Annotated in this window: 51 protein-coding genes and 1 pseudogene; 18 read left to right on the top strand and 34 right to left on the bottom strand. The window is 41.0% G+C overall.

What is annotated here, in order from left to right; all coding sequences use genetic code 11:
- Positions 1-36: 36 nt before the first annotated feature.
- The 6 genes from ACFORE_RS06120 to ACFORE_RS06095 all read right to left on the bottom strand — a co-directional run bounded on the left by ACFORE_RS06120 (position 37) and on the right by ACFORE_RS06095 (position 6,086).
- A complete protein-coding gene (locus tag ACFORE_RS06120; RefSeq protein ID WP_293678463.1) occupies positions 37-873 on the bottom strand; it encodes an HAD-IIA family hydrolase in 837 nt (278 codons plus the stop codon).
- On the bottom strand, positions 867-1,613 hold the full coding sequence (locus tag ACFORE_RS06115; RefSeq protein ID WP_380435052.1) for a glycerophosphodiester phosphodiesterase: 747 nt from the start codon (positions 1,611-1,613) through the stop codon (positions 867-869). Before ACFORE_RS06115 ends, ACFORE_RS06120 begins: the two co-directional genes overlap by 7 nt.
- Before the next feature lie 99 nt (positions 1,614-1,712).
- On the bottom strand, positions 1,713-3,089 hold the full coding sequence (locus ACFORE_RS06110) for an ABC transporter substrate-binding protein (protein WP_293678467.1): 1,377 nt from the start codon (positions 3,087-3,089) through the stop codon (positions 1,713-1,715).
- A gap of 75 nt (positions 3,090-3,164) precedes the next feature.
- A complete protein-coding gene (locus ACFORE_RS06105; RefSeq protein WP_380435051.1) occupies positions 3,165-4,082 on the bottom strand; it encodes a carbohydrate ABC transporter permease in 918 nt (305 codons plus the stop codon).
- Positions 4,082-4,948 (bottom strand): carbohydrate ABC transporter permease, encoded by an 867-nt coding sequence (locus ACFORE_RS06100; RefSeq protein WP_168260543.1) that lies wholly within the window; start codon positions 4,946-4,948, stop codon positions 4,082-4,084. The genes ACFORE_RS06105 and ACFORE_RS06100 overlap by 1 nt, the downstream gene beginning before the upstream one ends.
- A 1-nt stretch (position 4,949) precedes the next feature.
- Positions 4,950-6,086: an ABC transporter ATP-binding protein gene (locus tag ACFORE_RS06095; protein WP_269725526.1), complete on the bottom strand. Its 1,137-nt coding sequence runs from the start codon at positions 6,084-6,086 to the stop codon at positions 4,950-4,952.
- A gap of 172 nt (positions 6,087-6,258) precedes the next feature.
- Here ACFORE_RS06095 and ACFORE_RS06090 point away from each other — a divergent pair, with 172 nt between their 5' ends.
- Both ACFORE_RS06090 and ACFORE_RS06085 read left to right on the top strand, forming a co-directional pair.
- Positions 6,259-7,203: a DHH family phosphoesterase gene (locus ACFORE_RS06090; protein WP_154454212.1), complete on the top strand. Its 945-nt coding sequence runs from the start codon at positions 6,259-6,261 to the stop codon at positions 7,201-7,203.
- A 128-nt stretch (positions 7,204-7,331) separates the two neighbouring features.
- A complete protein-coding gene (locus ACFORE_RS06085) occupies positions 7,332-7,574 on the top strand; it encodes a type B 50S ribosomal protein L31 (protein WP_154454211.1) in 243 nt (80 codons plus the stop codon).
- Between the two features lie 118 nt (positions 7,575-7,692).
- On the opposite strand, the gene ACFORE_RS06080 is transcribed toward ACFORE_RS06085, so the two are convergent.
- The 7 genes from ACFORE_RS06080 to ACFORE_RS06050 form a co-directional block, all read right to left on the bottom strand.
- Complete coding sequence (locus ACFORE_RS06080; RefSeq protein WP_154454210.1) at positions 7,693-9,210, bottom strand: zinc ABC transporter substrate-binding protein AdcA; 1,518 nt, start codon at positions 9,208-9,210, stop codon at positions 7,693-7,695.
- A gap of 135 nt (positions 9,211-9,345) precedes the next feature.
- Positions 9,346-10,743 carry a C69 family dipeptidase gene (locus ACFORE_RS06075; protein WP_168260539.1) on the bottom strand — a complete coding sequence of 466 codons (1,398 nt, stop codon included), beginning with the start codon at positions 10,741-10,743 and terminating at the stop codon, positions 9,346-9,348.
- An 18-nt stretch (positions 10,744-10,761) separates the two neighbouring features.
- Entirely contained in the window at positions 10,762-11,676 is a 915-nt protein-coding gene (gene whiA / locus ACFORE_RS06070; RefSeq protein ID WP_154454208.1) for a DNA-binding protein WhiA, read from the bottom strand.
- Complete coding sequence (locus tag ACFORE_RS06065; protein WP_154454207.1) at positions 11,673-12,650, bottom strand: YvcK family protein; 978 nt, start codon at positions 12,648-12,650, stop codon at positions 11,673-11,675. Before ACFORE_RS06065 ends, whiA begins: the two co-directional genes overlap by 4 nt.
- Positions 12,647-13,537, bottom strand: a complete 891-nt coding sequence (rapZ, locus tag ACFORE_RS06060) for an RNase adapter RapZ (protein ID WP_154454206.1) — start codon at positions 13,535-13,537, stop codon at positions 12,647-12,649. Before rapZ ends, ACFORE_RS06065 begins: the two co-directional genes overlap by 4 nt.
- Before the next feature lie 68 nt (positions 13,538-13,605).
- Entirely contained in the window at positions 13,606-14,376 is a 771-nt protein-coding gene (locus ACFORE_RS06055; RefSeq protein ID WP_294607708.1) for a DUF1003 domain-containing protein, read from the bottom strand.
- 34 nt (positions 14,377-14,410) lie between these two features.
- On the bottom strand, positions 14,411-15,028 hold the full coding sequence (locus ACFORE_RS06050; protein WP_154454204.1) for a TetR/AcrR family transcriptional regulator: 618 nt from the start codon (positions 15,026-15,028) through the stop codon (positions 14,411-14,413).
- Positions 15,029-15,254: 226 nt separating this feature from the next.
- On the opposite strand from ACFORE_RS06050, the gene ACFORE_RS06045 reads away from it, so the two are divergent.
- Positions 15,255-17,027, top strand: coding sequence for an acyl-CoA dehydratase activase (locus tag ACFORE_RS06045; RefSeq protein ID WP_264879627.1), 1,773 nt, complete (start codon positions 15,255-15,257; stop codon positions 17,025-17,027).
- A 63-nt stretch (positions 17,028-17,090) separates the two neighbouring features.
- A pseudogene (locus ACFORE_RS06040) lies at positions 17,091-19,634 on the top strand (acyl-CoA dehydratase activase-related protein); the annotation flags it as partial.
- 46 nt (positions 19,635-19,680) lie between these two features.
- On the opposite strand, the gene ACFORE_RS06035 reads toward ACFORE_RS06040, so the two are convergent.
- From ACFORE_RS06035 to ACFORE_RS06015, 5 genes are all read right to left on the bottom strand, one after another.
- Positions 19,681-20,061, bottom strand: coding sequence for a RidA family protein (locus ACFORE_RS06035; protein WP_154454203.1), 381 nt, complete (start codon positions 20,059-20,061; stop codon positions 19,681-19,683).
- Positions 20,062-20,195: 134 nt separating this feature from the next.
- Entirely contained in the window at positions 20,196-21,542 is a 1,347-nt protein-coding gene (gene asnS, locus ACFORE_RS06030; RefSeq protein ID WP_154454202.1) for an asparagine--tRNA ligase, read from the bottom strand.
- A 53-nt stretch (positions 21,543-21,595) separates the two neighbouring features.
- A complete protein-coding gene (locus tag ACFORE_RS06025; RefSeq protein ID WP_154454201.1) occupies positions 21,596-22,789 on the bottom strand; it encodes a pyridoxal phosphate-dependent aminotransferase in 1,194 nt (397 codons plus the stop codon).
- Positions 22,786-23,256, bottom strand: coding sequence for a cell wall elongation regulator TseB-like domain-containing protein (locus ACFORE_RS06020; RefSeq protein WP_154454200.1), 471 nt, complete (start codon positions 23,254-23,256; stop codon positions 22,786-22,788). The genes ACFORE_RS06025 and ACFORE_RS06020 overlap by 4 nt, the downstream gene beginning before the upstream one ends.
- A 30-nt stretch (positions 23,257-23,286) precedes the next feature.
- Positions 23,287-25,770 (bottom strand): bifunctional DnaQ family exonuclease/ATP-dependent helicase, encoded by a 2,484-nt coding sequence (locus ACFORE_RS06015; RefSeq protein ID WP_154454199.1) that lies wholly within the window; start codon positions 25,768-25,770, stop codon positions 23,287-23,289.
- A gap of 115 nt (positions 25,771-25,885) precedes the next feature.
- Here ACFORE_RS06015 and ACFORE_RS06010 point away from each other — a divergent pair, with 115 nt between their 5' ends.
- Entirely contained in the window at positions 25,886-26,521 is a 636-nt protein-coding gene (locus tag ACFORE_RS06010) for an MBL fold metallo-hydrolase (protein WP_154454198.1), read from the top strand.
- 42 nt (positions 26,522-26,563) lie between these two features.
- Here the strand turns inward: ACFORE_RS06010 and ftsX are convergent, their stop codons facing one another.
- From ftsX to ACFORE_RS05985, 5 genes are all read right to left on the bottom strand, one after another.
- The gene (gene ftsX / locus ACFORE_RS06005) at positions 26,564-27,493 is read right to left on the bottom strand and encodes a permease-like cell division protein FtsX (RefSeq protein WP_154454197.1); all 930 of its coding nucleotides are present in this window, start codon (positions 27,491-27,493) and stop codon (positions 26,564-26,566) included.
- Entirely contained in the window at positions 27,486-28,178 is a 693-nt protein-coding gene (ftsE, locus tag ACFORE_RS06000; RefSeq protein ID WP_154454196.1) for a cell division ATP-binding protein FtsE, read from the bottom strand. The genes ftsX and ftsE overlap by 8 nt, the downstream gene beginning before the upstream one ends.
- A gap of 48 nt (positions 28,179-28,226) precedes the next feature.
- A protein-coding gene (gene prfB / locus ACFORE_RS05995; protein ID WP_154454195.1) for a peptide chain release factor 2 occupies positions 28,227-29,322 on the bottom strand; the annotation gives its coding sequence in 2 pieces (ribosomal slippage) (positions 28,227-29,249 and positions 29,251-29,322; 1,095 coding nt in all).
- 331 nt (positions 29,323-29,653) lie between these two features.
- Positions 29,654-32,335, bottom strand: a complete 2,682-nt coding sequence (locus ACFORE_RS05990; protein ID WP_293963498.1) for a cation-translocating P-type ATPase — start codon at positions 32,333-32,335, stop codon at positions 29,654-29,656.
- Between the two features lie 203 nt (positions 32,336-32,538).
- A complete protein-coding gene (locus ACFORE_RS05985) occupies positions 32,539-32,925 on the bottom strand; it encodes a YwiB family protein (protein ID WP_154454193.1) in 387 nt (128 codons plus the stop codon).
- A gap of 173 nt (positions 32,926-33,098) precedes the next feature.
- Between ACFORE_RS05985 and ACFORE_RS05980 the strand changes: the two genes are divergently transcribed.
- From ACFORE_RS05980 to ACFORE_RS05965, 4 genes are all read left to right on the top strand, one after another.
- Positions 33,099-34,400, top strand: coding sequence for an HD domain-containing protein (locus tag ACFORE_RS05980; protein ID WP_264879798.1), 1,302 nt, complete (start codon positions 33,099-33,101; stop codon positions 34,398-34,400).
- Between the two features lie 116 nt (positions 34,401-34,516).
- Positions 34,517-35,326 (top strand): sugar-phosphatase, encoded by an 810-nt coding sequence (gene yidA, locus ACFORE_RS05975; RefSeq protein ID WP_269725534.1) that lies wholly within the window; start codon positions 34,517-34,519, stop codon positions 35,324-35,326.
- Complete coding sequence (locus ACFORE_RS05970) at positions 35,326-36,540, top strand: aminoacyltransferase (protein WP_154454190.1); 1,215 nt, start codon at positions 35,326-35,328, stop codon at positions 36,538-36,540. Before yidA ends, ACFORE_RS05970 begins: the two co-directional genes overlap by 1 nt.
- Entirely contained in the window at positions 36,540-37,775 is a 1,236-nt protein-coding gene (locus ACFORE_RS05965; protein WP_154454189.1) for an aminoacyltransferase, read from the top strand. Before ACFORE_RS05970 ends, ACFORE_RS05965 begins: the two co-directional genes overlap by 1 nt.
- Before the next feature lie 93 nt (positions 37,776-37,868).
- Here ACFORE_RS05965 and tpiA read toward each other — a convergent pair whose 3' ends face one another.
- From tpiA to ppc, 4 genes are all read right to left on the bottom strand, one after another.
- Entirely contained in the window at positions 37,869-38,627 is a 759-nt protein-coding gene (gene tpiA, locus ACFORE_RS05960) for a triose-phosphate isomerase (protein ID WP_154454188.1), read from the bottom strand.
- Between the two features lie 178 nt (positions 38,628-38,805).
- Entirely contained in the window at positions 38,806-40,002 is a 1,197-nt protein-coding gene (tuf, locus tag ACFORE_RS05955; RefSeq protein ID WP_154454187.1) for an elongation factor Tu, read from the bottom strand.
- 238 nt (positions 40,003-40,240) lie between these two features.
- Positions 40,241-41,530 carry a cell division peptidoglycan polymerase FtsW gene (ftsW, locus tag ACFORE_RS05950; protein ID WP_154454186.1) on the bottom strand — a complete coding sequence of 430 codons (1,290 nt, stop codon included), beginning with the start codon at positions 41,528-41,530 and terminating at the stop codon, positions 40,241-40,243.
- A gap of 172 nt (positions 41,531-41,702) precedes the next feature.
- Positions 41,703-44,528 (bottom strand): phosphoenolpyruvate carboxylase, encoded by a 2,826-nt coding sequence (gene ppc, locus ACFORE_RS05945; protein WP_167829245.1) that lies wholly within the window; start codon positions 44,526-44,528, stop codon positions 41,703-41,705.
- Between the two features lie 226 nt (positions 44,529-44,754).
- Between ppc and pepF the strand changes: the two genes are divergently transcribed.
- The 4 genes from pepF (at position 44,755) to ACFORE_RS05925 (ending at position 48,785) form a co-directional block, all read left to right on the top strand.
- A complete protein-coding gene (gene pepF / locus ACFORE_RS05940) occupies positions 44,755-46,551 on the top strand; it encodes an oligoendopeptidase F (protein ID WP_235280765.1) in 1,797 nt (598 codons plus the stop codon).
- A gap of 100 nt (positions 46,552-46,651) precedes the next feature.
- A complete protein-coding gene (locus tag ACFORE_RS05935) occupies positions 46,652-47,533 on the top strand; it encodes a glycoside hydrolase family 25 protein (RefSeq protein ID WP_154454184.1) in 882 nt (293 codons plus the stop codon).
- Between the two features lie 128 nt (positions 47,534-47,661).
- Positions 47,662-48,135 carry an aminoacyl-tRNA deacylase gene (locus ACFORE_RS05930; protein ID WP_154454183.1) on the top strand — a complete coding sequence of 158 codons (474 nt, stop codon included), beginning with the start codon at positions 47,662-47,664 and terminating at the stop codon, positions 48,133-48,135.
- A gap of 32 nt (positions 48,136-48,167) precedes the next feature.
- On the top strand, positions 48,168-48,785 hold the full coding sequence (locus ACFORE_RS05925) for a histidine phosphatase family protein (RefSeq protein WP_154454182.1): 618 nt from the start codon (positions 48,168-48,170) through the stop codon (positions 48,783-48,785).
- 42 nt (positions 48,786-48,827) lie between these two features.
- Here ACFORE_RS05925 and ACFORE_RS05920 read toward each other — a convergent pair whose 3' ends face one another.
- Entirely contained in the window at positions 48,828-49,730 is a 903-nt protein-coding gene (locus ACFORE_RS05920) for an HAD family hydrolase (RefSeq protein ID WP_154454181.1), read from the bottom strand.
- A 165-nt stretch (positions 49,731-49,895) separates the two neighbouring features.
- Between ACFORE_RS05920 and lysS the strand changes: the two genes are divergently transcribed.
- Entirely contained in the window at positions 49,896-51,386 is a 1,491-nt protein-coding gene (lysS, locus tag ACFORE_RS05915) for a lysine--tRNA ligase (protein ID WP_154454180.1), read from the top strand.
- 355 nt (positions 51,387-51,741) lie between these two features.
- On the opposite strand, the gene ACFORE_RS05910 is transcribed toward lysS, so the two are convergent.
- From ACFORE_RS05910 to ACFORE_RS05900, 3 genes are read right to left on the bottom strand one after another with little or no spacing between them, the layout of a single operon-like run.
- Positions 51,742-52,197 (bottom strand): AlwI family type II restriction endonuclease, encoded by a 456-nt coding sequence (locus ACFORE_RS05910; protein WP_380435050.1) that lies wholly within the window; start codon positions 52,195-52,197, stop codon positions 51,742-51,744.
- Complete coding sequence (locus ACFORE_RS05905) at positions 52,163-52,912, bottom strand: AlwI family type II restriction endonuclease (protein WP_380435049.1); 750 nt, start codon at positions 52,910-52,912, stop codon at positions 52,163-52,165. The genes ACFORE_RS05910 and ACFORE_RS05905 overlap by 35 nt, the downstream gene beginning before the upstream one ends.
- Positions 52,913-52,941: 29 nt before the next feature.
- A complete protein-coding gene (locus ACFORE_RS05900) occupies positions 52,942-53,097 on the bottom strand; it encodes a deoxyribodipyrimidine photo-lyase (RefSeq protein ID WP_235281215.1) in 156 nt (51 codons plus the stop codon).
- Positions 53,098-53,228: 131 nt separating this feature from the next.
- On the opposite strand from ACFORE_RS05900, the gene ACFORE_RS05895 reads away from it, so the two are divergent.
- Positions 53,229-54,373, top strand: a protein-coding gene (locus tag ACFORE_RS05895; protein ID WP_380435048.1) for an IS3 family transposase whose coding sequence is annotated in 2 segments (ribosomal slippage) — positions 53,229-53,475 and positions 53,475-54,373 — 1,146 coding nt in all. Because the reading frame shifts where the segments join, the coding sequence is not laid out codon by codon here.
- 64 nt (positions 54,374-54,437) lie between these two features.
- On the opposite strand, the gene ACFORE_RS05890 is transcribed toward ACFORE_RS05895, so the two are convergent.
- Together ACFORE_RS05890 and ACFORE_RS05885 are read right to left on the bottom strand one after the other, a co-directional pair.
- Complete coding sequence (locus ACFORE_RS05890) at positions 54,438-55,220, bottom strand: TspO/MBR family protein (protein WP_167510345.1); 783 nt, start codon at positions 55,218-55,220, stop codon at positions 54,438-54,440.
- Between the two features lie 69 nt (positions 55,221-55,289).
- Positions 55,290-55,928 carry a type ISP restriction/modification enzyme gene (locus ACFORE_RS05885; protein ID WP_373875643.1) on the bottom strand — a complete coding sequence of 213 codons (639 nt, stop codon included), beginning with the start codon at positions 55,926-55,928 and terminating at the stop codon, positions 55,290-55,292.
- A 147-nt stretch (positions 55,929-56,075) separates the two neighbouring features.
- Here ACFORE_RS05885 and ACFORE_RS05880 point away from each other — a divergent pair, with 147 nt between their 5' ends.
- Entirely contained in the window at positions 56,076-56,237 is a 162-nt protein-coding gene (locus ACFORE_RS05880; RefSeq protein WP_235281157.1) for a hypothetical protein, read from the top strand.
- A 98-nt stretch (positions 56,238-56,335) separates the two neighbouring features.
- Positions 56,336-56,890 carry a biotin transporter BioY gene (locus ACFORE_RS05875; RefSeq protein ID WP_235281156.1) on the top strand — a complete coding sequence of 185 codons (555 nt, stop codon included), beginning with the start codon at positions 56,336-56,338 and terminating at the stop codon, positions 56,888-56,890.
- Between the two features lie 39 nt (positions 56,891-56,929).
- On the opposite strand, the gene ACFORE_RS05870 is transcribed toward ACFORE_RS05875, so the two are convergent.
- Positions 56,930-57,142 carry a YdbC family protein gene (locus tag ACFORE_RS05870; RefSeq protein ID WP_154454164.1) on the bottom strand — a complete coding sequence of 71 codons (213 nt, stop codon included), beginning with the start codon at positions 57,140-57,142 and terminating at the stop codon, positions 56,930-56,932.
- Positions 57,143-57,247: 105 nt separating this feature from the next.
- Between ACFORE_RS05870 and ACFORE_RS05865 the strand changes: the two genes are divergently transcribed.
- Positions 57,248-57,589 (top strand): hypothetical protein, encoded by a 342-nt coding sequence (locus ACFORE_RS05865; protein ID WP_235281155.1) that lies wholly within the window; start codon positions 57,248-57,250, stop codon positions 57,587-57,589.
- The last annotated feature ends 82 nt before the right edge of the window (positions 57,590-57,671 follow it).

Below are 57,671 nucleotides of genomic sequence, written 5' to 3'. Positions count from 1 at the left end.
ACCGTATTTTTTAGGAAGCTAGGTGCGGATTTGGTCTTAACCAACCTCACTTTCTTCATTGTGATGAAGGTATTGTCTGTCTTTCCTCCATTTCTTGTACAAGGTTGCTACTGAATTTTCCACGTAATTGGGTTTTTCGACACTCGCAGAAACATCTGCATTAGTGGTTTCACCTGTCAAAACCAAGACCGTATCCACGCCTGCTTTTTTCCCACAACGAATATCGGTGTACAAACGATCACCAACCAACATGGTTTCTTCCTTGGTGTAAGGGTTTTGTTTTAAGGCAAAATCCACCATAGCCGTTTCAGGTTTACCGATATAGTAAGGCTCTTTTTTGACCGCATGGGCTATCATTTCACAAATACCTCCACAATCTGGTACATAGCCAAATTCCACAGGGCAGACCATGTCAGGATTAGTTGCCACATAATCCACATCTGCCTTGGTCAATAACCAGCAAACATCCACTAATTTGTCGTAAGTGAGTTGATTATCATAAGACACAAGGACGCAAGCAATGCCTTCCTCATGGCAATCCGTTGTCACACGAATACCGTTGCATTTGAGTTCTTCTTGTAAAGAATCTGTTCCCAAAACATAAATCAATTGGTCAGGATAGTGCGTTTTTAAATAGTACACCGTCACGTACGAAGCCGTGATAAAATTGGCCTCATCACAAGCCACACCCAGTCCTTTGAAAAAGGTCACATAATCAGCAACGCTTTTTGTGGCGTTATTGGTAACAAAAATAAATTGACCACCACTTTGCTTGATGTCTTGTAAAAAAGGTTTAACCCCTGGTATCAATTTGTCACCCAAACAAACCGTACCGTCAATATCAAATAAGAATAATTTCTTCTTGCCTAACATTTGTTTTCCTCCATTTCACGACGTATTTTCAAGGCTAACTCTGGCTCATTGGTAATGATGGCATCCACTCCTGCTGCCATGAATTGCTTGATTAACTGTGGCTCATCCACTGTCCAGACACGCACTTTCACATCTGAATTCTTATAACGCTCTAAAATCTCAGGCATGAGCAATTGGCAAAAACAAGGATGAATGGCTGGCAAACCAGCATTAAGCGTGTAATGTTCTGCATCAACAATGACATCAAAAAAGAGATAGGCCGTCTGGGCTTGCGGGGCAAGGGTCTTGATTTTTTGGATGCTATAATGGTTAAACGATGAATAAATCACACGGTCTTCCATGCTTTTTTCTTGCACCAATTGAACCGTGGCATCCTCGATACCTGGGTACCAAAACAAACTCGTCTTTAGTTCAATATTAAGGACAATGTCGCTATCTTTGACCAATTCCAAAACTTCAGCCAAGGTCGGAATCTTTACCTGACTGTATTCATCGTGTCCACATGAAAAATCCAAGGCGCGCAATTCTTGTAAAGTATGGTCTCTTAGGTAACCTTTTCCATTGCTGACACGCTCCAACTGCTCATCGTGGGCAACCACAAGCACTTGGTCTTTGGTCATTTGAACGTCTAATTCAATACCATCAACTCCTTGGTCAACGGCTTTTTGAAAGGCTTCAAGGGTGTTTTCAGGGGCCTGATGACTGGCTCCTCTATGGGCAAAAATACTAACGGTTTTCATTTTCTCACTCCCAACAATTCTTTAATAATGCTCATAAAAAACGAAACAGGGGGATAATACCTCATCCGCCCTGCTTCATAACTCTATTGTAGCACTCTATTATTCATTTACAAGGTTATACTCTTCAATAGCGTCGTTGATTGAAGATGACATGCTTTCAACAGCTTCATCAACACTTTGTTCACCATTGATGGTTTTTTCAATTTCTGTTTCAACAATAGAACGTGCTTCAGGGAATACACTTAGCAATGCACCAGCATATTCAGGTGAAGAAGCGTGCAATTGCTCAATCGCAGTTTCAAATTGTGGGTATTTGGCAATGTTGTCTTTGAAGACTTGCTCTTCGTGGGCAGCTACTGTTACAGGGAAGTAACCAGTTGAAGCGTTCCAGAAAGCTTGTGATTCTGGTGAGATCAAGAATTTAACAAATTCCCAAGTTGCACGAAGTTTTTTCGGATCGTTGTTGTTCAAAGCCCAAAGTGATGCACCACCGATTGATACGCCACCTTCGTCAGATGAGCTGATTTTAGGGAAGTAAGCTGTTCCTACTTCAAATTTACCGTTAACGTCTTGAAGGATTTGGTTAAGTGATGCTGTTGAACCAAGAGTGATAGCTGATTTACCTGATGAGAAGTCAGCAAGACCAGCATCGCCACCACGACCAACGTTTGGTGCATAACCTTTGTCGTTCAATTCTTTCCAGATTGAAAGGATGTTTTCAGCAGCTCCATTTTCGTCAAAGGCAACTGCTATGGCAATGTCTTCACGACCGTTGCCGTTATTTGCGTAATCAAGGCCTTGTTTGCTGATGAATTGCTCGAAGAACCAACCATAAATACCAAGAGAGATAACTTGGTCAGCGCCACCTTTTTCCATCAATTGACCACCAACTTCGCTAAGCTCTTCCAAGCTATCTGGAATTTCTGTTATGCCAGCTTTGTCAAAGATGTCCTTGTTGTAGTACATGATTGGTGTTGATGAGTTAAATGGCATTGAGTACAATTGGTCATCAATAGTGTAGTAAGCTGACAAGTTTGGCTCGATTTGAGAAAGGTCGTAGTTATCAGCGTCAACCATGTTTTGCATTGGAACAGTCCAACCAGATTCAATCATGAAACGTGTTCCAATTTCATAAACTTGGACAAGGTCTGCTCCCATGTTTCCGATTTGCGCACTCTTCAATTTGTTTAGAGAATCATCGTATTCCCCTTGGTATTGAGCGTTAACCGTGATGCCGTATTCGTTTTCTTCGTTAAAACGGTCCACCAATTCGTCCATTGCTTTGGCAACAGAGCCACCCATAGAATGCCAGAAAGTGATTTCTGTACCGCTAACTTCGTTAGCTGCAGCCATTTCAACGGTTTCAACTTCAACGTTGTCCGTTTTGCTTGATGAGGTTGATGAGCTACCACAACCAGTCAAAGTACCAAGCGTCATTGTTGTAGCAAGAAGCCCTGCCATGATTTTTTTCTTCATTAGGTTTATATATCTCCTTAAAAAATTTTAATTAACACATTAAATTGAGTAAAAAGTAAGTCGGATGCTTTTCTCTTAACCTTTAACGGCACCTGAGAAAATGCCACGAATCAGTTGTTTTTGACCAACAACAAAGATAGCGATAGATGGGATGATAATCATCACAACACCAGCAATCATCAAAGTGATAGATTGCGAATCCACACTATTTAACATACTAATCCCGATCTGAACAGTTCGCATTGACTCAGAACCTGTTACCAACAATGGCCACATATAAAGGTTCCATGCGTTGATGAAGGTGTAAATCGCCATAGCACCAATCGCTGGTTTGGTCAAAGGAAGCAAGATTTTGATGATAAAAGTCAAGTTAGAGCAACCGTCTAATTTAGCTGATTCATACAAAGATTTAGGGAAAGTCATATAGAATTGGCGGAAGAGGAAGATTCCCATCGCCGACGTCAAGTAAGGGACAATCAGTACAGGATAAGTATCCAATAATCCAAGCTTACCAACGGTTAAATAGTTTGAGATAATAGTTGCCTCTCCAGGCACCATCATGGTAGCCATGACAATCATGAAGAGAATGCCTTTTCCTTTGAATTCTAAAAACGAGAAGGCAAAGGCAGCTAGCGAGCAAGAAATAATCTGACCAACCGTAATGCAACTCGCAATGATGAAAGAATTCAGGATGAATCGCATCAACGGTACTTGCGTGATGGCATTTTTAAAGTTATCAAGGGTCGGATTTTTTGGGAAGAGGTTTAGCTCAGTGGTAAACAACTCACCAGATGGCATAAAGGCAATGCTTACTGCGTACAAGAGTGGCAACAAAATAATCAAAGCCACCACGATATTGGTCAGCAAGCGAAAACCTGTTTTAGCCCTTTTCTTAGCTAGAGCCTTGGCACGCATAGTTTCCTTGATATCAACAATTTGCTCTTGCGTGAGCGTTTCTTGACAATAGAGTTCCATTTCTCCCATTTGTTCCATTAGTATTTCACTCCTTTCTTTTCAACTTTGAACATCACAAGCGTGATGAGCATGATAATGATAAATAAGATAACCGATTGTGCCGCTGCACTACCAAACTTGTAGTTAAAGAAGGCATCACGGTAAATAGAGTACACTATCACGTTGGTTGTTTCGTTTGGCCCACCTTCTGTCAAGATTTTGATTTGTCCAAATGACTGAAAAGCTTGAATGATGTTGACCACAAGGGTATAAAACATGATTGGTGACAAACCTGGTAAGGTTAAGTGGAAAAATTGTTGTAGCGGGCTTGCCCCATCAAGAGAGGCACGTTCGTAGATGCTATCGTCGATATTACCAAGTCCTGCTGAAAAATACAGGAAGTTAATCCCACTATTTAGCCAAGCTGTTAGGAAAGCCACACAGTAAAGCGCTGTATTAGGATCATTTAACCAATTGATATCTAAGCCCAAAAGCTTATTCACAATTCCGACAGCTGGGTGGAGCATGATTTGGAAAATCATGGCTGCCGAACTTGAGGCAATCGCCATTGGCAAAGCGTAAACCGTACTAAAGGCACGAATACCAGGAAAAGCTTTGTTGCATAGTAGAGCGGTAATCAAGCCCAGGAACATTCCTCCAAGAACAACAATCGCCACAAAAATCAAGGTAACGCCCAAACTGTTGCGGAAAGAATCCGATTGCAGCAAGTTTTGGTAGTTTTCAAAACCAACAAATAACTTGGCTTCACCCAGTTTATTGGTCTTGAAAAAGCTTAGGTAAATGGTTTTGAAAAATGGATAAAATAGGAATACGGCAAAAATAAGCAAACTTGGAACCAGGTAACCATAAGGACCCACGCTTATTTTTTTAATCTTTTTTCCCACGTCACAGCTCCTCTCTATATAACAAGTTTTCTTGCGTTTCTAAATCAAACACGTGAATTTTCTCAGGGTCAAAGTACAATTCAATGGATTCTCCAGCCGCTGTGTTATTGTCAGGGCTTAGGCGAACACAGTGGTTGCGCTCTGATTCACGGAAGTAAAGAATAACCTCAGAACCAAGTAACTCACGCGAATCCACACGTTCCACGATGCATTGGCTAAAGGTGTCAAAGCCACTTTGTCTAGCTTCTGCTTTTTCGTGGATATCCTCAGGACGAATACCCAATTGCACGGTTTTGCCAACAACATCTTTCAAGCGAAGGCTATCGGCTTGCGTTGGGTAAACTTTCTTATCTTGTTGTTCACCAAAGATGAGAACCACACGGTCTTTTTCTTTTTGAACCACAGCCTCAAAGAAATTCATTGACGGTGAACCAACAAATTCTGCGACAAATCGGTTGATTGGGTTATTGTAAAGCACAGACGGTGCCGCGATTTGTTGAATGACCCCTTCTTTCATGACAACAATTTTGGTTCCTAGGGTCATGGCTTCGGTCTGGTCATGCGTCACATAAATAATCGTGATACCCAATTCCTTATGCAATTTTGCTAGTTCGATACGCATTTGCGCACGCAACTTGGCATCTAAGTTTGACAAGGGCTCATCCATGAGGAAAACTTTTGGACGGCGGATAATGGCACTACCAATGGCCACACGTTGCTTTTGCCCACCTGACAAATCTGATGGACGGCGGTCCAACAAATGTTCGATATCAAGAATTTGAGCAATCTGATGCACTTTTTTGTCGATTTCTTTTTTAGGCGTTTTCCGAACTTTCAAGGCAAAAGCCAGATTGCTATAAACCGTCATGCTTGGGTAAAGAGCGTAGTTTTGGAAAACCATGGACATATCTCTTTCCTTGGGTTCTGAGTAATTACTAAGTTCCCCATCAATCCAAAGTTCCCCGTCGCTAATCTCTTCAAGACCAGCAATCATGCGAAGAGTTGTTGACTTGCCACACCCAGACGGTCCAACAAAAATCACAAACTCTTTATCGTAAATATCTAAGTTAAAATCTCGTACGGCGTAATTCTTATTTTTGTATTCTTTGCAAATATTTTTTAATGCAATTTCTACCACACTTTTTGGTTCCTTCCATATCTTTTTTACTCTATTAATCATACATGACGAACGTTCTTGTCTTCTATCTTGTTTTTGTAAAGTTTTTATCAAAATTCATGGCCTAGGTCATTTTTAAAGTGTGGTATAATGAAAAGATAAGAGAATCTTTAAAACGATGGGAGATATCATTATGAATACATTCGCAGAAATTGTGGACGCTATTAAAGCCTATGACACCATTATTATTCACCGTCACCAAAGACCTGACCCTGATGCTATCGGTAGTCAGGTGGGCTTGCGTGATATTATTAGGGAGAATTTTCCAACTAAAACCGTCTTAGCAACAGGTCAAGATGAACCAACCCTTGCTTGGTTAGCCCAAATGAACGAGGTCAGCGACGATGACTACGCTAATGCCTTGGTTATTGTCACTGATACGGCTAATCGCCCTCGAGTTGATGACGAACGTTACCACACAGGTCAATTTCTCATTAAAATTGACCACCACCCAAATGATGACCCTTACGGAGATTTGATGCACGTGGATACGAGTGCTTCTAGTGCCAGTGAAATCATTACCGACCTTGCTTTAAGCACGCATTTGACCGTGCCAACGTCTGCCGCACGCCTCTTGTATTGTGGTATTGTTGGTGATACAGGACGCTTTCTCTACCCTGCAACAAGCAGCAAAACCTTCCAAATGGCGGCCAAACTTAGAAGCTACGACTTTGATTTTGCACAATTGAGCCGTCAAATGGATTCCTTCCCATTGAAAATTGCTAAACTCCAAGGTTATGTTTTGGAACACCTTGAAGTGGATGATAGTGGGGCTGCGCGTGTGCTATTAACCCAAGACGTGCTCAAGGAATTTAACGTGACCGAAGCAGAAACCTCTGCTATCGTGAGCCTTCCTGGCAAAATCGATACCGTTCAATCTTGGGGTGTTTTCGTTGAGCAAGCTGACGGTCATTATCGCGTTCGCCTCAGAAGTAAAACACAAGTCATCAACGGAATTGCCAAACGTCACGACGGTGGCGGACACCCTCTTGCCAGTGGGGCCAACTCTTACAGCTTGGAAGAAAACGAATCCATTTTCCAAGAAATCAAAGACCTCTTGCAAGCCACAAAAGACTAGAAAACCGTCCTATTTTTTCTATTTATTTGGAGAAAAGACTTGCCAAGGACGTATTTATTTGATAAAATGTAAGAGTTAAATAACTATGATGCGGAAAGTATCATGGCAGAAAGGAAATCTTTTTTAAAATGAGACAAAACATTCACCCAGAATACCGTCCAGTAGTATTTATGGATACAACTACTGGTTACAAATTCCTTAGCGGTTCTACTAAATCATCTAACGAAACTGTAGAATTCGAAGGTGCTACTTACCCACTTATCCGTGTGGAAATTTCATCAGATTCACACCCATTCTACACAGGTCGTCAAAAATTCACTCAAGCAGATGGTCGTGTGGATCGTTTCAACAAAAAATACGGCTTCAAATAAGAAGTACGATTTACGACTTAAACCATTCGAGAAATCGAGTGGTTTTTTGTGTACGTTTCTTATCAATTCAAGGCACTAATCACAAAAGCTTGAAGTTAGCAACTTCAAGCTTTTGTGATTAGTGAGCAACCATGTCTTGGGCGATTTCTTTTCCAGTCAAATCATCAGGGTAATAGGTAGGCCAATGCGACATCTCTTTCAAGAGGGCTTTTTGGCTTTTACCACCCCAGAAAATGTGGAAATGGGTCGAATCTGTTTCAGAGATATTGTGGTCGCTAAATTGCACGTATTTGAATTCACCAGCATTTGGATCGTCGGTTTCAAATAGGTAACGCACGCCACGATTGCCTTTTTCATAGGTCAAGACCTTATAGCCACTGTATTTATAAGTAAATTGATACTTTTGGTCGCCTTTGATAAAGGTGATGGTATTCTTTTTGCCATTAATATTGATGTGGTCAACGTCGGTCTGATAGCCTGTGGTGTAATAGTCTTTGTATTCCTCAGCTGTTTTTTCCCCTTTTGACAACTGAGCCTTGTATTCCCAGACTTGGTCGAGATCACCGTTAACGAGATAAGGGTAAACCGACTGCCATTTTCCTGACCAATCTTTCAAAGAACGGTCGGTGATATCTTTGTCTTTAAAATAGCCGTTTTCTACGGTTTTGCCGGTGTCCTCTTCTGCTTTAATGGTCTTACCAGCAACATCTGTCGTCAATTCCAGAGCCTTGAGATTGGCTTTCATCTCACTAATGTAATTCTCGCCTGATTTCATCTCTTTGCTGGTCAAACTTTCAATGGGATTGAGGACAGCGGTCTTAACACCTGTTTCATCCGCCAAGGTTTCTGCTACCTTACTTGAGGCATTTTTTTCAAAATAAATATAGCGGATATCGTATTTTTGGACATATTTAGCCAGATTAACCAAACGTTTGGCTGACGGTTCGCTATCTGCTGAAATACCTGTAATCGGAATTTGCGTCAAACCATAATCTAAAGCCAAGTAGCCAAAGGCTGCGTGCTGAGTGACGAAGCTTTTTTGCTTGGCTTGGGACAATTTATCCGTGTACAAAGCGTCAAGGTCACTTAGTTCTGTTAGGTAGGCTGCTGCATTATTGGTAAAAACTTCAGCTTTATCAGGGTATTTGGCGATAAAGGCATCTCGGATATTTTCCACCAACATCATTGCACGCTTGGGCGACAACCAGACATGGGGATCGTAGGCATGAGAGTGCCCTTCGTGGCTTTCCCCTTCTTCTTCCTCCTCAGTCGTGCCAGCCAAGAGCAACATATCACCTGTTGCTTTCACTACGGTCAATTGTGGGGCTTTGACAGAAGATACCACGCTATCCACCCAGGTTTCCATATTGTCATCTAGATAAACAAAAACATCAGCATCTGAAATAGTGGCAATATTTTTGGTTGATGGCTCAAAATCATGGGGTTCCGTTCCTGCTTTTACCAACATAGTAACATCAGCTGTGTCACCTGTGACCGCCTTGGTAAATTCATACACTGGGTAGAAAGTGGTTACCACGCTGATTTTATCATCTGCAGCGACAGGCTTGTTGGCTCCTGTCAAGCAAAGTAAAAGCAAGGCAACACCTGCGACAATCGTTACAAACAGTCTTTTCATAACACTCCTTTTATTAACTGGTTAATATTTTACTGGTTAAGTATACCATATTCTCCCGTTTTTGCAAGGTTTTCTTTTCAAAATAGCAAAAAATCCTTTGGGAGACTGGCTCCCAAAGGATTTACTAGTTTAATATTAGTCACTAACTGAAAAATGATTGGTCATCAAGTTACTTGCATCAAAAAGAACCTTATTCAACAAGTCTTGGGTTTGTTGCTGTACGTCATCACTCATGGCTTGGTTTTCAGCGTCAAAATCTACTTTTTCGCCTCTAGCCAAAGCAGCATCGACACGACCAATGCGAGCATGACCAGCCGCCATTGTGCTTTCAACGTAGGCTTCGATATCCCCTTCGTGTTGGTGGAAATGCGGGTCAGCAATGGCAGCAATCAAACGGTTTGCCCAGTAGAAGGAATCCGTTGACACGTTGGCACCTGTATTGGAAAAGTAGGCTGGTGTTGTTGAAATTTGAGTAAAGAACGGCACCATTGTACCAAATGGCATTGAGCCATAGGCCAGCCACTGAATACCAGTGGTGTCATGTGGTTTGTCAGGGCGCAATTGAAGAATAGCGGTTTGACTGGTACGATTGATACCAATGGTACGGAAGGCACGTTGGGTTACCTTATTGCCTTCTGGTCCGTAAGGGTCAAATTCCGTATCTTGATAATGGTTGCTAAGCACGTATTTGACGTCTTCGATAGTGATTTTGCGATAAGGTTTTTGTGCCCAAGGAATGAAGAAACTGCGAGGGTCTTGTTTGATTTCAGGGTTTAAGAAACGTTGCATAGCCCAAGCGCGTGGAGTGTTGTAGTGACGGTCTTTGTCACGTTGGCTACCAAAGGCATAACGTGGGTTGAAATGCTCATTTGAATAAGTCAAATCAAGGTTGTTATCCTCAATAAAATCACGCAAACCAGTTGAATACATATATTCGTCTGGATTGTTAAATTCAAAATGGTCAATACCTAGTTGGTTAGGATTGGTCACGTAACAATCATCTGGCACACGACGGGCAATCCAGTGGTGTCCTCCAACGGTTTCTAGCCACCAGATTTCATCGACATCTGAAAAGGCCACGCCGTTTGACTCGTAAGTTCCATAGGTTTCAAGAATTTCACCAAGGCGTTTTACCCCTTCACGCGCTGTGCGAACATAAGGTAATACCAAAGTCAGCATATCTTCTTCACCAATTCCTGATGCAACGAGCGGATCAGCTCCTAAAACACGCGCATTGGTCGTGATGGTTTCAGTTTCGCTCATGGCAACATTGGCTTCGTTGATACCTGCTTCTCCCCAAATCCCGTCCTTGCGCAAGGCATCTGGCACAGAAGTATAACGCATGGGATTGTCAGGCAAATCAATCTCAAATGATGACAAAACTGATTTGTAGTGGCGAGGTTGGTCCTCAGGTTTCACCACGATAAATTGTTTTGGGGTAAATTCGCCACTTTGTGAGTCTTCAGTTCGCGCAATGATGGTTGAGCCATCATAAGAAGCGTCTTTTCCTACTAAAATCGTTGTACATGACATAAGTCATCTTCCTCCTAATTATGATAAACTTTCTGCTAATTTATTGATTTTACGCAAACGGTGATTGACGCCGCTCTTGGTTAATCCGTTGCCCAAGGTGTCAGCAATTTGCTGCAGCGAATAATCAGGGTGAGCCACTCTGATTTTAGCCACTTGTTGCAATTCAATTGGCAAGGTATCCAGACCAACGGTATCCATGATGGTGATGATATTGTTAATAGTTTTCATGCTGGCCATCACGGTTTTGGCAATATTGGCCGTTTCAGCGTTGTTGGCACGGTTAACATCGTTGCGAGTTTCACGCATGATTTTCACTTCTTCAAACACATCCTTGGAATCTACCGCACCGATAATCAAGAGAAAATCCATGATATCTTCAGCCTTTTGCAGATACGTCACTGCACCACTCTTGTGCTCGATGACCTTGGCATCCAAGATGAATTTTCGCATGAGATTAGCTAAGTCTTCCGCGTGGTCTTGGTAAACGGAAAAAATTTCCAACTGGTACTTGCCTGATTCTGGGTCCCGAATGGTTCCTGTCGCCAAAAAGGCCCCTCGTAAATAAGCCCGTCCCTTGTCATCATCTTCTAAAATCAAGGGATTAATACCTGTTTCGATACCAAAAAAGGAATCTGCCAACTGCAAATCATTTAAAATGTCTTTGACGTCCGTCGCGACAAAGACATGGTAAACACGATTTTTGCGTAAGTTAGTCTTTTGGTGGTAACGAATTTCTGGCTGAACCTTGTAGAGGGTTTCTATCAAAGCATAGATGTGGCGAGCAATTTTGGCATTTTCAGTAGTGATAGACAGAGTCAAACGGTTGCCATTTAACCCCAAACTCCCTGACATTTTGATGATGGCTGATAATTCGCTCTTGTCAAACCGCGATTGGTTAATCAATTCTTCTTTGACTTTTACTGTAAAACTCATCTTTCTTTTGACCTCAATAGGTTCATCAATTCTCGCACCACATAGTCCCCATTGTGAAAAGCACCGCCATTTTCCAAACGAAGAAAATCCGATGAAATCACACGTTTCACTTGCTGGCGTAGTCCTTTAAAATCATGCTCCACCTGAACCAGATACTCGTCAAATTGGTTGGAATTCATGTAATCCTGCGGCACTTCTTGGATATTCACCAAAACGGTGTCAATGGCATCTTGTCCTAAGTGACGGTTCAAGACTTCCACGTGGTTGGCATCGGTAAAATGCTCGGTTTCGCCGTATTGTGTCATGATATTACACACATAAGCCACCTCAGCAGACGTATCCAGCAGAGCTTGCTTGATTTCTGGGATAACCAAGTTAGGCAAAATCGAAGTAAAGAGAGAACCTGGCCCCAGCACAATCATATCACTGTTTAAAATGGTTTCGACTACTTTACGGCTGGCAGTTGGCTCTTCGTTGTTGTAGGTATTGGTCACATAAACATGGTCAATCATGCCCTTGTAGTCAGCAATGTAGCTCTCCCCAGTCACCTCATGACCGTCTTTGAAAACCGCATGCAGGGTCAAAGGGTTCTCACTTGCAGGGTAAATCTTGCCTGTAACGTGAAAGAACTTGGTTAACAATTGCATGGCATTGTAGGTTGAGCCTTGCATTTCAGCAATTCCTGAAATAATCAGATTGCCCAAAGGGTGTCCTGCCAAAGCACCGTCGCTATCTGCAAACCGGTACTGAAAGACTTTTTCGTAAAATTTAGGCATATCACTCATGGCAACTAGCACATTGCGCAAGTCACCTGGTGGGGTCAATTGCATCACCGAACGCAATTTTCCTGAACTGCCACCGTCGTCTGCAACCGTTACAATAGCAGTGATATCCACCTCTTCGTGCCTTAAACTATTTAAAATGATAGGTATCCCCGTTCCGCCTCCAATAACAGTAACCTTCGGTTTTCTCATGAACGATTAACAGTCTCCTTACGACGATTTTTATCACGGTGGGTTTCATTGACCACCCAGTCTGTTTTCAAGTCTTCTGCTAGGCGATGGGCAAAGGCAACGCTACGGTGTTGACCTCCTGTACAACCAATCGCAATGGTTAAGACTGATTTGCCTTCTTTTTGGTAGCCTGGTAGGATTGGTTTTAAAAGGCCAATCAAATGTTGGTAAAAGGCTTCGGATTCCTCGTGGTCCATAACGTAATCATAGACATCCTTGTCCAATCCGGTTAAGTTACGCAATTCTGGTTTGTAGTAGGGATTTGGCAAGAAACGTACGTCAAAAACCAAATCCGCATCCAAAGGCAGGCTGTATTTGAAACCAAAGCTCATCACTTCAATATGGAAAGAAGCTTGGTTTTGCTCACTTGAAAATTGCTCAGAAATGGTTTTGCGCAACTGGCGTGGGGTCAAATCTGTGGTATTGACCACATTTTGGCTCAGATTTTTTAGAGGTGCTAGCAACTCACGCTCCAATTTAATCCCGTCCAAAATGCGGCCATCCGCTGCTAGTGGGTGGCTACGACGCGTTTCCTTGTAACGTGATACCAATTCACCATCTGTGGCATCTAAGAACAAGATTTTTACGTCAATATTGGGACTGGCATCAATTTGGTCTAAGACAGAATTGATTTCGTTAAAAAAGAGCCTGCTACGCATATCCACCACAAGTGCCACGCGGTTATTGTCGCTTGATTGTTCCACCAATTCAATAAACTTAGGCACTAAGGCAGGGGGCATATTATCAATCGTAAAATACCCTAAATCTTCAAAGGATTGAATGGCAACTGTTTTTCCAGCGCCACTCATCCCAGTTACAATGACTAAATGAATAGTTTTATCAGACATAGTCCTTCTCCCCTGATTCTGTTGCTTTTATTATAACAAATTTAAGCCAGTCTGCACGCTAAATGTTCCTACTTCTTCTCGGTTGCTTTTTGTAATTTAGCGATTTCTTCTCGCAAGATTTGGTTTTGCTCTTTCAAATCCACTACCTGATTGGTGACTGAGGCCAGCATTTCGGTTTGCAATTTTTGAATTTCCAGTAAATCTGACTGGTCTTGTTGCACCAAGTGGTCCAATTTTTTGTGCAAAAATCGGATTTCTTCTTCAGACACCTTGTTGACATTGTAGTCGTTTTTGGCTTGCAAGCGGTCATAATCTGAGGCACGGTTTTGGCTCATCATAATCAAAGGGGCTTGAATGGCTGCGATAGTTGATAGGGCGAGATTAAGCAAGATAAATGGGTATTTGTCAAAAGCAATCCCAAACGGTTGAATGATATTGATTAGCATCCAAACTGCCATAAAGACGATAAAGGAAATGATAAAGGTCCAAGAACCCCCAAACCGAGCCACGTCGTCCGCGATTTTTTGCCCAAAAGTAATTTTCTTATCCAATTGGTCTTGGATATCCAAGGCAGCGTAATTTTCATCATTTGCCACCCCGTGAACCGCCTCACGAATGAACTCATTTTTACAGTTGGCTTGGTCGATAATTTCCTCTAAAAGCTGCATTCGATAAGGCGTCAGCTGTTTATAACTGATAAAATCACCGTCTTGCAGATCAGGATGACTTTGTCTGAGAAGGTGGTGCAAACGCGTGTCCATTTCAGATAAAAAGCTACCTTCTGCTACTGGGTATAAGCGATGGTCAATAGCATCACGAACCCTATTGTCATTTTTCATAATTACCCTCTTTCTTTGTTGCTCTCACAAGCTCTTAGTCACAATCGTCACGGTCAATGATAACCCCCATTACCGTCAAATGACCATTGCTAATCAGGGTCAAAACCAAACGTGACAATTCCTTTGCTGGCATGGCAAAATCTGACTTAATCCACCACAGCAAAGTCCCTGTGAAAATACTGGTCAAATAAGCCACCACAAACTCTGTTGGAACTTGCTTGCCTGATTCCGTCACATTTAGCTTGGCCAGTAAATGGTCGTACTTGTCATGCATCAAGCTTCCAAATTGTTCTTGCATGACTTCTTGGGAAATAATACGCAAGACAATTTTAGCAATCGATGGATTTTTTTCAAGTCCTCGGTAAAAGTCTGCCAAGAGTTTTTCGGCACGTTTGAGCTTGACTGTGTCACCTTTGGCGATTTGTGCTGCCTCAATCATATCTGACATTTGGTCCACAATTTGTTGTTGAATCCCATCACGAAGCTCGTCTTTGTCAGCATAGTGGGCATAAAAAGTGGCGCGGTTAATCATAGCCTCATCCGCAATGTCTTGAATCGTAATCTTTTCATAAGATTTCTCACTCAAAAGTTTTGCAAAGGCATCAAAAATCAACTTCTCGGTTCTTAAATAGCGAATATCTGTAAATTTCATCCGTCTTCCTCCAAGATAATCAACAGTTTTAGCACCTTGTGTTGTTTAAACAACATAACCATCAAAATTAACGATTGTATTTTATTAGGACTATTTTATAATAGTATTATAGCAGACACTTTGTTGAATAAACAACAGAATGTTGTTAAGCCTATCTGTTTTTCTTATCCTATGTAAAAGAAAAAGGCAAAACAAAGTCTAAATCACTAATCGAGGATACTGGAATATGTATAAAGCAGGTATAGATGTCGGATCGACAACGGTTAAAGTTGTGATTTTCGATGATCATGAAAAGCTCGTCTTTTCACGTTATGAACGGCATTTTTCAGATGTCAAAACAGCAACCATTAAGGTCTTAAACGATGCCATTTCAGAAATTGGCGACCAAACGGTCAGTATTGCCATCACAGGTTCTGGGGGCATGGGATTGGCAGATGTGGCCAAAATTCCATTTGTACAAGAAGTTATAGCGGCCACAACAACCGTTGAGCATTTTATTCCTGAAACGGATGTGGTCATTGAGCTAGGCGGTGAAGATGCCAAAATGACCTTCTTTGGGGACGCTCTTGAACAACGCATGAACGGTACGTGTGCTGGTGGAACAGGTGCCTTTATTGACCAAATGGCAGAACTCTTGAAAACAGATGCCAATGGGGTTAATGAACTGGCCAAGGGGTACGAAACCATTTACCCTATTGCCAGTCGTTGCGGGGTTTTTGCTAAAACTGACGTTCAACCTTTGATTAACGAGGGCGCACGCAAAGAGGACATTGCAGCCTCTATTTTCCAAGCCGTGGTCAATCAAACCATCGCTGGATTAGCATCAGGACGTAAAATCACAGGGAATGTTGCCTTTCTTGGTGGACCTTTGTTCTTTATGAGCGAATTGCGTCAACGTTTCATCGAAACGCTTGATATTAAGCCAGAAAATGTGATTTTCCCTGAACACCCACAACTATTTGTGGCAATGGGAGCTGCCTTAGACGAAGAACAAGCTCAATTAGCCTTGTCAGAAATCATTAACAACCTCAAGACCAACAGTTCACAAGCCTTGGTCCCTAAAAATACCTTGGATGTGCTCTTTAAAGACCAAGCCGAATTGGACGCTTGGCGAGCACGTCACAACCAAGCCAGCGTGACCTACAAAGACATTGCCCAAGCTTCTGGGCCTGTTTTTCTGGGCATTGACGCAGGTTCGACCACTTCAAAAGTGGTGTTGACTGACCCTGACGGCGCTATTTTGTTCCAACATTACGGCAATAACCAAGGACAACCTCTGGAAAATGTCATTGCCATTTTGAAAGAAGTTTACCACCAATTGCCACAGGAAGCCTATATCGCGCGCTCTTGCGTGACAGGTTACGGCGAAAAACTCATTCAAGCAGCGCTGCACGTGGATTATGGTGAAGTGGAAACCGTGGCTCATTTCAAGGCTGCCAATTACTTTAACCCTGGCGTTGATTTTATTTTGGATATTGGTGGGCAAGACATGAAAGCCATGAGCGTTCAAGACGGGGCTCTTTCAAGCATTCAGCTAAATGAAGCTTGCTCTTCAGGTTGTGGTTCCTTTATTGAAACCTTTGCCAAATCCCTCAAATACGACGTCAAAGATTTCGCTCAGGTTGCTTTATTGGCACAACACCCCGTGGACCTAGGCTCAAAATGCACGGTTTTCATGAATTCAAAAGTCAAACAAGTGCAAAAAGAAGGGGCAACCGTGGCAGATATTTCAGCAGGATTGTCTTATTCAGTCATCAAAAATGCCTTGTACAAGGTTATCAAACTCAAACGCCCTGAAGATTTAGGGGAAAAAATCGTGGTTCAGGGAGGAACCTTCTACAATGAAGCGGTACTTCGTGCCTTTGAATTGGTCAGCGAACGCGAAGTGGTTCGCCCAAGCATTGCTGGTCTAATGGGAGCTTACGGCTGTGCCATCATTGCTCAGGAAAAATACGAAGATGAAACCACCGAGACACCCGCTTTTAGTACGGTACAGTAAAGGAGAGAACACATGACGGAAACATTACTGGAACACCAACCCCAAACCTCACGTTTGATGGGGCTAGAGGAACTGGATAACTTTACCACCCAAAAAGAATTCACCCGTTGCGGCTTGTGTGAAAACAACTGTGCTTTGACCGTGACCATTTTCAATGACGGTTCCAAATTTGTCACAGGTAACCGTTGCGAACGCGGAGCAGAAAAAGTCACCAAAATCACATTTGACCGCAGCAACCAAAAAGAAAACCTCGTTGATTACAAATATAAAAAACTTTTTAAATTTAAAGCTCTCTCAAAACGTGACGCTGTCCATGGCATTATCGGCATTCCTCGTGTGCTCAATATGTATGAAAACTATCCCCTTTGGCACACCATTTTAACCGACCTTGGTTTTCGTGTGCAATTGTCCCCAAAATCAGACAAAACCTTGTTTGAAAAAGGGATTGAAACCATTCCAAGTGATACGGTTTGTTACCCTGCCAAGATGGTACACGGCCACATTCAAAGCTTGATTGACCGCAAAGTGGATGCGATTTTCTACCCAAGTGTCATTTACGAGCAAATTGAAAATAGCAAGGCACCGAACCACTACAACTGTCCTATTGTTCAAAGCTATCCTGAAGTTATCGAGAAAAACATGGACCCTATTCGCAATGGGGAAGTGGCTTATTTCCATCCCTTTGTCAATTTAGCAGACCACGAATCCGTTGTGCTATCCCTTAGCAAGGCTTTTCGTGTTTACGATGACATCACGCTTGAGGACATTCGAAGAGCCGTCGAACATGGCTACCAAGCCTTAGCCGATTTCAAACAAGATTTGCAAGATAAAGCTGACGAACTGCTTTCCACTCTTGCTACCAAGGGCGAAAAAGCCATTGTCTTGTCTGGTCGCCCTTACCACCTTGACGCTGAAATCAATCACGGTATTGCCAATATTATCACGCAAGAAGGTTTTCATGTCTTGACAGAGGACATGGTGGCTGGTTTAGAAGAAGTGTCAGGACTGCGCGTGGTTAACCAATGGGTTTACCATTCTCGCCTCTATGCTGCTGCTAAAGTCGTTTCAAAAAATCCAAATCTAGAACTGGTGCAGCTCAACAGTTTTGGTTGCGGGCTGGATGCCGTGACTACTGACCAAGTGGAAGAAATCATGCGTGGACACAACAAGCTCTACACCGTCCTAAAAATCGACGAAGGAAGTAACCTCGGGGCTATCCGTATTCGCTTGCGTTCGCTTAAAGCTGCCGTTGAAGAACGAGATAAAAAAGCCCAAAAAGCTCAATTAAAACACATCTTCAACCAAGCACCGCAATTTGACAGCCAAGCCGAAGAAACCGAACCCCAAGAACCTGTCTTTACCAAGGACATGAAAAAGACGCACACGCTTTTGATGCCTATGCTATCACCTATTCACCAAAATGGGCTCATCGAAGAAGCCTTTAAACAAGCTGGCTACAAGGTCGCGGTATTGCCAGCCATGGACAGAAAAGCGGTTGACGTCGGCCTCAAATTCGTTCATAACGATGCTTGTTACCCTGCTATCATTTCTATCGGTCAGTTGATTGAAGCCTTGCAAAGTGGCGAATATGACCTGGAGCACACCAGCGTCATGATGACCCAAACGGGAGGAGGTTGTCGGGCAACAAACTACATTCCGCTCTTGCGTAAAGCCTTAAAAGACGCAGGATTTGCACAAGTTCCCGTGGTGTCTATTTCCATGGGCAATCAAGGAACTGAAGAAACACCAGGCTGGAACTTGACTTATTCCTTTGTCAAACGCCTACTCATCAGCGTTTTGTATGGAGACTTGTTTGAGCGTGTGCTTTACCGCGTGCGTCCTTACGAAGCCGTACCAGGCTCTGCCAATGCCCTCTATGATAAATGGCTTGAAGTTGCTCGCCACAACATCAAAACAGGTTCTTACTTTGAATTTAACCGCAATATGAAACGCATTATCAAGGAATTTGACACCCTTGAAACCGTTGATTTTGGTCAAAAACCACGTGTCGGCGTTGTCGGAGAAATTTTAGTCAAATACGCTCCAACAGCCAACAATGACATCGTTGCTATCATTGAACAAGAAGGGGGCGAGGCGGTCGTGCCAGACTTGATTGGCTTTATGAATTATTCACTGTTCAATCAAATTTGGAAGGCTGATGAGCTTAACATGAGCCAAAAAGCCAAACGATTTGCCAAACTCGGCATTGATGCCATCAATCTTCTCGAAAAACCAATGAATAAAGCCCTTGAAAAATCCCAACGTTTTGAAGGCATTGAATCCATCTATGACATTGCCAAGGGAGCTTCAAAAGTGATTTCTATCGGCAATCACACGGGGGAAGGCTGGTTCTTGACGGGTGAAATGATTGAATTGCTCAATAATGGCGTTAAAAACATCGTCTGCTTACAACCTTTTGGCTGCCTACCAAACCACATCGTTGGTAAAGGAATGGTCAAAGAATTGCGCCGCCAATACAAAGGGGCCAACATCGCACCAATTGATTACGACCCAGGTTCATCAGAAGTGAACCAACTAAACCGTATCCGCTTGATGATGACAACAGCCAAGAAAATGCAAAAAGCTTCACTCACAAATCATTCTTAACAAATAATCTCCTATGAGAAAGAACTCGTAGGAGATTTTCTTATCTTTAATCAAGGTAGGCAATCACTTCAATTTCTACCTTAACGTCTTTTGGCAAACGCGCCACTTCAACCGCTGAACGAGCTGGAAAATCCGTTTTAAAGGCTGTGGCATAAACTTCGTTAAATGGGACAAAATCATTGATATCACTTAGGAAACAAGTCGTTTTGACCACATGGTCAAAGTCTGTTCCCGCTTCGGCTAAAATGGCACCGATATTTTTTAAAACTTGCTGGGTTTGTTCTTGGATAGTCGTTCCAATGATTTCCCCAGTTTCAGGCGATAAAGGCACTTGACCTGATGCAAAAAGGAACTGACCAACGACCTTGCCTTGCACGTAAGCACCAATTGCTGCTGGGGCTTTATCTGTATGAATGGTTTTTGCCATAATGAACTCCTTTTCTTCATTCAGTAGGATTATTATAACAAAATATTCTGAATATTAAAATATCTTATAACTAACTTTTTGCTAAGAAAAAAAGAGCCAAATGGCTCTTTTCTGTTATTCTAATGTTAATCACCTTATGGTTTCAAACGATGAAGCATACGTGGGAATGGAATGGCTTCACGAATGTGTTTAGTACCAGCAACGAAAGTCACCATACGTTCGATACCAATACCAAATCCAGCGTGTGGCACTGAACCGTATTTACGAAGGTCAAGGTAAAATTCGTATTCTGATTTGTCCATTTCAAGAGCATCCATTTTAGCTACAAGAGCATCGTAATCGTCTTCACGGACAGAACCTCCGATGATTTCACCGTAACCTTCTGGAGCAAGCAAGTCCGCACAAAGAACGCGGTCTGGGTTACCAGGAACGGGTTTCATGTAGAAAGCTTTGAAACTTGCTGGGTAATTGATCACAAAGGTTGGCATACCAAAGTAGTTTGAAATCCATGTTTCATGTGGTGAACCAAAGTCATCACCGTGTTCAAGGTGTTCGTAATCAGCATCTTCGTCATTTTCATGTTCTTGAAGAAGGCTAATGGCATCATCATAAGACACGCGCTTGAATGGCTCTGCAATGTATTTTTTAAGCAAATCAACATCACGTTCCAAGATTTCAAGGGCTTGTGGTGCACGGTCAAGCACACCTTGGATAAGGGCTTTAACGTAAGCTTCTTGCAAATCAAGTGATTCTTCATGTGTCAAGAATGAATACTCAGCATCCATCATCCAAAACTCTGTCAAGTGACGGCGGGTTTTTGATTTTTCAGCACGGAAAACAGGACCAAAGTCAAAGACACGACCAAGTGCCATAGCCCCAGCTTCAAGGTACAATTGACCTGATTGGCTCAAGTAAGCAGGTGTTCCAAAGTAGTCTGTTTCAAACAACTCTGTTGAATCTTCTGCTGCATTTCCTGACAAGATTGGGCTATCAAACTTGATGAAACCATTTTTGTCAAAGAAGTCATAAGTAGCATAAATGATAGCGTTACGAATTTGCATGATAGCCATTTGTTTACGAGAACGCAACCACAAATGACGGTGGTCCATAAGGAAATCCGTTCCGTGTTCTTTTGGTGTAATAGGGTAATCTTCTGAGTGCCCTACGATTTTGACATCTGTGACGTCCAATTCATAACCAAATTTTGAACGTGAATCTTCTTTGACAATCCCTGTGATAAGGATAGACGTTTCTTGGCTAAGGTGTTTGATGGTATTGAATTTTTCAGTTCCTTCTTCTTCACCAAATTTTTCGATAAAGTTTGGTTTGAAGGCCACGGCTTGGAAAAATGCAGTTCCGTCACGAAGTTGTAAGAAAGCAATTTTTCCTTTTCCTGATTTGTTAGCAACCCATGCACCGATAGTCACTTCTTCGCCAACATGGTCTTTAACATCAATAATTGATACGTAATCTGTAGACATATTTCCTCTTTCCAATGTTTCCTCTCATCATCTGAGCAAAACACTATGCTTTATTATAATTTGGAATCCAATTTCATAAACAATTTCAATCGATTCACAGCTTCTTTTAAAGTTACCAAATCGGTCGCATAACTCAAGCGAACATTTTCAGGAGCTCCAAAACCAGCACCTGTTACCAAAGCCACCCCAACTTCTTCAAGAATGTCATTGGTAAAGTCAGTAACGTCTGTGTAACCCTTCAATTCCATAGCTCTTTTCACATTTGGGAAAAGATAGAAGGCACCTTGTGGTTTAATCACGTCAAAACCAGGAACTTCACACAAGAGTGGGTAAATGGTATTTAGACGGTCCTCAAAGTCACGACGCATGCTTTCAATGGAATCTTGTGGGCCTGTCAAGGCTTCAATAGCTGCATATTGTGAAACGGTGGTCAAATTTGAAGTGGTTTGGCTGATGACTTTTGCCATACCAGAGATAATGTCTTCATTACCAACCGCAAATCCCACACGCCAACCTGTCATAGCATAGGTTTTAGACAAGCCATTAACAACAATGGTGTGTTCTCTGATTGCCTCAGAAATGCTTGAAATAGGGGTAAAGACATTGCCATTGTAAACCAAACGACCATAAATGTCGTCAGCTAGAATTAAAATGCCATTTGCTACTGCCCAGTTACCAATTGCTTCTAGCTCATCACGGGTATAAATCATACCTGTTGGGTTAGAAGGGGAATTGAGCAAAATCACTTTGGTTTTATCTGTGCGAGCAGCTTCTAATTGCTCTACTGTGACTTTAAAATGATTTTTTTGTGTCGTAGCCACTGTCACAGGTACCCCACCAACCATTTTCACTTGGTCCACATAAGATACCCAACATGGTGATGGAATAATCACTTCGTCACCTGGATCAAGAACCGTTGTGAAAAAGGTGTATAGGATGTATTTGGCACCTGTTCCCACAACGACTTGATTACGAGAAACAAAGTAGCCGTAATAATTTTTCATGTATTGACCGATAGCGTCTTTCAACTCAGGAAGTCCTGAAGCTACGGTATAAAAGCTGGCTTTCCCATTTTTGATGGAATGAATAGCTGCTTTTTGAATGTTTTTAGGGGTTTCAAAATCTGGTTCCCCCAAGGTTAGTGATAAAATATCACGTCCTTCTGCTTTTAAGGCTTTGGCACGTGCACTAGCTGCTAAAGTCACACTTTCGTCCATGTTTAACACACGTTTTGATAAGTTTGTCATACGCCCTCCTTTTTAATAAGCTCACCTGTTTTGAAATTCACAAGATAGTAACCGTTAGTAGCCGTCACCTCCCAAACAGGGGATTTGGCATAAATCCCAAAAACCACCTTGGAAATATCTGTTGCACCGTTGCTTGCGGCTGTTTCTTCGGCTTGTTGGCGACTAATCCCGTCACTTTCGGCATATACATAAACCTCTCGGTTATCCTCACCAACTGAAACAATGCGCTTACCACCTGATTCGGTAGTGCCATAAACACTATAAAAGGTGTTCGGTCCATTATAGAGTTCCACAGAGGAAGTTTTTGATAATTTAGCGGCTTTGATAGCGACCTGGGTAGCTGTTCGTTCTGCATCCAGTTTTGGTTTCATTGAGAGATATAAAACCGTCCCTGCAGAAATCAAGAGAACTAAGAAAACCATGCTAAAACCAAGTAAATATTGTTTTACTGGTGTTAATTTTTTCATTTACTTCTCCCTTTTGAGTTATCCTTTTTATTATACCAAAAAATCCTTCATTTCTGTTAATGACTTTGCAAATTTTTGGGAAGAAAGCTGAAATTCTTCTGCTAAGGAATCGGTCATCAATTTACCATAAGACTTGGTTAAAAGGCGGTTATCCAAAATCAAAACAGCTGAGCGCTGGTTTTCTCGCCTCATGGTTCTACCGATTGCTTGCTTGAGTTTTAAAATCGTCAGCGGCAAAGCATAATCGTAAAATGGTGATTTGGCTTGTGCCAGCAAGTGATTGCTGACTTTTTGGAAAAAGATATCTTTAGGATTGTCAAAAGGCAGGCGGGTAATCACTTCAATCATCTTATCGGATTGCACAAAGTCAACCCCCTCCCAAAATGAGCCTGTCCCTAACAACATCCCACTTTCCTTGCGTTCAAAACGCCGTTTGACATTATAAGCCATACCGTTTTTATCCTGTGTCAAATGGGGAACGCCCTTATCATCAAGGTAATCTGAAACTGCAAGCATCGTCGCTCTGGCATTAAATAAAACCAAGACCTGCTCACCTAAGTTTTGAATCTGACAAAGACGCTCAGCAATAGCTAAGGCATAAGCTTCCTCAGACACTTGGGTGACATTTGGCATCTCTTCATCAATCCACACGCGCTGGCCACTGCTTTTTTCATGAGCCAAACTCACAAAATGATAAGAGTCAAAGCCCAGCAAATCCGCTAGACTGACTTGGGGACTGATGTGCAAGGTTGCTGAAATCATATAGTTTTTGCGTGTTTCAGGCAAAAACTCTTGAAAATTCAACAACTCATCATTACTGGCATTGAGGTAGGTTTGGCGCTTGTCATTTTCAAGCATTGACTCCATCCAAAAATCCGTAAAATGATGGGACAATAGCAAACACAAATCCTCTAAACCATTGAGGCGCCACTGAGGATTGACCGCCAAAAGTTCCTTGACCGTCTGCTCGATAGCTGCCATGGCCTCGGTCGTGACAAATGTTTCTTGATTTTGGTAGAAACGTGTCACCAAATGGCTCAACTGGAAGGACAGGTTTTCAAGCAACCGTTTTTCCAGCACAGGCAATTTAGCTGTCAGGTGTTTTTCTAATAAGGTCACTAACTGAGTGACATTTAGCTGACGACGAGAGAAATGCTCAACATTTAGCATCAGCTTTTGCGCCTCGTCAAAAACCAAAATCTTATTGGCCGCGAAAGCCTTGTCGTCTTGCACTCGTTCTAAGAAATAAGCGTGATTGACCAGCAACAGCTTGCTGTGCTTGGCCCTTTCATAGGTTACCTGCCAAAAATCGACTTCTTTGTAAAGACTCTTCTCACTCAAATCCCCATCGTGTTTGATGGAGTCAAAATAAGCGGCAAAACGTTGTTTTTGCTTGATTTCATCCAAATCACCCGTTTCTGTTTCGGTCAGCCAGACCAGCAACTGCATCTTGTAGCGATTGATAAGGCGATTGTCGTCTTGATGATGCAAACTCTCGACAAAGGCATCTAGTTTTAGGTAATTGCTAGGCCCTTTGATGGATTGGCAAGAAATATGAAAAACATCTTGAATGCGTTTGGCTTCGTTGGCCATAATTTGGTCTTGTAAGATTTTGGTGGGAACCGATACAATCACCTGTTCATCTTGTGCCAAATGCAAGAGAGGCAAGAGATAGCCGTAGGTTTTACCGATCCCAGCTTGAGCTTCTAAAAACGAAACGGCTGATGAGGCAAATTCATCCTTGACCAAAGTAGCAAACTGAGCCTGCTTCTCCCGATTGTCTAGGCCAAGCAGAGCCACATTAACCGCAAAATCATCTGACAGGCAACGCGGCTCGGTTATCGCCTGCGGTCGGCGTAAAACCAAATCCCCCACCATCTGAAAGGTCGCTGGCGAAAACGGTTTGGCCTGTGAAAAGCCCGCTTCAATGAGCATACCCGTTTCAAAGATCAGATTATCAGAAAAAGGCAAAAGCTTTTCCAAAACTTCTTTTGGCAATTGATTGATTTTAGCCTGCAAGCGCAAAAAAAGCTGCGCTGTCGCATAGGCATCTGAAATAGCTGTGTGAGCATCTGTCAAATCCAAATCCAAGGCCTTAGCCAAATGCTCCAAGGTGTATTTTTCAAAAGTTGGGTAAAAAACCTGAGCCAATTCGACCGTATCCACGCGCGGTGTTCGCAACTCAAAACCTTGCCAAAAAAGCTGTTCCGCCAAAAGATTGGCATCAAATTTGACGTTGTGAGCCACAAAGACACAATCTGCTATCAAGTCGTAAATTTCGCCCGCCACCTGAGAAAAATCAGGGGCCTTGGCCAATTGATCATCGGTAATACCTGTCAGCTGGATAATGTGCTCTGACAAGGGTTCATGCGGATTGACATCCGTTTGATAAGTCTTGGTAATCTGATTATTTTCTATAATCACGATACCCACTTGAATAATTTCTGCTGCGGCATGGGCTCCTGTCGCCTCTAAGTCCACAACAGCATATTTTAGGAAATGTTCATACTTCATAACAATCCTATTATATCACACACCACTCTTCTTGTATTTGTGTGGAGGCTTTATGAGCAGTAAACGAGCTGGCTTTTAGTATGACTTTTTACCAAAATTTTGATACACTTTTTTTATGAAGATATTTAGAATAGTTAATCGCGTTGCGCGTGAAAATACTTACTTGTTGGTCAATGACCAAGCCATTATCGTTGTCGATCCTGGAAGTGATGTGGATATGATTCTTGAAAAAATCACGTCACTGAACAACCCTGTGGCGGCTATTTTACTGACCCACGCTCATTATGATCACATTATGAGCGTGGATGTGGTGAGAGAGCATTTTGGACATCCTCCTGTTTATATTTCTGAAAAAGAAGCGTCATGGCTCTATTCACCAAAGGATAATTTTTCAGGTTTGGAGCGCCATGCGGATTTGCCTGATGTTATTTTAAAACCTGCTGAACATCACTACCAGTACGAAGACGATTATCACATCGCTGGTTTTCATTTTTATGTTCGCCCAACGCCAGGACACTCTTATGGTAGTGTATCGCTGATTTTCCCAGATGACCACGTCGTTTTGAGTGGTGATGCTCTTTTTAGAGAAACTATCGGACGAACAGACTTGCCAACTGGAAATAGTGAGGAACTCCTAGCTAGCATTCAGCGAGAATTATTTACCTTGCCAAATCATTTTGCGGTTTATCCAGGGCACGGCTCTGATACCACCATTGCCCATGAAAAAAACATGAACCCTTTCTTTAACTAAACCAAAAACAACTTCTGCAAAAGCAGAAGTTGTTTTCTTGTTTTAAATTTTAAGATAGCGGCGCATTGAAATCACTGAACCAAGTGCTCCAATGATAATACCGATTAAGAACATACCACCAATAACTAACGGAAGGAAGTTTTCCGCTGAGTATAATGATAGGCTTTGCATTTCAAATTGTGGATTGAAAGCACCGTAAACATAGTGGTAAGCAAAGTAAACAATCACTGATGGCAAAATGGCTCCAAGAAGACCAACCCATGCTCCTTCAAAGAAGAATGGTCCACGGATGTAAGAATTCTTTGCACCTACCAAACGCATGATCTCAATATCGCGTTGACGTGACATAATGGTCATACGGATAGTATTTGAAATAAGGAAGATTGCGACAAGCACAAGAAGGACGATACCAGCAAATCCCCATGTTCGAATGTATTTTGCAATTTTGAACAATTGGTCTGAATCTGAACCACCGTAATCAACGGATTCAACACCACTGATTTTTGAGATTTTATCAGCTACTTTTTTAACATGAGATGGTGAGTTAGCTTCTACGATATAAACATCTTGTAGAGGGTTAGAATCGCCATCAAAGAGTTTCCAATCGTCCCCGTAGGTTTCTTGCAATTTAGCTAGCTGTTCATCTTTACTTGAATAAGTAACCTTCTTAACACCTGAAATCTTGTTGATTTGGTCATAGACTTGGTGGTAAGCATCATTTGAGACGGTTTCGCCAGCTTCATTAGTCTTAGTTTCAGAGTTATCTGTCGAATCCACATCAAGGTAAACATTGATTTGAATGTTGTTTTCAATACCTGATGCCAAACGCTCCACATTTAATAGCACTGCTGCAAAGACACCGACAAGTGTCAAGGTAATGGCAACCGTACTAACCGAAGCAATTGTCATCCAAATATTACGCTTTAAACTTTTTATGGATTCCCACAAATGACGGAAAAAATTTCTAATCATCGTAACCGTATTCTCCTTCCTCTTCATCACGAACAATGCGACCATTCTCAATCGCGATAACACGATGGCGAAGGGTATCAACAATTTGCTTATTGTGAGTAGCCATTAAAATGGTTGTTCCTTGAAGATTGATACGTTCTAACAACTGCATGATTTCCCATGAAATTTCAGGATCCAAGTTCCCAGTCGGTTCGTCAGCGATCAAGACTTTTGGATTGTTAACAATCGCACGAGCGATAGCAACACGTTGTTGCTCACCACCTGACAATTGGTGTGGGAAAGAACGCATTTTGTGTTTTAGACCAACCAAGTCTAACACTTCAGGAACACGTTTTTTAATATCACGTGGCTTTTCTCCAATAACTTGCATGGCATAAGCCACATTTTCAAACACAGTCTTTTTAGGAAGGAGTTTGTAGTCTTGGAAAACCACCCCGATACTACGACGTAGCATAGGAATATCACGTCGTCTTAATTTATTCAAATCAAATTTGCCGACCTTGATTGTCCCTGCTGTCGCTTTTTCTTCACGATAGAGTAACTTAATAAAAGTGGACTTACCAGCACCTGAAGGACCAACAATATATACAAATTCACCTTGGTTGACTTTTACATTGATATCTCTCAAGGCAGTGGTTGATCGGCGATACTTTTTGTCCACACCATTCATTTCAATTAGTGCCATTTATATTTTCCTTTACGATTTAATCATCCTAAAAAACTTACTGTTTTCCTAGTCAATACGCCATTTCAGATAGGCATCAATGAAACCATCAATGTCACCATCCATCACTTTATCAACTTGTGCCACTTCATATCCTGTGCGATGATCTTTAACCATCGTATAGGGGGTAAACACATAAGAACGGATTTGACTTCCCCATGTGATTTCTTTTTTATCACCCTTCAAAGCATCAACTTCTTGTGCTTTTTTCTCTTGCTCGAGCTGATAGAGTTTCGCCTGCAACATCTTCATCGCACGGTCACGGTTACCATATTGAGTACGGTCAACGGTTGACGACACCACGATTCCTGTTGGAATATGGGTCAAACGAACCCCTGTTGATACCTTGTTGACGTTTTGTCCACCAGCACCACCAGAACGGAAAGTATCCATTTTGATGTCGTCATCACGAATTTCCACTTCAATCGTATCATCCAATTCTGGCATTACTTCGACTGAACTAAATGACGTGTGGCGACGTTTGGCTGAGTCAAATGGAGAGATACGCACCAAACGGTGTACACCCATTTCAGACTTCAACAGTCCGTAAGCATTTGGCCCTTCAAAAAACAAAGTAACAGACTTAATACCCGCTTCATCCCCTGCTTGGTAATCAAGCGTTTCAACTTTAAAGCCTTTGGCATTACCATAACGGGTGTACATACGAAAGAGCATATCTGCCCAATCCTGCGCCTCGGTACCACCTGAACCTGGGTGAATTTCCAAAATCGCATTGTTGCGGTCATAAGGCTCTGATAACAACAAGGTCATCTCATAGCCTGTCATGATTTTATCAAGCTTTTCTAAACTTTCTTCTAAATCAGACTGAACCGAACTATCCTCATCCAACATTTCCAAATAAAGCTCTGTTTCATCAGACAACTCTTGCATGGTATTAAAAGTGTCATACTTTTGCTTGAGTTCGTTGAGTTCTTGAGAGGTTTTCTGGGCTGCAATATTGTCATCCCAAAAATCAGGCTCCGTCATTTTATTTTCAAGAAGTGCGATATCTTCTTCCAGACGGTCTAAGTCAAAGAGACCTCCTGAAGCTAGTCAACTTCTCTTGGTTTTCTACTATTTTTTGGCGAATTTCAGCCACTTCCATGAGCATACTCCTTTATTCATTACTTCTTCCTATTCTATCACAAAGGAAGCAAAATTACCATTATAGGTGCCAGAAAGGGTTTTCCTATTGACTATTTAGCTGCTAATTCAGCAGGCTAACACAATAGTACCAAAAAGGCATTTGGCAATCACAACAAGAAAATGACAAATAGATAACAAAACATCACACCACCATGACGACACCACTAACCACCCGCATAGCGGGTGGTTTATTTGTCACGCACCTTGCGGAGCGTGACGGACTGAAAGTCACATAACAAAAGAATCAGACTGCTAAGCAATCTGATTCTTTTGTTATTATTTAGAAATCTCTAAATGGCTTTTTCATCTTGTCCAAGTGCACGTTGAATAGCTTTGACAATTTCGGTCAAGACAAGCATCATCAAACTACCAATGATAACGGCAGTCCATTGACCCACGCTCAAGTGAGAAACGTGGAACAATTGATTAAATCCTGGCACAACGATGGTTACCATCAAGAGCAAGAAGGCCACTGGGATAGCCCAGTTGAAGGTTCTATTTCTAAAGGCACCAACAGTAAAGATTGATTGGTAAACGGACTTAACGTTGAAGGCATGGACTAATTGGATAAGACCAAGTGTCGCAAAGGCCATTGTCAAGGCATCTTCGTGTACCATGTGAGCTTGTGAGTGTTCTGGGAACATGATTGCCCAACCATAAACGGCAAGGACAAGCAAGGTTTGGAAAATACCTTGATAGATAATAGCTCCCATAACCCCACCGTCAAAGAAGTTGGATTGACGTCCACGAGGTTTGTGTTTCATAACGCCAGGTTCAGCAGGTTCTACACCCAAGGCGATGGCTGGTAGCGCATCGGTTACCAAGTTAATCCAAAGCAAATGAACGGGTTGAAGCACATCCCAACCAAACAAGGTCGCAAAGAAGATGGTAAACACTTCGGCCATATTGGCTGAAAGAAGGTATTGAATGGATTTTTGAATGTTTGAGAAGACCTTACGTCCTTCTTCAACAGCAACAATGATTGTCGCAAAGTTATCATCGGCAAGGACCATATCAGAAGCACCTTTTGCCACTTCTGTACCCGTAATCCCCATACCGATACCAATATCAGCTGTTTTCAACGATGGCGCATCATTGACACCATCACCAGTCATGGCAACAACTTTACCTTCATTTTGCCAAGCTTTAACGATACGCACCTTGTGTTCTGGTGACACACGCGCATAAACAGAATATTGTTTAAAGACTTTTTGGAATTCGTCGTCAGACAATTCGTTGAGTTCAGCACCAGTAAAGACATGGTTTTGGCCGTCATCTTCGATAATGCCTAGACGTTTAGCAATAGCTTCCGCAGTATCTTGGTGGTCCCCGGTAATCATGATAGGACGGATACCAGCTTCCTTGGCTACCTTAACAGCTTTGGCAGCTTCAGGACGTTCTGGGTCAATCATACCGACAAGACCTGCAAAAATCAAATCTGATTCCACATTTTCGGAATCCAAACTTGGAATTTCAGGAATGTATTTGTAAGCCATCATCAATACACGAAGGGCTTGTTTAGCCAAGTCTGTATTGAGTGATAAGATAGTAGCTCTTTCGTCATCTGTAATAGCACGAACTTGGCCATTGTCCTCAATGCGAGTGACACGTTTTAAGAGTTGGTCAGGTGCCCCTTTAACCGCCACAAAGTAGCGTCCATCGGCTTCTTCGTGAATCGTTGACATCAACTTACGGTCAGAATCAAATGGCAATTCTGCCACACGAGGTTCGTTTTTAAGCACATCACGAACATCAAAGTCGTGGTCTAAACCAAATTGAACCAAGGCCGTTTCGGTTGGGTCACCAATGAGATTGCCTTCTGGGTCAATCTTGGTATCATTAGCAAAATTCATGATACGCAAGGTCTTATCATCAGCTGGAATCGTTGCTTTAGCGTCCAATAATTGGCCACTAGTGTAGATTTTTTCAACCGTCATTTGGTTCATGGTCAATGTTCCGGTTTTATCTGAAGCGATAATTTCGGTTGAACCAAGGGTTTCAACGGCTGGCAATTTACGAACGATGGCATTGCGTTTGGCAAGGGTTGTTGTTCCCATTGACAAGACGATGGTTACAATAGCGGGTAGCCCTTCTGGAATAGCAGCAACCGCCAAGGCAACAGAAGTCATCAAGCCTTCAACAGGTTCTTCACCACGGACAAATACCCCGACGATAAAGGTCACGATAGCAATACCAACAACCAAGTAAGTAAGAACCTTAGACAATTGGTTCAAGTTTTGCTTCAATGGGGTGTCTGTTTCGTCTGCGTTGGCAAGCATATCAGCAATTTTACCAACTTCGGTGTAATGACCTGTATTGACAACAACCCCAACACCACGACCATAAGTCACGTTAGAGTTTTGGTAAGCCATGTTGACACGGTCACCAATACCAGCATCATCAGCCACTTTAATAGACAAACTCTTTTCAACTGGAACAGATTCCCCTGTCAGGGCAGCTTCTTCAATTTTTAAGGAAGCGACTTCTAACAAACGCATATCAGCAGGCACCACATCACCGGCCTCCAACATGACAATATCACCAGGAACCAATTCTCTCGAATCAATTTCAACGACATGTCCGTCACGGCTGACACGCGCCACTTGGCTAGACATATCTTTCAAAGCTTCAATGGCTGCTTCAGCTTGCCCTTCTTGATAAACCCCAAAAGCCGCATTAAGCACAACAACGGCTAGGATAATCAAAGCATCGGTAAGCCCTTCTGTTCCTTCAGTGATAACAGATAAGGCAGCTGCAACAAGCAAGATAATAATCATCAAGTCCTTGAATTGGTCAAGAAACTTAGCCAACAATGAGCGTTTCTGGGCTTCTTCAAGTTCGTTGTGACCATATTCATCTAAACGTTTTTTAGCTTCTGCCGCAGATAAACCGTCACGGGTGGTGTGCAAGGCGTCAAGCGTTTCGTCCTCGCTCTTCAAATAAAACAAATCTTTGCTTTGTTCTTTAGACAAAATAGTTTCCTCCTTCGGTCTTCTTTCCTAAATAGAAAAGAGACCTGTTTTAAAAAACAAGTCTCGCTGTTTAAGACATAGCCGGAAATTTCTTTCGTATTGACGACTAGGCCACGGGAATCCCCGTCTGCTACTCCCTTGATACATGGTCATAATACCAATTTTCAAGGCATTTGTCAACCAGCTTTCCCTATTTCAAAGCCTTATTGCCAGCGCAATTCTAGCTCGTAATCAGCCAAAGCAGACTCTCCCTCAAGGGCTTTTAAACAATAATGCAAGGTAACACTTTTCTTGTCGGGGTCAAAAACATAATGGCTGGTTTCTGTTTTAAAATGCTGGATACCAAGCGGCGTAGGAATCAAGACAACCGCAGGGTTTTGAGCATGAAATCGCATGATGGATTTTGGTGTGGAAAAACGCGTCATGACCAATTCCTCTTGATTGCACTTGATGATAACTTTCTCATCTTCTTCATTGACATAAGTCAAATAAAGGTATTGATTTTTTGGGGTTACGGTAACAGGATAGCTTTCGTCAACCCACTCCACCTCGTTATCCATGATGATTTTATTGCGAATCTGTAATTGCATAATCCTCTCATCTGCCAAATCAACAGCTCCATCAATCTGGCAAATCCCTCTTTTCTATTACATGATAAGTCTCTTTCATTATACCTTTTAACGCTTGGAATGACAACTTTGGGCACAGAAGTCTGACATGCTTTGATTAGGGGGTTCCAGTCGTTTTTTGGTATAATGGGAGCATGAATGAAAAAGTATTTCGTGATCCTATTCACAATTATATAACGGTCAATCACCGCGTGGTTTATGATCTTATCAACACAGCAGAATTTCAACGTTTGCGTCGCATCAAGCAAGTCCCAACGACAGCCTTTACCTTTCATGGTGCCGAGCACAGCCGCTTTTCGCATTGTCTAGGCGTTTATGACATTGCTAGGCGTGTTACTGAGATTTTTGAGGAAAAATTTCCCGACATTTGGAACACTGATGAAAATCTTTTAACCATGGTGGCAGGGCTCTTGCACGATGTGGGGCACGGGGCCTATTCCCACACATTTGAAAAATTGTTTGGCACTGACCATGAAGCCTTCACTCAGGAAATCATTACCAGTCCTGATACTGAAATCAACGCTATTTTGCGACGAGTGGCTCCTGATTTTCCAGAAAAAGTGGCTAGTGTCATCAACCACACCTATCCCAATAAACAAGTGGTGCAACTGATTTCTAGCCAAATTGACTGCGACCGCATGGACTATTTGCTTAGGGATTCTTATTACAGTGGCACAAAATACGGGCAATTTGATTTAACCCGCATTTTGCGTGTCATTCGTCCTGTCAAAAATGGTATTGTCTTTGAATACAATGGCATGCACGCCGTTGAGGACTACATTGTCAGTCGTTTTCAAATGTATATGCAAGTTTATTTTCACCCTGCCAGCCGTGGCATGGAAGTCTTACTACAAAATCTCTTGAAACGAGCCAAACGCCTTTATCAAAAAGACAGCCATTTCTTTAAGAAAACCGCTCCAAATCTCATTCCTTTTCTGGAAAATCGAGCGGATTTGTCGGATTATCTGGCTTTAGACGATGGCGTGATGAACACTTATTTTCAAGCTTGGATGGCTTCTGACGATGATATTTTAGCGGATTTAGCCAGTCGATTTGTCAACCGTAAAATTTTCAAATCCATCACCTTTGATGAGACAGCTGAAAAGCATTTGGATTGCTTGGTGAAGTTGATTGATTCAGTTGGTTTTGACCCTAAGTATTACACGGGTATTCATGCCAATTTTGATTTGCCTTATGACATTTACCGCCCTGAAAAAAAAGAACCACGAACAGATATTAACATGATTCGCAAAGATGGCTCTATCATCGAATTATCAACCGTATCACCTATCGTTAAGACCTTGTCAGGCACAACTTACGGTGATAGACGTTTCTATTTTCCAAAGGAAATGTTGCAGGCAAATGACCTCTTTACTGAGGACAAAGAGCAATTTATGAGTTACATTACCAACGACCATTTTGCTTACCACGACTAACCTTATTGTTAAAAACTGAAAAAGTGACGTATCTGTTAGAATCTCCATGACAAATACGGCACTTTTTAGTAAGATATATAGGTAGATTCTTCTAATTAGAAAGGATACCATACTCTATGTCAATTAAACTAGTTGCCGTTGATATTGACGGCACGCTTCTGACCAATGACCGCAAAATCACACCTGAGGTTTTTGAAGCTGTTCGAGACGCTAAAAAACAAGGGGTTAAGGTCGTTATCACTACTGGACGTCCGATTGCTGGTGTTCAGATCTTACTGGACGACTTAAACTTAAAAGACACTGGCGATTATGTCATTACTTTTAATGGTGGCTTGGTGCAAGACACAGCCACAGGTGAGAACATCATCACAGAAGTCATGACCTATGATGACTATCTTGATATTGAATTTCTCAGCCGTAAGCTAAATGTCCACATGCACGCCATTACCAAAGAAGGGATTTTTACTGCCAATCGTAACATTGGAAAATACACCGTGCACGAATCAACCTTGGTCAATATGCCTATTTACTACCGCACACCAGAAGAAATGGGCGACAAGGAAATCATTAAAATGATGTTTATCGATGAGCCTGAAATTCTTGATGCAGCTATTGCTAAAATCCCACAAGAATTTTACGACAAATACACAATCGTGAAATCAACACCATTTTATTTGGAAATCTTAAACAAAACAGCCAGCAAGGGCAATGCCATCACACACCTTGCTGAAAAAATGGGACTTAGCCTTGACCAAACAATGGCCATCGGTGATGCTGAAAATGACCGAGCCATGTTGGAGGCAGTCGGCAATCCTGTTGTCATGGAAAATGGCACACCAGAACTCAAACAAATTGCCAAATATATCACCAAATCAAATGAAGAAAGCGGCGTTGCTTACGCCCTTAGAAAGTGGGTTTTAAAATAATGTATAGCTATAAAATCGGCATTTCTGCTGAAGAACACGACCAATTTGCCAAAGCAAGTGACCAAACCAATCTGTTGCAATCATCTAATTGGGCAAAAATCAAGGACAACTGGGACAATGAACGTCTTGGTTTCTACAAAGATGGCCAATTAGTGGCATCAGCATCTGTTCTCATCAAATCCTTGCCACTTGGCTTCACCATGCTTTACATTCCTCGCGGACCCATTATGGATTACAGTGACAAAGAATTAGTTGCCTTTGTCATCAACTCACTCAAAAAATTCGGAAAAACCAAACGTGCCCTCTTCATCAAAATTGACCCAGCTTTGTTGCTCAAACAATACAAAATCGGTGAAAACGTGGAAGAAAATGCAGAAACCCTTACGGCTATCGAAAACTTGAAGGCTGCAGGTTGTGAATGGACTGGACGCACAACAACGATTGCTGAAAGCATTCAACCACGTTACCAAGCCAATGTCTATACCCAAGAAGACATGACTGCAACATTTCCTAAGCACACCAAACGCTTGATGAAAGATGCGATTCACCGTGGTGTAATAACTAGCCGTGGAAGCATCGATGATGTCAAAGCCTTTGCAGACGTCGTTGCTCTTACAGAAAATCGTAAAGGGGTTGCTCTTCGTAACGAAGATTATTTCCGCAAAATGATGGAAACTTACGGTGATGATGCTTACCTTCACCTTGCCAAAGTTAATTTACCAAAACGCCTAGCGGAATACAAAGAACAACTTGCTCAAATTGAAAAAGATTTAGCAGAAACAAAAGAAAACCAGAAAAAACGTTTGACCAAATTAACCCAACAAAAGAATTCTGTCACAAAATACATTGCAGAATTTGAAGAATTCGTTCAAAAATACCCAGATGAACTCATTATTGCAGGTATCTTGTCTGTATCATTTGGCAACGTCATGGAAATGCTTTACGCTGGTATGAATGATGAATTCAAAAAATTCTACCCACAATATTCACTCTATCCAAAAGCTTTTGAAGATGCCTACGCTGATGGCATCATTTGGGCAAATATGGGTGGTGTTGAAGGGACACTTGACGACGGTTTAACCAAATTTAAAACAAACTTCAACCCAACCATCGAAGAGTTCATTGGCGAATTCAACATTCCTGTCAATCGTGCTCTTTATGGGCTATCTAACCTTGCTTACAACATTCGCAAACAAAGGAGAAATGGCCATTAATGCCTCTTGAGATTATTGAAAAAGACGTTTTTAGGACTTTTTGTAACAGCGTTCCCTACAAATCATTCATGCAATCTAGCGAAATGGCGGAGCTGCTCAGCAAACGTGGTTATCAGGTTGCCTATCTTGGCTTTAAAGACCAAGGGCAATTGCAAGTAGCTGCTATCCTTTTTAGCTTGCCAATGACAGGGGGCTTGCACATGGAAATCAATTCCGGTCCCGTTTCACGCGATAAACGCTATTTAAAAGCCTTTTATCAGGAATTGCAGACCTACGCCAAAGAAAACGGTGCCCTTGAATTATTGGTGAAACCCTACGACACTTACCAACAATTCGACACCGATGGCAAGCCAACTGACCAAGAGCAAACCGCCTTGTTAGAGGATTTTCTCTCGCTTGGTTACCAGCATGACGGGCTTTTGACTGGCTACCCTGGTGGCGAACCTGATTGGCATTACCTCAAGGATTTGACAGACTTAGATGACAAATCCCTGCTCAAATCCTTCAGCAAAAAAGGACGTCCATTGGTTAAGAAAGCCAAGACCTTTGGCATTACGCTAAGAAAGCTTGACCGAGAGGAATTGCCTCTTTTTAAAGAAATCACTTCTGCCACCTCAGACCGTCGAGATTACATGGACAAATCCCTTGAATATTATCAAGATTTTTACGACAGTTTTGGGGATTCTTGTGAATTTATGGTAGCAAGCCTTAATTTTCAAGATTATCTAAATCATCTAGAAAATGACCAAGGCAAACTTAAGCAAAGAATAGCTAAACTCAAAGCTGATTTGGAGAAAAATCCTCATTCTGAGAAGAAACAAAATCAGCTGCGCGAATTAGCCAGCCAATCCGACACCTTTGACGTTCGTATTGCAGAAGCCAAAGCATTTATTGCCAAATACGGAACACAACACGTAACCTTGGCAGGTAGCCTCTTTGTTTACACCAAACAAGAAGCTGTCTACCTATTCTCAGGCTCTTATCCAGAATTTAATAAATTCTACGCACCTGCCTTGCTTCAGGAATACGTTATGTTGCAAGCCATCAAACGCGGCATTACCAATTATAATTTGCTTGGTATCACTGGAAATTTTGATGGTTCAGATGGTGTTTTACGCTTCAAACAAAACTACAATGGCTATATCACGCGTAAGATGGGAACTTTCCGCTATTACCCTCGACCGCTTAGATACAAGGCCATCCAACAAGTAAAAAGACTATTGGGACGCCAATAAAAGAAAACCTTGGAGATTGGTTTCCAAGGTTTTTTTGATACAAAAAATGACCTGCTAAAAACAGGCCATCTATTATGCTTCAACGTTTCTTGATTATTTAACGAAGTCAAGAAGAGCAAGGAAGCTTTCTGGTTCAAGTGAAGCACCACCAACAAGGGCACCGTCAACGTCTGGGCAAGCCATGTATGCTGCAACGTTTTCAGGTTTAACTGAACCACCGTATTGAACGCGAACTTTGTCAGCTACTGCTTGACCGAAGTCTGCTGCAACTGTGTCACGAACAACTTTACACATTTTTTGTGCGTCGTCTTGGCTAGCTGATTTACCAGTACCGATAGCCCAGATTGGTTCGTATGCGATAACAAGTGAAGAAACTTGTTCGTCAGTCAAGCCAGCAAGAGCAGCTGAAACTTGTCCACCTACGAATTCTGCAGCTTTACCTGCTTCGTAAGTTTCAAGAGTTTCACCACAGCAGATGATTGGAAGCATACCGTTAGCAAAGATAGCTTTTGCTTTTTTGTTGATGTCTTCATCTGTTTCGTGGAAGTATTCACGACGTTCTGAGTGACCGATTACAACGTAGTCAGTTCCCATTTCAGACAATACTTTAGGGCTGTTTTCACCAGTGAAAGCACCAGCATTTTCAAAGTAGCAGTTTTCAGCAGCAACTTTAAGTTCTGAACCTTTAGCTGCAGCAAGAACTGTTGAAAGGTCAAGTGCAGGAGCTGCGATACCAGCTTCAACAAGTTCTGATGAAGGCAATTTAGAAGCTACTGCTTCAACAAATGCTTTAGCTTCTTCTGGATTTTTGTTCATTTTCCAGTTACCAGCGATAAATGGTTTACGTGACATTTCACATACCTCTTCTATTTTTTTTTACTCCTTATTTTATCATATTTTCTGCAGGTTTGAAAGGTTCGACACTATTTTTAGAGAGGAAAGTCACAAAAAAAGAGCCCCTAACGGGACTCTCCACAATTACTATCTGACTAAATAATTGTTATCTGGGAACTTAATTAGTTAATTCAAATTAAGCTTCGATTTCTGAAACGATACCTGAACCAACAGTACGTCCACCTTCACGGATTGAGAATGTAGTACCTTGTTCAACGGCGATTGGGTGAATCAATTCAACGTCGATAGTTACGTTATCACCAGGCATTACCATTTCAGTACCTGCTGGAAGTTCGATTGAACCTGTAACGTCAGTTGTACGGAAGTAGAATTGAGGACGGTAGTTGTTGAAGAATGGAGTGTGACGTCCACCTTCTTCTTTAGTAAGGATGTAAACTTCACCTTTGAATTTAGTGTGTGGGTGGATTGAACCTGGTTTAGCAAGAACTTGACCACGTTCGATTTCATCACGTTGGATACCACGAAGAAGCACACCAACGTTGTCCCCTGCAAGACCTTCATCAAGTTGTTTACGGAACATTTCAACACCAGTAACAACAGCTTTTTGGATGTCGTCACGGATACCAACGATTTCAACTTCGTCGTTGACTTTAACAGTACCACGGTCGATACGTCCTGATGCTACAGTACCACGACCAGTGATTGAGAATACGTCTTCGACTGGAAGAAGCAATGGTTTGTCAGTATCACGTTCTGGTTCTGGAATGTATTCATCAACAGTGTCCATCAATTCCATGATGATGTCTTCGTAGTGAGTGTCACCTTCAAGGGCTTTAAGAGCTGAACCTTGGATAACTGGAAGATCGTCACCTGGGAAATCGTATTCTGAAAGAAGGTCACGGATTTCCATTTCAACCAATTCAAGCAATTCTTCGTCATCAACAAGGTCGATTTTGTTCATGAAGACGATAAGGTATTTAACACCTACTTGACGTGAAAGAAGGATGTGTTCACGTGTTTGTGGCATTGGACCGTCAGTTGAAGCTACTACAAGGATAGCACCATCCATTTGGGCAGCACCAGTGATCATGTTTTTAACGTAGTCCGCGTGTCCTGGAGCGTCGATGTGAGCGTAGTGACGTTTAGCAGTTTCGTACTCAACGTGTGCAGTGTTGATTGTGATACCGCGTTCGCGTTCTTCAGGAGCAGCATCGATAGAAGCGTAGTCTTTTGGTTGGTTAACTGCGCTTGGAAGACGACGAGCAAGAACTGTTGTAATTGCAGCTGTCAAAGTAGTTTTACCATGGTCAACGTGTCCGATTGTACCAATGTTAACGTGTGGTTTACTACGATCGTATTTTTCTTTTGCCATTTGGGTAAAAGCCTCCAATAAAATATATTTTATAGATAGACGGTAGGCAATACAGTCTAACCTTACCCTACTATTTTATCAAATTATAAAGGAATTGCAAGCATTTAACTATTTCTTATGCGTCTAAATTTTCAAGAATGCCTGTAAATCCCTTAAAATCAAGCGATTTCCCAATGTTATTTCTTTCAAAAAAAATAACCAAAGCAAGACAAAATACTTGCTTTGGTCAAAAAATCATTTAGTCATTATGGAACAATTGATCCAAATCAATGACATTATCTGCATAGGGGTGATTGGTGTTTTGTGCTTGGAGTTCTGCTTCTGCTTCTCTGATAATCTCTTCACGTTTTTCATTGGCATCAATATTGAGCACAAAACCAATGGCAACCGAGAGCACCAACAAGCTATTTCCCCCTTGGGATAAGAATGGGAAAGTAACCCCTGTTGATGGAATCAAGCCTGAGATACCACCGATATTGACAAAGGTTTGCATCAAAATCATGCCACCAATTCCTAGTGCAATCATGGCATTGAAAGGATTTTTAGCCTTAATCCCCACGTGCATAATACGTAAAATCAAGAAGAACAGCAAAGCAAGAATAAGTCCTGCTCCAATCAAACCTAATTCTTCCATGACAATGGAAAAGACAAAATCGGTTGTCGCCTCAGGAAGATAACCACCTTTTTCAATGGAATTCCCCAAACCTCTACCAAACCAACCACCATTACTCATGGCATAGTAAGAATGAGCTAGCTGGTGTCCTGCGTTGGTCAAGTCATCAAAAGGATTGAAAAAGGCACTGAAACGTTTGGCAACATAACCAAAGACGGGCACTTTTTCCATGGTTTCCACACCAATGGCAAAGATTAAGCCTAAAAATCCAGCTGATAAGGTCGTGACGGTAATCAAAATAGCAGAAAACCAACGGTAAGCTACCCCACTGACTGAATACATGATCAAGCCAGTCAAAACGATGATAGCTGCATTTCCAAGGTCAGGCTGTGCTGCGACCAGCATAATCATCCCTAGCGAATACACGCGCCAATCTTTTAAATCACTCCAACGCCTTGGTATCCAACGCCGCTTGGTCAAGGCTTGGTAATCATAGATTTCAATTTCTTTCTGGCGCCGTGAAAACGTATAAGCCAACAGCCAGACAATGATGATTTTCAGGTATTCTGCTGGTTGAAAACTAATGGGACCAATCACAATCCAACCGTGCGCCCCGTTAACCGTTCGCGTAAAGAAACGCGCAATTAACAAGAGAACAACTTCAACGATCATAGTCGTTGTCAGGACTTTTGGATTTTTCAAGAAGTCTAAACGTAATTTATAAATGAAAAAGATAGCAGCTAAACTGATGCCCCAATACATTCCTTGGTTAAGAACTGACCGAAAAGGGTTTAACCCGTATTGGACAAGGGATGGGCTTGTGGTCGAATAAATGACAATCAAACCAATCACAGATAAAATTAAATAAGGCACAAGGATTGAATAATTCAGTAAATGCCTCTTCGAAATATTCATAAACGCTCCTATTAAGACATATGATCTCTGGATGTAATAACCACCTGCCATTATACCATCTTTCTAAGCTAAAAAAAAGTAAAAATCTAGCAAGTCTTGCCAAAGTCTGAGCCAAAGTAAAAAAACACCCCTTGGACTTAACCAAGAAGTGCTGCTTCATCTTGCTTTATGATCAGCCTGAGTTACGCAAACCAGTTGCAATACCGTTGATAGTGGTGTGAATGAGTTTTTCGTAATCTTCGTCCAACTCATCGTGGCGTAAACGTTTAATCAATTCAATTTGAATGTAGTTTAAGACGTTGAAGTATGGCAAACGGTAATCAAGGCTGGCACGAAGAGATGGATTGGTTTCCAATAAATCTTCGTGTTGTTCAATAGCTAAAATAACATTTTTAGTGAGTTGCCATTCGTCAAGAATGGTGTTAAAGACATCACGCACGTCTTCATCTTCAGCCAATTGAGCGTATTGGAAAGCAATGTTCATGTTTGATTTTGAAAGAACCATATCTACATTTGAGAGGAGAGAATGGAAGAATGGCCATTTGTCATACATGTGTTGCAATTTCGCCAAGTTACCCTCATCAGCGTCAATAAAGTGTTTGAAGGCAGAACCGACACCATACCAGCCTGGGAACATCACTCGACTTTGTGACCATGAGAATACCCACGGAATCGCACGAAGGCCTGAAATTTCAGTGATGGTTTTACGAGCAGCTGGACGTGAACCGATATTCAAACTTGAAACTTCTTTAATTGGGCTTGCTTCAAAGAAATAATCATAGAAATGCGGATTGCCAAAGACCAAATCACGGTAAACTGTATTTGAATAGCTAACAATGTCGTCCATCGTTGCACGGAACTCATCGATTTCATTAGCATCCGTAATCATGCGTGTTACAATACGGTCAATGGTTGCTGACACCAACATTTCAAGGTTGTAGTAGGCAACGTCTTTATTACCGTATTTGTTTTCAATGATTTCCCCTTGCTCTGTCAAGCGGATGCGGTCTTTAATCGAACCAAATGGTTGGGATGTAATGGCTTCATATGATGGACCACCTCCACGGCCGACTGTACCACCACGACCATGAATGAAGGTTACTTTAATACCACGTTCTGTTCCGATACGAGTCAATTCGTTTTGAGCCTTGTAAAGTGTCCAAACAGATGACAAGTAACCGCCGTCTTTATTACTATCTGAGTAACCAAGCATGACTTCTTGGTAGCCTTTGTTAGCTGCAATCCAACGGCGCACGATGTCGTAATCAAGGTATTCTTCCATGATGCCACGTGAATTTTCAAGGTCTTCGATGGTTTCAAAGAGAGGAACAATTTGAACACGCGCTTTTTGGTTATCAATCAAACCAACTTCTTTTAACATAACCGCTAATTCAAACATATCAGACACGCTTTCAGTGTGTGAGATAATGTGTTGTTTGATGACTTCTTCGCCTAGTTTGTCTTTAAGGTAACGAGCGGTTTTAAAGATAGCCAATTCTTTTTGCAGGAGTTCTGACTTCTCAGCATTTGCTGAAGATAAGGTACGAGGGTCCTCAGTCAGTTCTGTAAGCAAAATCTTGATTTTTTCCTCTTCTGGAAGCTCACTGTAATTATCCACAACGTTTGCTGATCGTAACAATTCTGCCACACAAGCTTCGTTGACGCTTGAATCTTGACGCATATCAATGGTTGCAAGGTAGAAACCAAAAACATCAACTGCTTGGAGCAACTCGCTGAAATCACCTGTTAGCATAGCCTCATCGCCATTATCTAACAATGATTGCTTGATTAAGAGTAAATCATCTTTAAATTCTTGGGCCGTTTTGTAGCTTGGAATTTCATTTTGAAGTTCAGAAGACACGCGAGAGAATTTCTCTTGCAAATACTTGCTGACAACACTAGCATTGTTGGTGCTTGTGTAAACCCCAGAACTAATGTTGTTGCTGCTTTCCAAGACACGTTGTGAAATGCCTGGTCCAGCTTTTAATTCCAACAAGGTTTGAATCAATTTCAACTGAATGTAATGGAAGGCTTTACGGTAAGGCTCATTTTCACGATAAATCGATTTATCTGTTGATAATTCAGCCATTTTTTCCACTTCAGGACTGATGTCTGTAAGAGTTGTAGAAAGTGAGAAGGTACGATAAAGACCTGTTAATTTTTCGATGTAGTAGTTAAGAATAACTTCACTTTGGACAGTGGCAGAAAGTTGCAGAGTTTCTGCTGTAACGTATGGGTTTCCATCACGGTCGCCCCCAATCCACATTCCCATGGTGATTGGTTTTGGATTGTCCAAATCAAGGCCTTTTTCAGCGGCTAAGTGCTTGTATTCTGACGTTAATTTTGTGATGGCTTGAATCAAAGAGGTATTGTAATACTCCATCACGTTGGTGATTTCATTTTTAACCGTCAATTTTTTCTCACGAATAATATCCGTTTGCATGATGATTTCAATGTAACGGCGTAAATCCGTGTACCATTTGTTACGGTTGACAACACCAGCCTTAACATCGCGGTACTTACGCAACAAATCATGAATGTGGTTGGTCAACTCCAAAACGGTTTTACGTTGCACTTGCGTTGGGTGAGCGGTTAATACAGGAACCACGTTCACGTTTTCAAGAATTTCTTTGGCGTTGTCGCTTTCTGAAACCATGTCAACCGTTAGAGAAAGTTTGCCAAGGTAATCCTTGCCCATGTTGTTTTGGTAGTTAATCTCATACGCAAAATCCACATCTTCAGAGATGTTGATTAAAAGCGGTAAAATTGAAAAATAGCGAGATACGACGATCATCTCATCATTCGTTAATTGAGCTACTAATTTTTCAAGTTTGACGTATTCAGAGCTTGCTGATAAGTCGGCGATATTTTGAATTTTGGCAAACACCTCATCGCCAACCATTTGATGGGTTGTATCGTCAAGGATTTGTTTTAACACTTTGACTTCTTCTGTCATTATCGACCGAGTGTTATTATTTTCCAATTTTTTGACTGTCACTCTCTTCACTCCTTTTTGTTTGGATTGGAATCCTTTGTTACAAACGTACCCCTATATCATACCACTTTTTGTAAGGAAAAGTAACCCATTTTCTAATGATTATCCTTGTTTTTATAAATTTTCTGATTTTTTAAATCTTTTTGCTGTATAGCCTGTGCTACTAGGATAAGCTCTAGATTTTTGATATACTTTTGAGGATAAGAACTAAAATGATTGGAGATGACCTATGGAATTGAAAAAACGTTCGGATTTTCCTGAAAATGAATTATGGGATTTGACAGCACTCTATCAAGACCGCGAGGATTTTTTACGAAGTATTGAAAAAACATTAGAAGATATTAACGTCTTTAAGCGCAATTACGAGGGACGCTTGGAAACTGCTGATGATTTTACACGTGCTTTGTATGAGATTGAGCAGATTTACATCGAGATGAGCCATATCGATAACTACGCTTTTATGCCGCAGACAACGGATTTCAGCGATGAATCATTTGCCCAAATCGCACAGGCAGGGGCAGACTTTATGACCAAGGCTAATGTGGCACTCAGCTTTTTTGATACGGCTCTTGCGACTGCTGATTTGGCTATCTTGGACGAATTAGAAGCCAACCCACATTTTAGCGCAGCCATTCGCCAAGCTAAAATCCAAAAGAAACACTTTATCTCACCAGAAGTCGAAAAAACCTTGACTAATCTGGCCGAAGTTTTCAACGCACCGCAAGACATTTACACTAAAATGCGTGCAGGTGATTTTGAAATGGACGATTTTGAAGTGAATGGCAAAACCTACCGCAACTCTTTTGTCACTTATGAAAATTTCTATCAAAATCATGAAGACGCTGATGTTCGTGAAAATGCCTTCCGCTCTTTCTCAGCTGGGCTTAGAAAACACCAAAATGCCGCAGCAAGTGCTTATTTGGCACAGGTCAAATCTGAAAAAATCATGGCGGATATGCGGGGGTACGACTCTGTTTTTGACTACCTCCTTGCCGAACAAGAAGTGGACCGCGATATGTTTGACCGCCAAATTGATCTCATTATGACAGAGTTTGCGCCGATTGCACAAAAATACCTCAAACACGTGGCAAAAGTGAATGGCTTGTCAAAAATGACCTTTGCTGATTGGAAATTGGATTTGGATAGCGATTTAAACCCTCACGTCAGCATTGACGATGCCTATGATTTGGTGATGAAATCCGTTGCTCCGCTGGGTGAGGAATACAGTCAGGAAGTTGCCCGCTACCAAGAAGAGCGCTGGGTGGATTTTGCTGCTAATGCCAATAAAGATTCAGGCGGCTATGCTGCAGACCCATACAAGGTTCACCCATACATTCTCATGAGCTGGACAGGGCGTTTGTCAGATGTCTATACCTTGATTCACGAAATTGGTCACTCAGGGCAATTTATCTTTTCTGACAACCATCAAAGCTACTTCAATACCCACATGTCCACTTATTATGTAGAAGCCCCTTCAACCTTCAATGAATTGTTGCTGAGCGATTATTTGGAACAGCAGTTCGATGACCCTCGTCAAAAACGCTTTGCCTTAGCCCACCGTTTGACAGATACTTATTTTCACAATTTCATCACGCATCTGCTAGAGGCTGCCTTCCAACGTCGTGTTTACACCCTTATTGAAGAGGGCAAAACATTTGGAGCTGAGCAACTTAATCGCATTATGAAAGAGGTTCTCAGCCAATTTTGGGGTGATGCCATTGACATTGATGACGATGCTGCATTGACTTGGATGCGTCAAAGCCACTACTACATGGGACTTTACAGCTACACTTATTCTGCAGGGCTTGTGATTGCAACGGCTGGCTTTTTGAACTTTAAGCAAAACCCAAATGGTGCCCAAGACTGGCTAACCTTCCTCAAATCTGGTGGCTCACGTACACCGCTTGACACGGCTAAATTAATCGGAGCAGACATTTCAACTGACCAACCACTCCGCGACACCATCCAATTTTTAAGCCAAACCGTTGACCAAATCATCGCCTACACCGAAGCCATGACAGTATAAATTTAGACATTTATTCCCATAAGTCATTGCAAATATGACAATTGTATTACAAAAGCGTATTGTTTTGATTTTTAAACCGTTTTACGCTAAAATATGAGTAATGAGAAGACGAATAAAACCTATTGTTGTTGTAGTTTTCTTCGCCCTTTTAGGGCTCCTTCTCGTGATCGGTAAAACGCACTCAGACAGTCTAAAAGAACAACAGTTAATTTCAGCAAAGGCTTCTATTCCGACTTTGAGTGGCACGAGTACCACTACATCAACTTCTGATACTGACAATGATAAAGAGTTTGTTCTTAATCCGATTATCGATATCTCTGGTTGGCAACTTCCAAGCGAAATTGACTATGATACTCTGTCTAAAAATATTTCTGGTGCTATCGTTCGTGTGTACGGGGGATCACAAATTAGTAAAGATAGCAACGCCGCTTATACCACTGGGATTGATAAATCGTTTAAGACCCACATCAAAGAACTACAAAAACGAGACGTTCCAGTAGCGGTTTATAGTTATGCTTTAGGAAGAAGCGTCAAAGAAATGAAGGAAGAGGCCAAGACTTTCTATGAAAATGCTTCGCCTTACAAGCCTACTTTTTACTGGGTTGACGTTGAAGAGGCGACCATGCCTGACATGAATAAGGGAGTCCAAGCTTTTCTTAAAGAGCTCAAACGTTTAGGTGCCGAAAAGGTTGGGATTTACATTGGAACCTACTTCATGGATGAGCAAGAAATCTCTGTTGATGGCTTTGATGCCGTGTGGATTCCTGCTTATGGTTCTGATTCTGGCTACTACAATGCCGCACCACAGACCGATTTAGATTATGACCTCCATCAGTACACGTCGCAAGGTTACCTTAACGGCTTTAATTCGCCTTTAGATTTAAATCAAATTGCCGTGACCAAAGACAAAAAATCAACTTACAAAAAATTGTTTGGTGGCAGTAATAATAAAAGTGACAACAAAGAAGATAGCAATAAATAAGGCTAGGAAAATTCCTAGTCTTATTTTTGTGTGATCTCTTGGGAATTTGTCAAATGCTAACAGATTGATTATAATAAACCTAACAAGGAGCCCTGCGCTTCTACTCTTAACATTAGAAAGTGGTAATGATGTCTAAAAAAGCAAAAATGAAGAAAACCTTAGTGGACCAAATTTTAGATAAAGCCCACATTGAACACGATAGCTTAGCGATTAACGCTCTTGAGGGAGAATTGCCTGAGGGCATTCAAAAATCAGATATTTTTAAAACGCTAGCCTTAACTGGTGACAAGACAGGTCCTGTCATTGGGATTGTTCCTCTCACTGAGCACCTGTCAGAAAAGAAACTTGCCAAAGTATCTGGCAATAAAAAAGTGAGCATGATTCCACAAAAAGACCTGCAAAAAACGACAGGCTATATCCATGGGGCAAATAACCCCGTTGGTATTCGCCAAAAACACCATTTTCCAATTTTCATTGACAACAGTGCTTTAACATTAGGGCAAATGATTGTTTCAGCTGGGGAAGTTGGACGCTCTATTCGCATTGATAGCCAAGTCTTGGCTGACTTTGTCGATGCTCAATTTGCAGATTTATTAGCTTAGTCACACTGAGTGTTAGATGGGAGAATGACCTTATGAAATGTTATTTTGTCCGCCACGGCAAAACCCAATGGAACCTTGAAGGACGTTTTCAAGGAGCAAACGGCGATTCACCCTTGCTAAAAGAATCCATTCATGATTTGGAAAAATTAGGCGATTATTTGCAAGACATCTCCTTTGATGCCGTGTTTTCCAGTGACTTAAAACGCGCTAAAGACACTTGTCAAATCATCATGTCACGCAATCAGCACCCACAAACTATCACTTTTGAACCAGCCTTGCGAGAATGGCACCTCGGCAAATTAGAAGGCAACAAAATTGCGACAATCAGCGCCATTTATCCACATCAAATGCAAGCTTTTCGCCACAACCTAGCCAAATTCAACAACAGCATTTTTGAAGCGGAGTCGGTTTATCAAACCACCAAACGCGTATCAAGTTTCGTCAAATTTTTAAAAGACAAACCCTACCAAAATGTTTTACTGGTGGGGCACGGGGCAAATTTCACGGCTTCCATTCGGACTTTGCTGGGCTATGAACCAGCTGTCTTACGTGCTAAGGGCGGCCTTGACAATGGTAGTTTGACCATTTTGGAAACCGAAGATTTTGAGCATTTTTCATGCCTCAAATGGAATGACACCTCTTACAAATAAGTAAAAAAAGACTCTTGAAAGCTATTCAAGAGTCTTTTTAGATTATCTAGCGTATTTCAAACGCAGGACTTTTTCTTGTTGTTTGTCCAAACGAAGCAAAATCACAACCTTGTCAATGCTGATATTGCTCTCAAGCAGACGTTCTGCTGCCATCATCAAGCCGTTGTTGATGCCTAACTCCAAGATTGGATTTTTCTTATCGTTCACGTCAAAGATGAATTTATTATCAGGAAGATCAAAGAGTACTTTCACCGCTCCATACAATTGCTCAAAGCTATCAATTGCCACGTCATAAACAGGCTTAGTACCAGGTTTTAACTGACGGCCACGGTGATTAAACCACATCGAATGCCAACCACCATTGAAAGCTCCCATGACGTCATTGTCATAAGAATCCCCAACATAAAGCGTTGTCGCAGGGTTCATGTCAAATTGTTCAGCAGCCAGATTGAAAATTTCTTTTTCAGGTTTTTGGAAACCAGTCGCCTGACTAACGATGACACGTTTTGGATCAACGTAATCGTAAAGGCCAAGTTTTTTCACTTTTTTTAGTTGGTGCTCTGTTGGACCATTAGTGATAATGCCCATCGGTACCCCTTTTTCTTTTAGAAAATCAAGGGTCATGCGCATTTCATTAAGCATGGTAATGTTTTCCAACTCTTGCTCGTAAACTTCTTGGAAATCCACACCAGTTACCTCGTCAATTTCACGGTAACCAAACTCTAATAAGGTTTCCTTGCAACGCCAAAAGCGGAAATACTCGGTAGTCCATTCGCCAGCCATCACGCGCGGAAAACCTACATCCGAATAATGACGAAAACGGATATAAGCTTGGCCAATCTTGCTCATATCAAAGTCAGGGAAACACTTTTCAACCGCAATACGATAAGGCGCTTGCTGATCATAAATAGTATCATCGACGTCAAAAACAATTGAAGTAATCATGGTTCTCTTTTCTCTCTAATTATTTACCGCCACATATTATACTATTTTTTAGCCTTATTTTCAATCAAGGACACGAAAACACTTTCTTAACTTCGCCGATAAAATAAAGTGTATTATAGCTTGATTTATGATACAATAGAAAAGACTATTTACTTGGAGGGAAACATGTCAAACGAACACATCGAAGAATTAAATGACCAACAAATCGTGCGTCGTGAAAAAATGGCACATTTGGCTGAACAAGGGATTGATCCTTTCGGTAAACGCTTTGAACGCACAGCTACTTCTGGCCAACTCAAAGACAAATACGCAGACAAGACCAAAGAAGAGCTTCACGATATTAACCAAACAGCTATTATCGCTGGGCGACTAATGACTAAGCGTGGTAAGGGTAAAGTTGGATTTGCTCATATCCAAGACCGTGATGGTCAAATCCAAATATACGTCCGCAAAGACGCTGTTGGAGAAGAAAACTACCAAATTTTCAAAAAAGCAGACCTTGGTGACTTCCTTGGTGTTGAAGGGGAAATCATGCGTACAGACATGGGTGAATTGACTATCAAAGCCACTCACATCACTCACTTGTCTAAATCTCTTCGTCCACTTCCAGAAAAGTTCCACGGCTTGACAGACGTTGAAACCAAATACCGTAAACGTTACCTTGACTTGATTTCAAACCGTGAAAGCTTTGACCGCTTCGTAACACGCTCAAAAATCATCTCTGAAATCCGTCATTACCTTGATGGACTTGGTTTCTTAGAAGTGGAAACACCTGTCCTTCACAATGAAGCTGGGGGTGCTGCAGCTCGTCCATTCATCACTCACCACAATGCCCAAGACATTGACATGGTGCTTCGTATCGCGACAGAACTTCACTTGAAACGTTTAATCGTTGGTGGTATGGAAAAAGTTTACGAAATCGGACGCATCTTCCGTAACGAAGGTATGGATGCCACTCACAACCCTGAGTTCACTTCTATCGAAGCTTACCAAGCTTACGCTGATTTCCATGACATCATGGACTTGACAGAAGGTATCATCCAACACGTTTCTAAAGCTGTTAAAGGCGAAGGTCCTATCTCATATCAAGGTACTGAAATCGCTATTGACAAACCATTTAAACGTGTGCACATGGTGGATGCGATTAAAGAAGTCACTGGTGTTGATTTCTGGAAAGACATGACTCTTGAAGAAGCCCAAGCCATTGCCAAAGAAAAAAATATCCCTGTTGAAAAACACTTCACTTCAGTTGGTCACATCATCAACGCCTTCTTTGAAGAATTTGTCGAAGAAACATTGATTCAACCAACCTTTGTGTACGGACATCCAGTAGAAGTATCACCACTAGCTAAGAAAAATGCTGAAGATCCACGTTTCACTGACCGTTTCGAACTCTTCATCATGACCAAAGAATACGGCAATGCATTCACAGAGCTTAACGACCCAATTGATCAATTGTCACGTTTTGAAGCTCAAGCCAAAGCCAAAGAACTTGGTGACGACGAAGCGACTGGTATCGACTACGACTACGTAGAAGCCCTTGAATACGGTATGCCACCAACAGGCGGACTTGGTATCGGTATCGACCGTTTGGTTATGCTCCTCACAGATACAACAACTATTCGTGACGTCCTACTCTTCCCAACAATGAAATAATTTAGATTAAAAACGTTGATAAATCAACGTTTTTAGTTTATAAAGAACAAAACTTACGACCAATTTACGACAAATATTAAGAAGTCTAAACACTTCTAAAAAAAACAAAAACCGAACATCTCAAGTCTAGAGTATCCTATCTAGATGAGATGTTCGGTTCTTTTCGTAAAACCTGGTTTTATCAGGGAATATTGTATATTTTTGGAAAAACTTTAGCACTAGCCTATGAAGGCTTTTTATTTTTGACTATAATTTGATTAAATCTCAAGTAATTTAAAATAACTCAGGCAACTTTTGGGTTGCATACATATACAAGGATGTGTTTTTGTAAAGTATATTGCGCAGTATTTTTTCATTAACCCACGATTTCAAAGACTTTTTGGATGACAGAATTGTGCCAATCTTCTTCTGTCTTATCTTCTATCAACATTTGTTTTGAAACTAATATTGAATGCTCGTGAATTGAGTACAACTCTTCTGGTTCGATATTCTTACAAGTTGCCTGTTTGAAAAATTCAATAAATGTTCTAGTATCCATCGGGATGATATCAACTGTACCATTGTATATTTTTGATTTCTGATGAGATAAAGTGTAAAAATGATTTATAACTGTTTCATTTAAAGAATCTGCTATAAAAATACCAAACGTTGGTTTTTCCACCTGCATTTCCCCAATATGCCTACTTACAGGCTCTCCTTCCATTTCAAATTGTTTTTGACCTGTAGAAAGAGTAACCTCGATACCGATATTAAACTTTCCATAATCGCCAATTATGTCACTTTTCCCACCACCTGCTGTAGAAATAGGCATTCATATCAGTACAAACAATTTCTCTATCTACTTTTTTTAGAATATATTTGATTTCATCAATTCGTTCAGAACTTATTGTAAGTGTTCTTCCTTTACTGAATACTACAACACCTGTTGCTCTTAAGATACGAAAAATAGAATCTGTATAGTCTCCCCAATTCCTCAACTTCTTTTTCATATATTCTTCTGCGGTTTTCGTTTCAGTTTCTCTTGTCCTAAAGTCACCCAATTGGATAATGTCGTTATATAGTTCTTTAAAAACATTTAATTGTGTTTCATAATCAAACATTCTTAAAGATTTCTTTTGCTTTTTGATTATTTCTCTTTGTTTTCTATATTTTCTTATTCTTTCAACAACCGACTCAAAATTACGATAGTCTGTTAAAGTCATTCCGAAAATCATTAATTCCTTATATGATAAGTATTCTAATTCATCTATCAGTCTGATAAGTTCTAGGAACGGCTTAATTCTGAATCTTCCTGCATTAGACGCACTCTCTTTATGAAGTGGCGAGGGAAGTTGAAATTTTAAAATTTGATGAAGTAGAACATCTTCAAATAAGTCTTCGTCTTTTAATAGTTTTCCAGCCTCCGTTACTTGAAATTTCTTATCTCTCTGTGTAATAAAAAAGCCTAATGCTTGTGGCATTCTAGTTAATTTATCTCTCCCAGCAAGTGCTTTATCCCTTGCAGTTCCAGCTTCTTCCCCTGCCACCTTAGCTTCAGAAAGTACCGTATAAAACTTTACTTCATCAAAAGTTCCATCTTTATTAGCTCAGGATCTAAATGATATATAAATATAAGATTTTCATTATCTTTTATGTCATTGATAGCATTAATAAGCGCGGTATTATCATGAAATCTAAAATCATTTCTTATCCATAAAACAGAATTTCCCACGTTGCCCTCCTATGCCTATTCGTTTAGGCTTGTATTGTATTATCTTATTAAATATGTGACCTGATATAATTAAGTTGTAACACCTGTGTATAGTTTTGTAAAATACATACATAATCCAAGGAGATGTTACAATGACAAACAATCGTTACGAGCCTGAGCTCAAACAAAAGGTTCTTCGCCTCTATCTGGAAGAGGGACGAACCAAGAAAAGCCTGACCGAAGAATATAATCTTGGACAAGGCACGCTGACATACTGGTTACAGCAATACCGCAAAGAATGCGATAACAGCCCAACAAAACGGGAAGAATCTGATTCATACGAAGTTGCAAAAAAGCTACGCAAAGAAATTGAAGAACTCAAAAAGGAAAATGATTTTTTAAAAAAAGCAGCAGCATTCTTTGCGAAGGACATCGATTAGCTCAGTACCAGTTCATCCAGAAATATCAACAGACATTTGGGGTCAGATGGCTTCTTAGAAGAATGAAGATCTGTCCAAATGCTTACTATAATTATCTTAAAAACAAAAAACATGCTTATCGTCAGGAAAAGGCAGAGATTCAACGTAAAATTGTTGAAATCTACCACCGCGAAAATGGAGTTCCTGGATACCGAATGATGAACGATTATCTTAAGGGTATCGGAAGCATTCGTTCAGATCTGACAATACATCATTTTATGAATGAATTGGGCTTACGTTCCATCACACGTCGAAAGAAACCAAACTATGTAAAAGGAACAGCCAATAAAATCTTTCCAAACCTTCTGAATAGGGAATTTGATGTAAAAGAACCCAATAAAATATGGTGTACTGATTTTACATATTTAACTCGTCCAGATGGAACAATGCGTTACAATTGCACGATTATAGACCTTTGCGTTCGTGAAGTGGTTGCATCATTAAACAGCAGTCATATCGATACTGAATTGGCAAAGGAAACCTTGAAAATCGCACTAGAACGTCGAAAACCAGCAAAAGGAATTATCCTGCATTCTGATCAAGGGCGTCAATTTACCGCAAAAGAATTCAATAAATTTTGTGATAAAAACTATGTCCAACAAAGTATGAGCAAAGCAGGCTGTCCATATGACAATGCCGTTATGGAAAGATTCTACAATACGCTCAAACACGAATTCTATTATCTCTACAAGTTTGATTCAAATGACATTCTTGACCAAAAGCTCTATGAATTCGTTTATGGGAAATATAATCACGTAAGACCACATCGTGCAAACGGTGGACTTACACCTTATGCTGCACGATGTCGTGCAGCGTAAGAAATTTTATACACTAGTGTTACAAAAATGCTTGACTAGGTCAATGTTAATAGAAAAACTAAGTTTAAGTGGTAGGAATAATTTTGTAATTGTTTTTATAAAATCTAAAAATTGATATCATTATAAGTAAAATCATCCCTACTATAGATGCTTTTTCTAATATAGGATACGATCCCGAAAAGCCTTGGCTTGATTTAAGAAAATTATTGATTCCAAAATAAGCCCAGGCTATCGGTAAAGGGAATACAGCGTTTTTATTTTTTACGTTGACTAGAAATACAATCACTACAGCTACTATTAAGATTGTAAAAGCCCACAAAGTGTCAGATATTCCAAATCCATTCCAATTGAGTTTAACCAAAGTTGCAGATATGTTTACAACTGTTGCTATAAAAAGCCAACCGGCATATATTCCAAATGATAAAGGTATTATAAAATGCCCTTTAGATTTTATTGATAATAATTTTTCTAATATTAATGATAGCGAAAATAAAAAGGCAACAATAAAAATAACTGACAATTCTAATTGTAGATAAGAAAATGATATAATCCATAGTATGTTGAATAAACTGGAAAAGCGGAAGAGCGAAGTAATTCCATTTATAACGTTTTTATAGTAATCATTATCACTTCTAATTATCATTAAAATACATGATAAAATTACAAGAATATAAATTATGCTCCAAATACTGAATGTAGTTGGGCTTGGAGTTATCAGGGTCAAATATCTGTCAGATACCTCTTTTTGTGAATAGCCATTGATTAGGCCGAGGGCTCCGAGGGCATTTATTACAAGTGTTAAAAATAATAGTAATATATTTATAATTGCTTTTTTTCTTTCTTTCATTTTTATTCTCCTATTCATATATGTTTTGACCTAGTCAAGCATTTTTGTAACACTAGTGTATAAAATTTCTTACGCTGCACGACATCGTGCAGCATAAGGTGTAAGTCCACCGTTTGCACGATGTGGTCTTACGTGATTATATTTCCCATAAACGAATTCATAAAGCTTTTGGTCAAGAATGTCATTTGAATCAAACTTGTAGAGATAATAGAATTCGTGTTTGAGCGTATTGTAGAATCTTTCCATAACGGCATTGTCATTCGGATCATCTGTGATGCCTGATTTCTTATCGGTTTTAATCTGATACTGGTCCATAATCCATTCGATTGCTGAGCGTCCATTGACCATATATTCATAAGCTTTCTCAGGGATATTTTTAATGGTGATTTCGTTATTAAATACAATCGCAGAGCGGTCACCTTTTTTGATGAATTTCATCTTAGTAACCTTGTAAGAAGGCTGAGCAGAAAACTGAATCTCCACATCATCATAGACAGGTACTTCTTCATAGTTGAGGTGCAAGTCCATCAAAGCCTTACCAACTTCAACATACTTTTCTTTATGCTTAACAATCGGAATCCGAGCCAAGTCTTTCTTCAAGTCATTGGCATACTTTTCCTGATACTCACGAGAATTAAGTAGCCCATAGACATAAGCAAAGGTGCCATAAAAATCAAAAATATAATATCGATACGCTAGTCTTGTCATGTTTTCACCTATTCTTTCCTTATGATTGCGGTTTCATTTTTATTATAAAGAAAATAGAGGTTTTTGACTAGTTTATTGATCTTAGCCATTGCAAAGCGCATCGCTTTATTCTAAAATAGGAGTAATTCATCAATCAAAGGAGTTGCCATGTCTAGACACACCATTTATTTCCTATCTGCTGCTATCTTTTTAGCTTATGGCTTACTAGCAGACACACCCCGTAAAAGTACTTTTATCATTTTGGGCATTGCTTTTGCTATCATCGGTTGCTCATTTTATTTAAGAACACGAAACACTAAAAAGAAATAGACGATGCAGCACTTGACATCGTCTATTTCTTTGGTTACAATTTTAGTAAACCATATAATTAAAATAGGTTTACTATTTTTAAAAAGAAAGAGGTCTTTATGTCAAGTAACAGAGCATTAACCCTTGTTTTTCCCGCATTTGGAGCAGCTTTAATCGCTGTCCTGTCACAGATTACCATTCCAATTGGTACGGTACCTTTTACCTTGCAGACACTTGCCGTGGGGCTGGTAGCATCAACCTTTCGTTTTCGTGATGCCAGTTTGAGCATTCTTGTTTACTGGCTATTGGGGGCTATTGGCCTACCTGTATTTGCTGGGGGTGCTGGGGGGATTAGTGCTTTTGTCACTCCGACAGCTGGCTTTTTGTGGGGATTTATTGCTTATGCCTGCGTTACTTCTTACCTTTGTCAAAGACACTCGTCTTTAGCAGGTATTTTCATAAGCAATCTCCTTGGGGATGCCTTGGCATTTGTCTGTGGCGTTATAGGGCTGCATTTTCTAGCTGACATGACTTGGAAAGCTGCTTGGCTAACAGGTGTCCTGCCTTTCCTCCTTCCTGAATTAGGAAAAATAGTCGTTATTAGCCTCATCAGCCAAACTTTAAGACGCTCACTGCAACACTTACCATATTTTCAAGCAATCGAAAAAGGCTAGGATAAAAATCCCAGCCTTTTCTAAACATAATCACACATTTTATTGACGAAAAGCTTCAAGAATAATCTTGAATTCGTCATTGGTAAGGGTAATGCCTTTTCCCATTTTTTGATGGTCAGGACTCCATGAACGAATATCAAATTTAGGCTCTGCGCCATTAAAACTCACGCGATTAAGCTCTTTCGTCCATCCCTTATCGCTCTCAGACAAGGTAAGCAAGTGTTCAACAATTTCAAATTTAAATTCTGCCATAAAGGACCTCCTACTAATGATATTCGTAAAAACTTCAGCAAGGCGTGTTTCTTTTTCACCAAAAATGGTGTATAATCATTTTAACAATTTTTTAGGTAAAACACTATGAAAAATCTGATTCACGCATTAAAAAAATACGCCAAAACCTATATGGACTTTCAAGGTCAGCCTAGAGATAACCAGCTGATTTTCCACAAGCTCTCTCAAACCATTCAAGAAGCGCATGAAAAACACTTGGCTTTGCATGCGATTTATGAGGAAAAAAGCTTTACTGGCGATTTGGTCAAATGGGACACTGCCCATAATAAATTGATTTTAAAAAATATTAAACACAACATTTCAGCGATTATTCCGATTGATGCGATAAAGCATCTGACTTTAGTGCCGCCAACAGTCAGACAATCACAAGAAAACCACAACCAAGAGAAAAGAACGACTTCGCTTTAGTCGTTCTTTTTGGCTCTTTGTCAACTGTAGTGGGTAGATGAAAAGCTAACACCTAGAGAGGACGAACTTCGTTCTCTCTTTC

The sequence above is a fragment of the Streptococcus alactolyticus genome (genome assembly GCF_042649785.1).
Classification (GTDB): domain Bacteria; phylum Bacillota; class Bacilli; order Lactobacillales; family Streptococcaceae; genus Streptococcus; species Streptococcus alactolyticus.
Note: the sequence above shows the minus strand (reverse complement) of the source record. Positions and strands in the feature narration are given on the sequence as shown.

Coding starts and splice junctions, on each gene's coding strand:
- ACFORE_RS06120 (WP_293678463.1), bottom strand. CDS start 873: ATGTTAGGCAAGAAGAAATTATTCTTATTTGATATTGACGGTACGGTT.
- ACFORE_RS06115 (WP_380435052.1), bottom strand. CDS start 1,613: ATGAAAACCGTTAGTATTTTTGCCCATAGAGGAGCCAGTCATCAGGCC.
- ACFORE_RS06110 (WP_293678467.1), bottom strand. CDS start 3,089: ATGAAGAAAAAAATCATGGCAGGGCTTCTTGCTACAACAATGACGCTT.
- ACFORE_RS06105 (WP_380435051.1), bottom strand. CDS start 4,082: ATGGAACAAATGGGAGAAATGGAACTCTATTGTCAAGAAACGCTCACG.
- ACFORE_RS06090 (WP_154454212.1), top strand. CDS start 6,259: ATGAATACATTCGCAGAAATTGTGGACGCTATTAAAGCCTATGACACC.
- ACFORE_RS06085 (WP_154454211.1), top strand. CDS start 7,332: ATGAGACAAAACATTCACCCAGAATACCGTCCAGTAGTATTTATGGAT.
- ACFORE_RS06080 (WP_154454210.1), bottom strand. CDS start 9,210: ATGAAAAGACTGTTTGTAACGATTGTCGCAGGTGTTGCCTTGCTTTTA.
- ACFORE_RS06075 (WP_168260539.1), bottom strand. CDS start 10,743: ATGTCATGTACAACGATTTTAGTAGGAAAAGACGCTTCTTATGATGGC.
- whiA (WP_154454208.1), bottom strand. CDS start 11,676: ATGAGTTTTACAGTAAAAGTCAAAGAAGAATTGATTAACCAATCGCGG.
- ACFORE_RS06065 (WP_154454207.1), bottom strand. CDS start 12,650: ATGAGAAAACCGAAGGTTACTGTTATTGGAGGCGGAACGGGGATACCT.
- rapZ (WP_154454206.1), bottom strand. CDS start 13,537: ATGTCTGATAAAACTATTCATTTAGTCATTGTAACTGGGATGAGTGGC.
- ACFORE_RS06055 (WP_294607708.1), bottom strand. CDS start 14,376: ATGAAAAATGACAATAGGGTTCGTGATGCTATTGACCATCGCTTATAC.
- ACFORE_RS06050 (WP_154454204.1), bottom strand. CDS start 15,028: ATGAAATTTACAGATATTCGCTATTTAAGAACCGAGAAGTTGATTTTT.
- ACFORE_RS06045 (WP_264879627.1), top strand. CDS start 15,255: ATGTATAAAGCAGGTATAGATGTCGGATCGACAACGGTTAAAGTTGTG.
- ACFORE_RS06035 (WP_154454203.1), bottom strand. CDS start 20,061: ATGGCAAAAACCATTCATACAGATAAAGCCCCAGCAGCAATTGGTGCT.
- asnS (WP_154454202.1), bottom strand. CDS start 21,542: ATGTCTACAGATTACGTATCAATTATTGATGTTAAAGACCATGTTGGC.
- ACFORE_RS06025 (WP_154454201.1), bottom strand. CDS start 22,789: ATGACAAACTTATCAAAACGTGTGTTAAACATGGACGAAAGTGTGACT.
- ACFORE_RS06020 (WP_154454200.1), bottom strand. CDS start 23,256: ATGAAAAAATTAACACCAGTAAAACAATATTTACTTGGTTTTAGCATG.
- ACFORE_RS06015 (WP_154454199.1), bottom strand. CDS start 25,770: ATGAAGTATGAACATTTCCTAAAATATGCTGTTGTGGACTTAGAGGCG.
- ACFORE_RS06010 (WP_154454198.1), top strand. CDS start 25,886: ATGAAGATATTTAGAATAGTTAATCGCGTTGCGCGTGAAAATACTTAC.
- ftsX (WP_154454197.1), bottom strand. CDS start 27,493: ATGATTAGAAATTTTTTCCGTCATTTGTGGGAATCCATAAAAAGTTTA.
- ftsE (WP_154454196.1), bottom strand. CDS start 28,178: ATGGCACTAATTGAAATGAATGGTGTGGACAAAAAGTATCGCCGATCA.
- ACFORE_RS05985 (WP_154454193.1), bottom strand. CDS start 32,925: ATGCAATTACAGATTCGCAATAAAATCATCATGGATAACGAGGTGGAG.
- ACFORE_RS05980 (WP_264879798.1), top strand. CDS start 33,099: ATGAATGAAAAAGTATTTCGTGATCCTATTCACAATTATATAACGGTC.
- yidA (WP_269725534.1), top strand. CDS start 34,517: ATGTCAATTAAACTAGTTGCCGTTGATATTGACGGCACGCTTCTGACC.
- ACFORE_RS05970 (WP_154454190.1), top strand. CDS start 35,326: ATGTATAGCTATAAAATCGGCATTTCTGCTGAAGAACACGACCAATTT.
- ACFORE_RS05965 (WP_154454189.1), top strand. CDS start 36,540: ATGCCTCTTGAGATTATTGAAAAAGACGTTTTTAGGACTTTTTGTAAC.
- tpiA (WP_154454188.1), bottom strand. CDS start 38,627: ATGTCACGTAAACCATTTATCGCTGGTAACTGGAAAATGAACAAAAAT.
- tuf (WP_154454187.1), bottom strand. CDS start 40,002: ATGGCAAAAGAAAAATACGATCGTAGTAAACCACACGTTAACATTGGT.
- ftsW (WP_154454186.1), bottom strand. CDS start 41,530: ATGAATATTTCGAAGAGGCATTTACTGAATTATTCAATCCTTGTGCCT.
- pepF (WP_235280765.1), top strand. CDS start 44,755: ATGGAATTGAAAAAACGTTCGGATTTTCCTGAAAATGAATTATGGGAT.
- ACFORE_RS05935 (WP_154454184.1), top strand. CDS start 46,652: ATGAGAAGACGAATAAAACCTATTGTTGTTGTAGTTTTCTTCGCCCTT.
- ACFORE_RS05930 (WP_154454183.1), top strand. CDS start 47,662: ATGTCTAAAAAAGCAAAAATGAAGAAAACCTTAGTGGACCAAATTTTA.
- ACFORE_RS05925 (WP_154454182.1), top strand. CDS start 48,168: ATGAAATGTTATTTTGTCCGCCACGGCAAAACCCAATGGAACCTTGAA.
- ACFORE_RS05920 (WP_154454181.1), bottom strand. CDS start 49,730: ATGATTACTTCAATTGTTTTTGACGTCGATGATACTATTTATGATCAG.
- lysS (WP_154454180.1), top strand. CDS start 49,896: ATGTCAAACGAACACATCGAAGAATTAAATGACCAACAAATCGTGCGT.
- ACFORE_RS05910 (WP_380435050.1), bottom strand. CDS start 52,197: ATGCCTATTTCTACAGCAGGTGGTGGGAAAAGTGACATAATTGGCGAT.
- ACFORE_RS05890 (WP_167510345.1), bottom strand. CDS start 55,220: ATGAAAGAAAGAAAAAAAGCAATTATAAATATATTACTATTATTTTTA.
- ACFORE_RS05885 (WP_373875643.1), bottom strand. CDS start 55,928: ATGACAAGACTAGCGTATCGATATTATATTTTTGATTTTTATGGCACC.
- ACFORE_RS05880 (WP_235281157.1), top strand. CDS start 56,076: ATGTCTAGACACACCATTTATTTCCTATCTGCTGCTATCTTTTTAGCT.
- ACFORE_RS05875 (WP_235281156.1), top strand. CDS start 56,336: ATGTCAAGTAACAGAGCATTAACCCTTGTTTTTCCCGCATTTGGAGCA.
- ACFORE_RS05870 (WP_154454164.1), bottom strand. CDS start 57,142: ATGGCAGAATTTAAATTTGAAATTGTTGAACACTTGCTTACCTTGTCT.
- ACFORE_RS05865 (WP_235281155.1), top strand. CDS start 57,248: ATGAAAAATCTGATTCACGCATTAAAAAAATACGCCAAAACCTATATG.